This window comes from Mesoplasma sp. JKS002658 (assembly GCF_023566355.1).
GTDB classification, from domain to species: domain Bacteria; phylum Bacillota_I; class Bacilli_A; order Mycoplasmatales; family Mycoplasmataceae; genus Edwardiiplasma; species Edwardiiplasma whartonense.
Genome location: NZ_JAKNSW010000002.1, coordinates 115,343 through 173,013 on the forward strand (window position 1 = coordinate 115,343; position 57,671 = coordinate 173,013).

Annotated in this window: 40 protein-coding genes and 1 tRNA gene (1 of these 41 cut by a window edge); 35 read left to right on the forward strand and 6 right to left on the reverse strand. The window is 33.1% G+C overall.

The window, feature by feature from the left end; translation table 4 throughout:
• The first annotated feature begins 287 nt into the window (after window positions 1–287).
• The 15 genes from LD125_RS02635 (at window position 288) to LD125_RS02705 (ending at window position 28,330) form a co-directional block, all read left to right on the forward strand.
• Entirely contained in the window at window positions 288–4,535 is a 4,248-nt protein-coding gene (locus tag LD125_RS02635) for an ABC transporter permease (protein WP_250138378.1), read from the forward strand.
• Between the two features lie 126 nt (window positions 4,536–4,661).
• Window positions 4,662–5,117, forward strand: a complete 456-nt coding sequence (rplM, locus tag LD125_RS02640) for a 50S ribosomal protein L13 (RefSeq protein ID WP_250136376.1) — start codon at window positions 4,662–4,664, stop codon at window positions 5,115–5,117.
• Window positions 5,117–5,512, forward strand: a complete 396-nt coding sequence (rpsI, locus tag LD125_RS02645; RefSeq protein WP_250136377.1) for a 30S ribosomal protein S9 — start codon at window positions 5,117–5,119, stop codon at window positions 5,510–5,512. Before rplM ends, rpsI begins: the two co-directional genes overlap by 1 nt.
• A gap of 152 nt (window positions 5,513–5,664) precedes the next feature.
• Entirely contained in the window at window positions 5,665–6,621 is a 957-nt protein-coding gene (gene pfkB / locus LD125_RS02650; protein WP_250136378.1) for a 1-phosphofructokinase, read from the forward strand.
• Window positions 6,622–6,623: 2 nt separating this feature from the next.
• Complete coding sequence (locus LD125_RS02655) at window positions 6,624–8,714, forward strand: PTS fructose transporter subunit IIABC (RefSeq protein ID WP_250136379.1); 2,091 nt, start codon at window positions 6,624–6,626, stop codon at window positions 8,712–8,714.
• A 137-nt stretch (window positions 8,715–8,851) separates the two neighbouring features.
• Window positions 8,852–11,494 (forward strand): MOLPALP family lipoprotein, encoded by a 2,643-nt coding sequence (locus LD125_RS02660; protein ID WP_250137504.1) that lies wholly within the window; start codon window positions 8,852–8,854, stop codon window positions 11,492–11,494.
• 21 nt (window positions 11,495–11,515) lie between these two features.
• Complete coding sequence (locus tag LD125_RS02665; protein ID WP_250137503.1) at window positions 11,516–13,882, forward strand: hypothetical protein; 2,367 nt, start codon at window positions 11,516–11,518, stop codon at window positions 13,880–13,882.
• Between the two features lie 15 nt (window positions 13,883–13,897).
• Complete coding sequence (locus tag LD125_RS03995; RefSeq protein WP_250137502.1) at window positions 13,898–16,414, forward strand: MOLPALP family lipoprotein; 2,517 nt, start codon at window positions 13,898–13,900, stop codon at window positions 16,412–16,414.
• Between the two features lie 104 nt (window positions 16,415–16,518).
• On the forward strand, window positions 16,519–19,629 hold the full coding sequence (locus LD125_RS02675) for an MOLPALP family lipoprotein (RefSeq protein ID WP_250137501.1): 3,111 nt from the start codon (window positions 16,519–16,521) through the stop codon (window positions 19,627–19,629).
• Between the two features lie 152 nt (window positions 19,630–19,781).
• Window positions 19,782–20,510, forward strand: a complete 729-nt coding sequence (locus LD125_RS02680; protein ID WP_250136384.1) for an SDR family oxidoreductase — start codon at window positions 19,782–19,784, stop codon at window positions 20,508–20,510.
• A gap of 116 nt (window positions 20,511–20,626) precedes the next feature.
• Window positions 20,627–22,591 carry a TSUP family transporter gene (locus tag LD125_RS02685; RefSeq protein WP_250137500.1) on the forward strand — a complete coding sequence of 655 codons (1,965 nt, stop codon included), beginning with the start codon at window positions 20,627–20,629 and terminating at the stop codon, window positions 22,589–22,591.
• A gap of 32 nt (window positions 22,592–22,623) precedes the next feature.
• Entirely contained in the window at window positions 22,624–23,832 is a 1,209-nt protein-coding gene (locus LD125_RS02690) for a sulfite exporter TauE/SafE family protein (RefSeq protein WP_250137499.1), read from the forward strand.
• Window positions 23,833–23,926: 94 nt separating this feature from the next.
• Window positions 23,927–24,003, forward strand: a tRNA-Ile gene (locus LD125_RS02695).
• A gap of 116 nt (window positions 24,004–24,119) precedes the next feature.
• Window positions 24,120–26,537, forward strand: a complete 2,418-nt coding sequence (gene leuS, locus LD125_RS02700) for a leucine--tRNA ligase (RefSeq protein WP_250137498.1) — start codon at window positions 24,120–24,122, stop codon at window positions 26,535–26,537.
• A gap of 98 nt (window positions 26,538–26,635) precedes the next feature.
• Entirely contained in the window at window positions 26,636–28,330 is a 1,695-nt protein-coding gene (locus LD125_RS02705) for a hypothetical protein (RefSeq protein WP_250136388.1), read from the forward strand.
• A gap of 36 nt (window positions 28,331–28,366) precedes the next feature.
• Here the strand turns inward: LD125_RS02705 and LD125_RS04000 are convergent, their stop codons facing one another.
• Window positions 28,367–30,058, reverse strand: a complete 1,692-nt coding sequence (locus tag LD125_RS04000; RefSeq protein WP_250137099.1) for a phospho-sugar mutase — start codon at window positions 30,056–30,058, stop codon at window positions 28,367–28,369.
• Window positions 30,059–30,132: 74 nt separating this feature from the next.
• On the opposite strand from LD125_RS04000, the gene deoD reads away from it, so the two are divergent.
• The 5 genes from deoD to thrS all read left to right on the forward strand — a co-directional run bounded on the left by deoD (window position 30,133) and on the right by thrS (window position 36,560).
• A complete protein-coding gene (gene deoD, locus LD125_RS02715) occupies window positions 30,133–30,882 on the forward strand; it encodes a purine-nucleoside phosphorylase (protein ID WP_250137497.1) in 750 nt (249 codons plus the stop codon).
• Complete coding sequence (gene pnuC, locus LD125_RS02720; RefSeq protein WP_250136391.1) at window positions 30,872–31,804, forward strand: nicotinamide riboside transporter PnuC; 933 nt, start codon at window positions 30,872–30,874, stop codon at window positions 31,802–31,804. The genes deoD and pnuC overlap by 11 nt, the downstream gene beginning before the upstream one ends.
• A gap of 108 nt (window positions 31,805–31,912) precedes the next feature.
• A complete protein-coding gene (gene pfkA, locus LD125_RS02725; RefSeq protein WP_250137496.1) occupies window positions 31,913–32,887 on the forward strand; it encodes a 6-phosphofructokinase in 975 nt (324 codons plus the stop codon).
• 79 nt (window positions 32,888–32,966) lie between these two features.
• Window positions 32,967–34,397: a pyruvate kinase gene (pyk, locus tag LD125_RS02730; protein WP_250136393.1), complete on the forward strand. Its 1,431-nt coding sequence runs from the start codon at window positions 32,967–32,969 to the stop codon at window positions 34,395–34,397.
• A 231-nt stretch (window positions 34,398–34,628) separates the two neighbouring features.
• Window positions 34,629–36,560, forward strand: a complete 1,932-nt coding sequence (gene thrS / locus LD125_RS02735) for a threonine--tRNA ligase (RefSeq protein ID WP_250137495.1) — start codon at window positions 34,629–34,631, stop codon at window positions 36,558–36,560.
• A gap of 32 nt (window positions 36,561–36,592) precedes the next feature.
• On the opposite strand, the gene LD125_RS02740 is transcribed toward thrS, so the two are convergent.
• Both LD125_RS02740 and LD125_RS02745 read right to left on the reverse strand, forming a co-directional pair.
• Window positions 36,593–37,324 carry a tyrosine-type recombinase/integrase gene (locus LD125_RS02740; protein WP_250136395.1) on the reverse strand — a complete coding sequence of 244 codons (732 nt, stop codon included), beginning with the start codon at window positions 37,322–37,324 and terminating at the stop codon, window positions 36,593–36,595.
• A gap of 93 nt (window positions 37,325–37,417) precedes the next feature.
• Window positions 37,418–38,638, reverse strand: a complete 1,221-nt coding sequence (locus LD125_RS02745) for a DNA cytosine methyltransferase (protein WP_250137094.1) — start codon at window positions 38,636–38,638, stop codon at window positions 37,418–37,420.
• 152 nt (window positions 38,639–38,790) lie between these two features.
• On the opposite strand from LD125_RS02745, the gene LD125_RS04050 reads away from it, so the two are divergent.
• On the forward strand, window positions 38,791–38,988 hold the full coding sequence (locus tag LD125_RS04050; protein WP_374982220.1) for a DNA cytosine methyltransferase: 198 nt from the start codon (window positions 38,791–38,793) through the stop codon (window positions 38,986–38,988).
• Here the strand turns inward: LD125_RS04050 and LD125_RS02750 are convergent.
• Window positions 38,985–39,917, reverse strand: coding sequence for a hypothetical protein (locus tag LD125_RS02750; protein ID WP_250137093.1), 933 nt, complete (start codon window positions 39,915–39,917; stop codon window positions 38,985–38,987). The two genes, LD125_RS04050 and LD125_RS02750, sit on opposite strands and share 4 nt — an antisense overlap.
• A 128-nt stretch (window positions 39,918–40,045) precedes the next feature.
• Here LD125_RS02750 and ptsP point away from each other — a divergent pair, with 128 nt between their 5' ends.
• The 6 genes from ptsP to LD125_RS02780 all read left to right on the forward strand — a co-directional run bounded on the left by ptsP (window position 40,046) and on the right by LD125_RS02780 (window position 44,441).
• A complete protein-coding gene (gene ptsP / locus LD125_RS02755) occupies window positions 40,046–41,773 on the forward strand; it encodes a phosphoenolpyruvate--protein phosphotransferase (RefSeq protein WP_250137494.1) in 1,728 nt (575 codons plus the stop codon).
• A 167-nt stretch (window positions 41,774–41,940) separates the two neighbouring features.
• Window positions 41,941–42,486, forward strand: coding sequence for a translation initiation factor IF-3 (gene infC, locus LD125_RS02760; RefSeq protein ID WP_374982221.1), 546 nt, complete (start codon window positions 41,941–41,943; stop codon window positions 42,484–42,486).
• 26 nt (window positions 42,487–42,512) lie between these two features.
• A complete protein-coding gene (gene rpmI, locus LD125_RS02765; RefSeq protein WP_250136400.1) occupies window positions 42,513–42,707 on the forward strand; it encodes a 50S ribosomal protein L35 in 195 nt (64 codons plus the stop codon).
• A 30-nt stretch (window positions 42,708–42,737) separates the two neighbouring features.
• Window positions 42,738–43,097: a 50S ribosomal protein L20 gene (rplT, locus tag LD125_RS02770; protein WP_250136401.1), complete on the forward strand. Its 360-nt coding sequence runs from the start codon at window positions 42,738–42,740 to the stop codon at window positions 43,095–43,097.
• Window positions 43,098–43,170: 73 nt separating this feature from the next.
• Entirely contained in the window at window positions 43,171–43,518 is a 348-nt protein-coding gene (locus LD125_RS02775) for a hypothetical protein (protein WP_250136402.1), read from the forward strand.
• A gap of 92 nt (window positions 43,519–43,610) precedes the next feature.
• Window positions 43,611–44,441, forward strand: a complete 831-nt coding sequence (locus LD125_RS02780) for an MIP/aquaporin family protein (protein ID WP_250137493.1) — start codon at window positions 43,611–43,613, stop codon at window positions 44,439–44,441.
• Between the two features lie 53 nt (window positions 44,442–44,494).
• On the opposite strand, the gene trpS is transcribed toward LD125_RS02780, so the two are convergent.
• Window positions 44,495–45,508, reverse strand: a complete 1,014-nt coding sequence (trpS, locus tag LD125_RS02785; protein ID WP_250137492.1) for a tryptophan--tRNA ligase — start codon at window positions 45,506–45,508, stop codon at window positions 44,495–44,497.
• A 119-nt stretch (window positions 45,509–45,627) separates the two neighbouring features.
• On the opposite strand from trpS, the gene LD125_RS02790 reads away from it, so the two are divergent.
• The 3 genes from LD125_RS02790 (at window position 45,628) to LD125_RS02800 (ending at window position 49,378) form a co-directional block, all read left to right on the forward strand.
• Window positions 45,628–46,419, forward strand: coding sequence for a diacylglycerol kinase catalytic domain-containing protein (locus LD125_RS02790; RefSeq protein ID WP_250137491.1), 792 nt, complete (start codon window positions 45,628–45,630; stop codon window positions 46,417–46,419).
• Between the two features lie 226 nt (window positions 46,420–46,645).
• On the forward strand, window positions 46,646–48,490 hold the full coding sequence (locus LD125_RS02795) for a ribonuclease J (RefSeq protein ID WP_250136406.1): 1,845 nt from the start codon (window positions 46,646–46,648) through the stop codon (window positions 48,488–48,490).
• A gap of 108 nt (window positions 48,491–48,598) precedes the next feature.
• Complete coding sequence (locus LD125_RS02800) at window positions 48,599–49,378, forward strand: hypothetical protein (RefSeq protein WP_250137089.1); 780 nt, start codon at window positions 48,599–48,601, stop codon at window positions 49,376–49,378.
• A 230-nt stretch (window positions 49,379–49,608) separates the two neighbouring features.
• Here the strand turns inward: LD125_RS02800 and LD125_RS02805 are convergent, their stop codons facing one another.
• Window positions 49,609–50,121, reverse strand: coding sequence for a hypothetical protein (locus tag LD125_RS02805; RefSeq protein ID WP_250137490.1), 513 nt, complete (start codon window positions 50,119–50,121; stop codon window positions 49,609–49,611).
• 135 nt (window positions 50,122–50,256) lie between these two features.
• On the opposite strand from LD125_RS02805, the gene LD125_RS04005 reads away from it, so the two are divergent.
• From LD125_RS04005 to LD125_RS03760, 5 genes are all read left to right on the forward strand, one after another.
• A complete protein-coding gene (locus tag LD125_RS04005; protein ID WP_250137489.1) occupies window positions 50,257–52,485 on the forward strand; it encodes an ABC transporter substrate-binding protein in 2,229 nt (742 codons plus the stop codon).
• A gap of 255 nt (window positions 52,486–52,740) precedes the next feature.
• On the forward strand, window positions 52,741–54,003 hold the full coding sequence (gene oppB, locus LD125_RS02815) for an oligopeptide ABC transporter permease OppB (protein WP_250137086.1): 1,263 nt from the start codon (window positions 52,741–52,743) through the stop codon (window positions 54,001–54,003).
• Between the two features lie 26 nt (window positions 54,004–54,029).
• Window positions 54,030–55,025, forward strand: a complete 996-nt coding sequence (gene oppC, locus LD125_RS04010) for an oligopeptide ABC transporter permease OppC (protein WP_250136411.1) — start codon at window positions 54,030–54,032, stop codon at window positions 55,023–55,025.
• A 21-nt stretch (window positions 55,026–55,046) separates the two neighbouring features.
• Entirely contained in the window at window positions 55,047–56,765 is a 1,719-nt protein-coding gene (gene oppD, locus LD125_RS04015) for an oligopeptide ABC transporter ATP-binding protein OppD (protein ID WP_250136412.1), read from the forward strand.
• Window position 56,766: 1 nt separating this feature from the next.
• Window positions 56,767–57,671: the beginning of an ATP-binding cassette domain-containing protein gene (locus LD125_RS03760; protein WP_308700563.1), read on the forward strand. The gene runs 1,006 nt beyond the window's last position; 905 of the gene's 1,911 nt are visible here — the first part of the coding sequence; the start codon lies at window positions 56,767–56,769; its stop codon lies off the right edge, out of view.

A 57,671-nucleotide genomic window follows, 5' to 3' on the forward strand; every position in this document is an offset into this window, starting at 1 on the left:
CTTTAAAACAATGTCATTTCTGGTGGTTTAATGTTTGATATTTGCTTTAAGTTTTTGGATGATTGCTCTTGAGCATGAGAAGGAAATTAAAAATAATATGAATTATTAAATCCCTCTACCACAAAAGACCATTTGCTTGGTCTTTTTTTAACATTTTGGCAATAATCGGGTAGAATTAACCTATACGTGTTAAAAGTTACTGATATTAATCGTGGGGAAGGGTAATTCTGGTTTAACATTTTCTTTTTAAAGAACCAAACAAAATTAATAGGGGAGTGATGGGAAGGATGAAGTTAAAAGGTTTTAATTTAATCGCTAAAAATTCGTTTAAAAATGCTTTTAAACTTTGACCCTTACTTTTAGGATTAACTTTATTAATTCTGGTTTTCTCTTTAGTAGTTTCGCTAATGAGTGGAATTTCTAACCAAGTTATTGGCAATTATAATCATCTTGCACTGGCATCAAATTTGAGAGATGTAGTTGGTGATGTTCCTTCAACTCTATTTGTTAAAACCAGTACTGATGATGATTCTGGCTCAGTTCCTAAAAATAATGTTGAAGCTCAAGAGTACTACTTTTATCAACTTTCTCGTCAGTATGCTTATGCCAATCCCAAACTAAGTTTTTCGTGATCAAGAACTGAAGGAAGAAACTTTAGTGGGATTCAAAATGATAACCATAACCTAACAATTAAAGCGGTTGTTAAAACTACTCCTGATTCTTCAAAATACAGGGTTGATCAACTAGCGATTTCTCAAGGTCATGGTATTCAAAGTGTTCACCAAACTGTAATTGATGCAACTTTTGGTAAGAAAAACCACATCATGATTGGTGATATTATTCGTTTTCAAGAAGATAGTTTAGGATCACAACTCTTAGTTAAGTCAAAACTTAACAATATGGATTATCTTAATGCTGGTTTAGTTGACACTATTAGTAATTTAGATGATCCTAATGATAATTACCAGAAACTTTATTCAACTTATAAATGATTTCAAGTGGTTGGATATGGAGAATCAATCGATTATGTAATGCCAATTATCGACCAATCTACGTCTTTGCCAAATAAAAAAACTGAGTTAATTGCTTATATTGACCCAGTTAATTTTGGTTTATTCAAAGATCCTAAAAGCGCTCAGGGTTTAACTTACTTTGACCAAAACCAGTCCCTTTTAACTGCTGAAAATTCTCAAGATTCTGAGGCTTATTTTTCTTTGAAATTTAATAACACTAGTTTAAAAAAAATTAGCAAGCTTGATCTTCACCAAATGAATGTCGATTTATTAACCTTGATGGGTCGAGATAAAGATGCTAGTGATGAGGGTTATGACCCAATTTTATTTAAGAACGGTGATCAGGCTTACCAGTATGCTGGACGAACCGCTTCAATTATTAGTACGATTAAAATTTATCAGTTGCTGAGTGGAGTTATTCTGATTGTGGTTTTAGTTGTGACGATTTTTACAATTGTTTTAGTTACCCAGAAACAAATTGATGGAACCCGTTCTCAAATTGGAACTTTAAAAGCATTGGGATATTATAAACGTGAAATTGTGTGAAACTATGTTGCCTTACCCTTGATGAGTTCGTGATTTGGGGGAATTTTAGGATTTATTGTTGCCCAATTTGTGCAAATCCCCATTAACAAGTTATTCACTGACCACTTTAACTTGGATTTATCAGCATGAACTTTTGATATCGCTGCGTTTATGGTTGTAGTTTTGGTGATGTGAATTTTTGTCACTGCAGTGACGTTTCTAATTGCTTATTTAACTATGAATGATGATGTAGTTAATTTGGTGTATGCAACCAAAGCCTCAAAAATCAGTCAGTTTGGTTATTTTATTAAATCTTTAACTAATAATCGTCCTGTAGAAGTAAAACTACGATCAGCTCTGTTTGGTTCAAGTGAAGGAAAAATTTCTGGAGTAGGGTTTGTGGTTTTACTTTCAACAATCTTGATGACAATTACCTTTGCTGCTCCTACTTTGTTAAAGAACAATCAAATCGCTGCTTATCAAGGAATTAAGTACCAACAGTTAGTTGAATTTGACACTCCTATCTATAATAATCCGTATACTTTTATGAAGACTTATGATGCGAAAGTAACTTCAAAAGCTACTACTTTTAACTATTCGGAAGTCTTAAATAAAATTACTAGTCAACCATTAACTGCTCAGGGTAGTTATGATCTTGATAAAATCACTCAACAACTTTTAACTGCTAAAATTCCGAATGAATATTATGATTTGGAGTTTGCAACTCAACCTGATGGGGTTGTTAACCCCTTACAAGTGATGACTGCTAATTTAAGAATGTTAAACAGTTATTCAGTAGTTTTATCAACCCAATATTTTCACCTGTTAGCTGATTTTGCCCAACTTGATCCCTTTGGGTGAAACATTCTTTCAAACCAATGAATAGGCTATTTAGATTTAATTAACCAAATTCAAGCTGTGTCAAATGCTGGTGACGAACTATCTCAAGCTATTGCTTATTTCAATATCTTAAAAAGTTTCTATCAAGTTTATACCCAAACTATTGGGTTGGTAATTACCAAAGATTATTATGATAATCCTGACAATCTTGAGTTGACTTATGATGAACAAATTACTGCTTTTAACAACAAAATTAAGAGTGGTAATCTTGATTGGTTTGAGACGTTTAAAAACGAGTATCGTGGTTCAAGCAGAAGTTTTGGTGATTATTTAACTACCTTGCAACCTAACCCCAACTTTAGTTTAACTACGAGTACTTATCTAGATGATCAGGGAATAGAGATAACAACTCCAATTGGAGCGAACCATATTTTAAGTGATAAAAATAGTTTAAGTGGTAATGAACGGTTTGTTGATCAATACCTTAGTGCTGATGCAGCACAAATCATTCAAACCAATGGTGCGATTAAAGGTTTAGAAATTATTAAAAGTTATCTTGCTGACTATTTAGGATGATATGATGCTTACTTTTCTCAACGAGCAGGTACAGCAATTGTTCAAACTGGATTTACCAGAGCACCTTATTTTGTGCAACAATATTTCAAAAAAGCTTATTATGCTAATGAAAATGACCAGGTTTATAACCTTAGTTTTGCAACGATTCCCTACTCACCTGATAGTGAGCAATTGGGAGTAAAACTTTCAATGGAATCAATTAATCCTAACCCCTTAACCTTCAATATTTATGGAGTAGAGAACAATAGTAAGTTTATTGATTTACAAAATAATCACCATGACTTGATGCCATTATTGTTTAGTGGTGATTTGATTGATGATGAAGCGACTCCGATTATTGTTAACCAAAGTTTAGCTAAAAAACTTCATTTGAAAACAAATCAGGTGATTGATTTTAACCGCTTGTATGATGAAATGGAAAACTACACTAGTGGTTCAAAAACTGCTTATAAAATCAGTGATTGAAACCAAAATGACCCTCGAGAAGAGGGAGGGGACGGATTTGTTACTACTAGTAGTATGGATAGTCTTTCAACTACGTTAAAAAACCCGATCACTGGAAAACAAGAAAAAATTAGCGCGGGGTCACTAAATATTGATAATACTCCTGGTCAAGTTTATCAAAACTATCTTGAAGGTGATGTTGGTTTTGAAAGCAAGAAAGCTAAAACAACCTTTAGAATTGTGGGAATTGCTGATACGTATGGAACTCCTCAGGGATGAATTGCTAATACTCAAGCTAAAGCCTTAATGAATTATGATCAAGCCCAAGCTTATTTGTGAGACTATTTATTTGCCCCACAATTTGCCAAAACCTTTGCTTCAACTACTAAAATTAAGTTTCCCTATGATTTAAGAAATTTAACTTATAAAGAATTTAAGACCCTTTTTTTACTTGATGATAACAATAATTATTATCAGGTTGCAAAAAATATTGATCTTATCTTTAATAATGCTTATCCAATCTTTAACTTTAAGTATTCAATGAGTAATGATATTGGTGATATTCGCGCTGGGATAGCGACTTATAGTAAACTTGGTGACTATTCCCCGATTGCTTTAAATGGTGGAATTGTTAAAGATAAAACTTATGATGGAATTGGTCTAGGAGCAATTAGTAGTCTGACTCCAATTCAGATTAGTCAAGATATCTTAAAACAAATTACTAACATGATTTTAGGAATCTTGGTAATGATTATTTTATTAGTTATCTTTATTACCTTTGTAATTGTGATGTTAACAACTTCTTTAATTATTAAAGATAACGTTCGCTTTATTGCTACTTTAAAAGTATTGGGATACAAGAATACAACGATTGTGAATATGGTCTTGGGAATGTATGCAGTGATGATTGTAATTGCCTTTAGTATTGGGTATGTTGGAGGTTGGTTCTCATTGACTGGAATTATTAATAATTTAGCGTTGCATACCAACTTTGTTGTACCGATTATTTATCCAGCCTTTTTAATCTTTGCTGTGATTGGGGGAGTGGCTGGAATTTATGGAATTACCTTCTTGATTGGCTATCGTTATGTCACTAAAACTAACGCCACTCTACTCTTAAAAGACCAAGAAATTTAATGACAATAAATCTGGCAATTGTTTTTTATTTTAAGCGACTAAATTGATTGAAAAAGGAATTAAAACCGCATATAATAACAATTGCTTACACTTTTAACCCGGACAAGTTGAAGGAGAGAAATAGCAATGAAACAAACAACCTTAATTAAAACCGCTGACATCAAAAAAGATTGATACATTGTTGATGCTGCTGGTCAAACTGTTGGTAGATTAGCGACCCAAGTAGCCTTGGTTTTGCGTGGAAAACACAAAGTAACTTTTACCCCACACATTAACAATGGTGATCACGTGATTATCATTAACGCTGAAAAAGCAATTTTCACTGGTAAAAAAGAATCAGATAAAAATTACTACCACCACTCAATGTATCCTGGTGGATTGAAACGTCGTAATGTGGCAAGTGTTCGGAAGAACAAACCAGAATTTATCTTAGAGCGAGCAATTCGTTTGATGTTACCAAAAGGAGTGCAAGGTCACAACCAATTCCGTCAATTGCACGTCTTGGTTGGTGAAAATCACCCTTACCAAGCTCAACAACCAAAAGCACTTGTGATTGAAACACAAAAAGGAGGGAATAAATAATGGCAGATAAAGTAATTTATCGAGGAACAGGACGTCGTAAAACTTCTGTTGCTCAAGTTATTCTTACTCCTGGGAAAGGTGCGATTGTTGTTAATGGGAAACCAGCATTAGACTTTTTCCCTTATGAGACTTTAGTACAAGATTTAACTCAACCCTTGGTAGCTACTGGAACTGAAAAAGATTTTGACATTATGGTGTCAGTTGATGGGGGAGGATTTACTGGACAGGCTGGAGCAACTAGATTAGCGATTGCTCGGGCTTTGTTAGAGGCTAGTGAAGACTATCGTCGTCAGTTGCGTGCTGTGGGGTTATTAACTCGTGATGCCCGCATTAAAGAACGTAAAAAATACGGATTACGTGGAGCGAGAAGAGCGCCACAATACTCAAAACGTTAATTTCATTCAAAAACTCAAACTTTGGTTTGAGTTTTTCTTTTTTTTGAAAAATTTCGCCAAATAAATTAACAAAACAGAATTGTAAAACCCGCTTTCTATCTATATTATTAGTGCAGAGTGCTATTTTATAGAAAGTAAAGGAGGTTGGAAACTTGCTTTATACAGTTACACTAAATCCTTCTATTGATCAAATCCTACAAACTAATGGCTTTGTTTTGGGAGAAACTAATTACTATGATGATGATTATCAAGTTGTTGGTGGAAAAGGGATTAATGTTGGAGTTTTATTAAATAACTTAGGTGTGGATGTTGTTGTAACTGGACTAATGGGTCTTGATAATAATCAAGTCTTTTTAGAACAGTTCAAACAAATCAACTTAAAACACGATTTTGTTTTTTATCCTGGTAAGAGCAGAACTAATTTTAAAATTAAAGATTTTCAAAACCATCAAGAAACCGAGTTGAACGGTCAAGGGAGTAGAGTAGAGCAAAATTTAGTCCAAGATTTGCTTACTTATTTAGATACTCACCTTCAACCTCACGATGTGGTGATTGCCAGTGGTAGTGTTCCTACCAGTGTTTCAGAAAACATTTATGAACAAATTGGCATGATTGTTAACCATCATGAAGCGATTTTTATTCTTGACTCTTCAAAGCAATGGGTTAAGTACGGGTTAAAAGCCCATCCTTATTTGATTAAACCTAATGTTGAAGAAATTTGCCAAATGCTTAACCAAGAATATAACCCTAACCTTACTTTGACTCAACTTGAAGCGATGATTAAAGAATTACAAGTTTTAGGAGCAAGAAATATTCTAGTTAGTCGCGGGAGTAAAGGAAGTTATTATTTTAGTGAGCATGGCGAAGTTTATCAAGTTAATACTGCTAAAGGAAAACTTGTTAATTCTGTTGGTGCTGGGGATAGCATGGTTGGTGGTTTTGCCTATGGAATGAGTAAAAATCTCGCTTTAGAAGAGATATTAAAGTTTGGTGCAGCTAGTGGAGCTGCCACTGCTTTTAGTTCGTGAATTGGATCTAAAGATTTGGTGATGGAATTAAAAGAACAAATTAAAGTCGAACAATTGACAATAACAAAGAAAGGAAATTAATTATGGCGCTAAAAGAAATGTTTCGTCAAGAAACCTCCTTTTTTGATGTCGAGTTGAGCTCGAAGACAGATGTCTTGGCCTTTTTGGCACAAAAATTTAAACAAGCAGAAATTGTTGATGATTATGATCAATTTCTTAAAGCTTTACAAGATCGTGAAGCGCAAGATTCCACAGGAATGGGGGATGGAATTGCAATTCCTCACGCTTTAAATCCAACAGTTAAACAAGCTACTTTAGGATTTTTACGGTTAAAAACTCCAATTGATTGACAGAGTTTAGATAATCAACCAGTGGATCTTATTTTCTTAATTGCCACTAATGGAATCGATGGCAACGAACACTTAACTGCTTTGAGTAGTTTGAGTAGTTATCTGGTTAAACCTGAGTATCAAGAAAAGTTTCGTTTGGCAAAAAACTTTAAAGAGTTACAATCCATCTTGATTGAGTCACAACCAACCAAAACCGGAGTTGATAAAGTACAAACCTCAAGTGGTTATGATGTTGTGGGGATTACAGCGTGTCCTACTGGAATCGCTCATACTTACCTAGCTCAAGAAAAAATCTTAGAAACTGCGAAGCAATTAAACTTAACTGCTAAAATTGAAACCCAAGGTCGCAGAGGTATTGAAGACCGCTTAACTGCTGATGACATTAAAAATGCTAAGATGATTATTCTTGCTCATGATAAAGAGTTAGAAGGATTAGACCGGTTTAATGATTTAGAAGTTATCGACACTTCTACTCAAGATGTGATTTATCACACCAAAGAGATTCTTGAAAACTATGCTACTAAACCTAAAAAAGTGATTAAAGCTCGCAAAACTGGTGATAGTAGCAATAGTGGAGAAATGGATCTAAAGAAATTTAAAGACTTTAAAGGAGTTTTATTAGCAGGAGTTTCACGCATGCTTCCTTTCGTAGTTGGGGGAGGAATTATCTTAGGGTTAGCCTTTCTGATTGATTTCATTGCTGCAGGGGGAAGTCCTGATCCTGCTAACATGGGTAATTTTGGAACGATAAACAAAGGAGCGGGGTGATTTGCAGCTGTTGGAAAGATTGCCATGGATATGATGGTGCCAGTCTTTGCAGCTTACGTGGCTTATGCTTTAGTGGGATCTCAAGGATTAATGCCTGGAATGGTTGGAGGACTATTGGCCAACAATAGTGCTTTTGCTTATGGAAATGGCAACGTTGGTTGGGTTAACCTTTGAGGAAGACTACTACCAAGTGATGTTGCTACTCACAGTAACTCTGGGTTTATTGGCGGAATTGCTGCTGCATTTGTCGCTGGGTTACTAGTTTTTGGTCTAACAAAAGGTTTTGCCAACTTTAAAAAAGGCTTTATGGGAGTACGTGATATTGTTTTAATTCCCTTACTTTCTTTATTAGGAGTAGGAGTAGCGATGTTTGCTTTGAATATTCCTTTGGGTTATTTCATGTATGGAGTTCAATGAGTTCTTCAAAAAATGGCAGAAAAAAACCTTCTAGTCTTGGTTGGTTTATTTTTAGGAATCATGGTCTGTGTTGATATGGGTGGACCAATTAACAAAATTGCTTATGTGGTCGGAACGTTATCAATTGTTTCTGCAGAGAATGGTGGTTTTGCCAACATTAACCCTGATACAGGAAACATGACAACAGCCCCAATTATGAGTGCAGTTATGCTTTCAGGAATGATGCCTCCATTAGCAATTGCCTTTTCAACTCTAGTCTTTAGAAAGGCATGAACAGAAAAGCAACGTGATTCAGCAAAAGCTAACTGGGTGATGGGACTTTCTTTTGTCACTGAAGGAGCGATTCCGTTTATGATTGATGATTATAAACGAGTAAATGTCTCTTCAATGATTGGGGGGGGACTTGTTGGAATCCTAGCAACTGCTTTAAAAATTGGAATTCCAGCTCCACATGGAGGAATCTTTGTCTCTCCTCTGGCAACTTCTGATTTGTTTAGTAATAACGCTGCAGCTAAAGGATTTGGAATTGCAATGTATATTCTTTTACCATTAATTGGTATGGCGATTGCTGGATCAATTATGGGTGCTTGAAGATCTCGTGATATCAAAAGAGGAAAATTAACCCTTCCTCAAGCTTAATTTAATTATTTAACCACGATAAATCGTGGTTATTTTTTGTCCCATTTTCTTTTTCACTAAACTTATAAATGTATTTTGATATGTTATAATTCCAAAAGATACAAGTCAGAAAAATGTGTTAATAGGAGGGTAATGAGGTGAAGAAATTACTAGCAATTTTAGGTTCAATAACTTTGGTTACTACCTCAACTTCAACAGTACTTGCTTATGGGGGAGTGTTACAAGTTAAAAAAGCGCTCTCTACTGCTCTGGTTTATTTCAACAATAGTCAGAATAACTTAGTTGGTGCTAGTTTTCAAAAGGCAAAGTCAGTTATTCTTGATGACCAGTTTGGCATTGATCAAACCAAGACCTTAGAAATTTTAAACGGTTTTAGTGCTGAAGATAATATTGATAATTATGATGCCAACGATGGAGCTTTGACCACTACTAGTATTTTAAAAGATGTGATGGAGAAATATTTGGGCGCGAACGTGGTTGATAATAGTGCTGTTACAGGAAAAAACGTCCACCTTGGAGGTCATCTTGGTACCGAGTCTAGTCTTGAGTCTTTACTTCCTGACCAGTTCAAACCTTACCTTCGTCAACTTTTGAGTTGAATTAAAAGCGGTAATTTAGTTAACTCTCCGTTTTGAAACATGAAGGATTTAAACGCCACTTTAACTAATATTGATGATATTTTTAAATCTGGGGGTGAAGGAATTAATTTAATTCTTGAACAATTAATTAAGTTAATTAACGACCAGTTTAATATTGATTTAAGTAGTATTTTAACCACCTGGTTGCCAAAAATTATTAACGTGATTGATAGTGTGATGAATGGTGATAAAATCAGTCAACTTCGCACCTTTTTGCCAAACGCAAACGTTTTGTACCAACAAGCACTTAGTTCTGCAATTCAAGAAATAAGTGATGATAACCTAACTTTTAAAGATTTAAACCAAAAGTTATTCAGTTTGATTACCCAAATTTTAGAACAAGCAGTTGCTCTAACTCCTGATGCAAATTTAGCTGACCTTGGGGAAGGTATTGATGATCAAGAAAAATTCTTGATTACTTTTTTAAATCAAGTAATTAGTCAACAAGCTTTGACGATGGTCGATTTAAGTGATCCAACTGCTTTAGGGGGATTGTTAAAACCAGTGTTTGAGTTCATTATTATTAGTAATATTTATTTTCAACAGTTTGATACTTTGAAATCTTATCAAGTAGTTGATCATAACCATTTGTTTTCAGCAACTAAAGATAACTACACCTTTTTAAGTGAACTAAAGGATGTTAAGGTTAGTGATAGTGTGGTCTTCAAAGACCAAGGGTTGAATTTAAACTATTTTGTAGCCAACCTAGACTACTTCCTTGGTTCATTGCAAAATTTTAATCAAGCTAGTGAAGACCGCTTAGAACAACTCTTATTCCTTTTGTTTAACGATGCTTCTAACCCTAGTCAGAACGGGGATCCCTATTATTTTGATAAAGATTCAAGTTGGTTAGAACACCTTTTTAACGTGGGTTTAGGATTAGGATATTTAAATAATTTAGCTCCCCAAGCAATTCTAACTATTACTAAAACCCCAGCAATCAAAAGCACAATCTTTAATACTTTAAAACCGATTTTTTTAGGTTTTATTAATGGTGATGATGCTTCTGGTTTAATCAATTTGATAAACAATCTTCTTCCTTTGCTGCCAACCCTGATTCCTTCCTTAAACCAATTTCCTTGAAAACAAGTTTTAGCAGCGCTTCAAGAGGTGGTTAAAAATTTAGCTTATCATCCTGATGATAGTAAAAACATGTTTCACTTTCTTTTTAGTGGGAATGGCAATAGTTTGTTTCAAGGTGTCGAACTACCAGATAACTTTCAAAAAGTACTTGGTGGGTTATTTGGTAGTGGTGAGAAAAATTTCTTAACATTACTCAACAAACCCTTATTCCAAATCTTTAACTGGTTAACCCAACAAGGACTTGACATTAAAGGATTTAGCCAGGGAATGATTAATCCTCTTGGTGATAATTACACTTTAAAGTCACTTCCTCAACTTATTAGCTTATTACATAATTATTTGAATCACCTTGACCCAAACAATTCTAAGAATGCAAATTTGTATATTGACAGTACCAATCCCAATAATTCTTTACAAATTTTTAATAAAAAAGACATTAAGTTGGAAGTTGATTTGCTTGAACGTTTAATTGGAAAAGATACAGGTGAAAACAACCTTATCTCCCAATTTTTAACCAAATTATTTGGACTTGCACCTGATGGTAGTGGGACATTAACTTTAGATGTTCCTGATGCTTTAGAGTATTTAGGTTTTATGGGAAATAGTACTTATCAGCAAGATAGTTTTTTAGGAGATTTTGTCCAGTTAAGTCTCCCAAATTTAGTTAAAGCAATTACTAATATTGTTGCAAACGGACAAATTCAATTAAGTGATGCTAATGTTAGTAATTATGATCTTTATGGAGTTGATTTATACCAATTGTTTGCCAAAGATTTACTTGATGTCTTCAATAAATTGAGTAATCCTGCTGATTATTCAGTACTGATTTACCAATTATTGACAACTAAGAATGCTTATGAATTGGTGTATGATCCCAAGAAAATTACTTATTTTAGTAAAACTGGGAAAATTTTAATTAAAGGGTTTAGCTATCAAGTTATTTTTACCAATCCGTTAAATAACTCTCAAACCACATACTGGTTTGAAATTTCACGAAATAGTAATACTGAAGTATTTCACTTTGATTCTATTATCAATGATAGGATTTTAAATAATTAATAAAAGAAAGAAGGTGAGAAGATGCGCAAATTTCTTGTGATCTTTAGTGCTTTAGGTCTAACTAGCACAATGATTAGTAGTGTAATTGCTTGTGGAAGTAATTCTCACCAACCAGTTGTTGAGGGTAAGGAAAGTCAAACAGTTAAAGATATTCGCGCCGAATCTCTTCAACAAGTGCAGGGTTATGTTTTAGCTGATGCTTATGGTTTGGATTTAACTAAAACCACCACCACTTTGGATAATTATTATGCTGATAAAAACTACTTTAATGCTAATACTTTGAGTCAAGCTAATTTAATTGATGTGCAGGTGAATGGGGTTAAAGGAAGCGATGGAGAATTATTTACTCAATTAGTTGAAATGATTTTAAATCAGGGTGATAGCCAAATCAGTCCTATTTTAGCTTTTTTAGACAAATACAAAGCTTTAATTGCTTCGCTTCCTGGAGGTTTGAACACCTTCCCTTTAGAACAATATTTAGCTTCTTTACCAACAATTATTAATTTAATTGGTCAACAAAACTTGTTAATCGATCCTGCAACGAGTGCTGATAGTATTGCTACGACTTTAACCACTTGATATGAAAGTCAACAACTTGATAATGGTTTAACTAATTTTAACCAAGCAACCGATTTAAGCGAACTTGCTGATTTGACTGTGGCAGAACTACAAAGTAGTTTTTTAGTTTCTTTGACTTCTTTAATCGGTTATGCAATGTATCCTGATAGTTTTACTTCACTAATCACTCCCACTACACTTCCTGATAACACGACAGTTAATACTTATAATCCCCAAGCATTAATGAGTGATAATTATGATCAAGCAATGCAAAACTTTTTTAGTTTTGTTTTCAAAAAAGGCGTGGGGATAACACCACCAAGTGGTTATGCTGTTCAAAGTGGTGGAATGCTTTTTTATTTAGGAAAAACCTTAAAAATTTTAGAAGTATTGCTAAGTCTTTATGATGAATGTTTAAATGATGATTTTGTCATTGTTGATGGTACCCACCTTTTTAGCACTACAATTACAAATGTTGATTATTTAGCAATAATTAAAACTAAAAAAGTTAGTGATCAAGCTATTAGTGAAAAAGGTTTACATTTAGAGTATTTATTAAGTAAGCTTGGTTATTTTTTTAATGATAAAAATGAAGAAGAAAACGGGTATCGAATTTTAAAACTCCTAAATATTTTCTTAGCATCTGGAGGCTATGAATTTAGTTATTTAAAACAAACTATTCTTGACCTTGTTAATGCCTATAACCCTACTATTGGGGCAATCCTTGCCTTAAATCCAGATTTATTTAATCCACTTTTTCAAAATTTTGTAACCTACTTATTAGTTCCATTATTTAACAATACTCCAGCAACCCCAAGTAAGATTCTTAGCGACGATCTTAAAGAACTGTTAAAGCCTTTTTTGTCATTGTTGCCTGACAATTGAAGAAACCTCATTAAATGATTAGATACCACTGCTGCTCAAAACTTCCTTAATGAACCTTGAACTCAACTTTATCAAGGAAATTGAAATGATTTGGTTGGGCTCTTTGGTGCTAATCTTGATCCTTTAAACTTTTTATTTGGTGTTGATCACTTAAACTTTCACTTAATTTTTAACCAGTTGTTAGTCCGGAATTTAATGCTTGTTTTTTTTAGTAGTAATCTTGATTTAGGAAGATTAAGTGATTTAACCTTTGATGGAATGATTAGTCGAATTGTTAGTGATTTAGCAATTCAAAATGAAAACATCAGTGATCAGATAGGAAACATTATTCCTGTTGATAATATTCAAACAATGATGAAACTCTTGTTTGAAAAGAACTTTATTACTGACACCACCACTAGTAGTGACCAATCCGTGGTTCACCAAGTGGTTAGTCATTTAAATGATTTACCCGAAATTTTACCCTTCTTAGGTTATGATTTAAGTCAAAGTGAACCTTATGTTTATTCCCAATCATTGTTAGGTCAACTTGTTTATTGCTTTTCACCAACTCTCAAAGCTAATTCCACTCCCAGTGCAAATGATGGTAAGGGAGAGTTGCTTAATCTTAATACTTTAAGAAGTGCTGATCCCACTAACCATTGAGCCCTTAGTTCGGGAATTGGTCGAATACTAGGTGATTTATTAAATGGAACTGATTATCGTGATTTTGTTCTTAACCAGGTTCTTAACGCTAGTTGAGTTGTAGAAAAAGTGATCTCTAATTATGATCCCACCAATCCTGAGGTTTTATTAAACCAAACTTATAATTTAATTTACACTGGTAATGATTATAATTTGGGAGCAATTGCGATTAAAGCAATTAATGCGCAATACCAAATAACTTTTGCTCGAGTGAACGCTAATGAAAAGTTTTCCTTTAAAAAGTTAGTCCGTTTAGTTTAGAAAGGAGAAGAGTTGATGAAAAAGTTATTATTGTTATTACAAGTGGTTGGTTTAACTCTGATTACAACAACTACGGTTGTTGCTTGTGGGGTTGGTGGTCAAATCAACCCCAACTACCAAGATGAAATCCAAGTTCCTTTAAGTGAACAAAAAATTGAAATTCAACAATCTATCCTAGCACGTATGCGGACTTTAATCTTGGATAACGAGTATAAAATTAGTGATTCTGCTTATAAAAGCTATTCTTTGTCACAAAATGCTCAAGATTTAACCAAGTTGAATCGTGATGCTAAGAAGACAATTGGCAATGTTTTTGAAACTTATTTTGGTTCAACTAATCTAAATGACGCCAGTTATAGTAGCAACATTACTTTAGATGGTAGTTTGGGTGATCAGGGTGGAATTTTTAACTTGCTTTTAAGTGGGTTTAATAGTTTCTTACCAAGTGGATTATCAGGAATTCTTGATAAATTGTCTGGGTTAAGTGATATTCCTCTGCTTGGAGACCTCATAAGTACAATTAATGGTTTCTTGGGTAATTTTCCCCCAAACATGGTGAATAATAGTGGAAAATTAATCCAAATTCTTCAAAGTTTAAACTTAACTACTATTGCTGATGGACTTCCTTTGGGAATCGATAAACTTGCTACTCTTGAAGTAAGTGATACCCAGTTAAGGTTAATCAATTTGTTGCGTCCACTTTTAAAGCAAACAACAATTGATGGTTTTTTTACCATTCTTGCTCAGGGAATTAACTTTGATTTTAGCACTTATCAAATTAGTGATTTGAGCAGCATTTTTTGAATTGAATTAGTTAATAGTATGGCTTTGTTCAAACAAAGCGATTACCAAATGCTCACTTATACAAATGAGAGCAGTACAATTCAAGCCCAATTGATTACTGCTGGACAAAGTTTTGGGACGATGTTGGGACAAACAAGTACAACTTCACCCTCTTTTGGTAGTATGATCCAAGGTGTTGCTTGTTTACTCAAAGCCTTTAGTGCTTTGGGATTAAAAATGACTTTGTTAAACAGCGAAACCAAGCTCTTTGCTCCAATTGATTCTGAACATCTATTTAGTAGCGATGATAACACGACTTATTTAACTGCTAAATTAAATGCCACAATTGGAGAAAGTGATTTAGTTAATACTTATCCTACTCTAGCGAAGTATTTCAACTTTGGGGAATTTTTTTCAAACTTAGTCTATTTCTTTGACAATGATGCAAGCATAACTCAAGAACGAAGAAGTGCTCGGGTGTTGAAGTTTATTAACGTTTTGTTTGCTGACAAAATTACTAATAATAAAGTCAGTTCAAATTCACTTGCTTTTTTCACAGGAATTTTTAGTCAAACTAATCCTGATAGCGGTTTAAGTGATAATAACCAAATTAGTAGTGCTGCTAGTGAAATTGACCAGTTTTTAACCTCAAGTTTATTAAATAATCAAGCGATTAATTTGCCAAGTAGTAGTAGCACTACTTTTACAAGTAATGTTATTACTTGATTGCAAACTGATTCTGAATTCTTAGCAACTCCGTTTGCAACCCTTTATAGTGGTGATTTGACTTCACTATTTACTTCGACTAATTTTTCTTTGGTGGTTGGCAAAACTTTTGCTGACAAAATTCAAGGAGCATTCCAACAAATCTTTGCTTACCAACGTGATGGCAAAATCAATCTTGAAAACTTTTTAAATTCAAAATTGCTCAACCTTTTGATTGGTTTTAAAGCTAAGGGATATAGTGCTGAGGATTTGGTTAAAAATAACGGGTTATTTCCCAATTATGGTGCTTATTATACAAATAAAACTCTAGTTGAATTAATGAATGAGTTTAAAAATGGTTTAAATTTAACTGGTAAAGAAACGATTAGTCAGCTGACTTACCGTTATTTTGATATTGGTTTATTTAATCAAGTTATTGATGAAGTTTTATATGATAGCGATGGAAAAACAAGTTTATTAACCAGAATTCTTGAATATTTAAAAACTTCAGTCTCATCTCGAGCTAAACCAGAGGCAATTCTTAGTGCGCTTGGTTATGAGAATGATTCTGATAAAGGTTATGGTATTTTGGTGGATAGTTTAGCAGGAAGACTATTACAAGCTTTTGCTCCTGATTTAGTTAAAAACTATGCTAGCGCTGATGGAAGTTTTCTTAGTGTTAATGATTTGCGAAGACTAAATCCAAATTATACTGACAACTTCCAGTTTTTTGCAAAACAAAGTGCTGAAGTTCTAACCCAGTTAATCAAACCGACCCAATATCAACCGTGGTTAAACGCGGTTCTTAGTGCCAAACCCGCTGCTTTTGTGATTGATTCTAGTGCTACTAGGTGAACAACAAAGACCGACGGTCTTTATGGGGGTGTAGTCAAGATTAAGTTTAACCCAAAAGGAATTGTGGTTTTAACTAATCCCAATCCTAAAGTAGTTCTAACTCAGGATGCTTCGATTTATCAAGTGACCTTTATGCGAACCAATTTAGGAAAAGTGTTTACAATTACTAATATTCAAAAATTAACTTAGATAAAACCAGAAACACTTTTTAGTGGAATTATGGTAATTATTTCATTATAATCAAAGCAAATACAAGATGTTAGTCTGAAAGGATGAAGGAGAGTTGTGTTTTGATGAAAAAATTTTTAGCCATTTTAGCAGCGCTCGGAATTAGTGGTACTGCTATTATGAGCGTGGTTGCTTGTGGAATAAATCCATATACTAATCCAATTGGAACCAAACCTAACGATCCAACCACTGGCGACCCTACTGATTCTGATAATGGAAAAAATGATGATGAAGGCGGATGGAAAAATGGCGGTAATGATTCTGATTCTAACCGTGAAGAGCTACCCGTTCCTCCTATCACTCCTGATGATCCTGATCCTGCCCCTATAGAAATCAAAAACCTTTATGCTAATAATGATAATATTAAGGAAATTTTTGCCCAAGCAACCAAAAGAACTATTTATCAAGACCAATATGGTTTTGATCAACAGTATTTAGACCAGCAATTATTTGGGGGACAAACCGGCTTGACCCCAGAACAAGGCAGTTTAAGTTCAAATAGTAGTCAAGGTGATTTTATTAATTACTATTTGAACCAAATTACAGGAGATGTTAATTTAAATGGTGATAAAGGTTTGGCAAATGCGCTTCCTTTCTTTGATTTTTTACCTTCACCTGTACAAACAATTTTAACAACAGTCATTAATTTATTAGGAAAAGTAGACTTTGCGACCCCAACTACTTTATTAACTACGCTTTCTTTAGCAATTAATTCCTTGGGAATGGATAATAATCCGTTGGTTAATACGATTTTGGGTTATGAAAACGCTGCTCCCATTAAAACTTTGACTAGTCTGCTGGACAATCCTAAATTAAAAGATTTAGTTTTAAATATTAATAAAAATAGTTGGTTAGATGAAACGCGTGCGAACTATACTTTGTTTGATGCTCAAAAGATTGTAATCACAGGAGTAGCTTGAATTCTAGGAATTGGTAATGGAGATGGTGATAAGGCGAACGTACAAGCGTTTGGTGATCATTTAACTGACATTGATCAGTTTGATGCTTCAGCAGATTATTTTGCTACCTTAATTGGAAAGTTAACCCACAAAGAAGATATCATTGAAAATGAGAATTATGCTAATTACTTGTTCAGTGATCCTGAAACAAAAGAATTAAACCAAGACCACCTATTTAAGTTGATTAGTAATGGTTATATTATGTTGTCGTTATTTTCAACTTATCTTGGTGCTTTTAACGATTATAAAGTGGCTAATCCCACTGATCCAGACCACGTTTTTTCTACCAGTCAATCTAACTGGGAAGTGATTAGTCAGGTCCGAAGTCAGAAATTAGGAGAATTAAACCACCAAGGGTTACTAACTATTAATGTTCGTTCCTTAATTTCTAGTTTTGCTTATTATTTAGGTGATTTAGACAAAGAACAAGGACTTTATCGTTTACAAGCTTTATTGGCAATTTTTTTCTTGGATCGTAATTATGGTAATGGGTGAAAGAGTAATCTTAATAGTGGAACTACTAACTTGGTAATTGACTGGGATGATAGTTCGACTAGAATGATTGATCCTAAAGTTAATACCCCCTTGATGACTGTGGTTTCAAAATTAATCATGAATGTCATTGATGTTGATGCTTTGATTCCAGGATGAATCAGTGGGTTATTGAACCTAATTGGAGTTCCGATTACGAATGCTTTTATTCAAAGTGCAATGTATCAATTATTGTTAAGTTTTTCTACCCAAAAGAAAATTGAATTATCTAGTTATTGATCTTTTAATCCTGTTAAAAAGTTTGAAGGAGGAACTAAATTTTTAGCTACGGCATTAACAGGAAATGGTGACTGAATTAATACTTTTTTGGGTTGAGGAAGAGGTAGTGAAAACAACCCGCTTTATTTCTTATTTAACGAAGATATTCCGGGATGATTAGAACAACTTCCTGACTTAATGAGTAGTAAGGGTATGATTGGAGTTAGTGGTCAAGCAGATACGGTTCGTAAAGCAATTGCCCCAATCATTGCTAAAATGCGTGAATTGCAAGGAAATAATGGTCAATTTAACTTAAGGGTTTTCTTTGGTTTACCGTTGTATCAAGTTTTACAAGTAATTAAACTTGATTCATTTGATCAAGACGCTAACCGTTTTGCTCCTGGGTTTGCTTCAGAATATACTGACCAATCTTTGTCAAATTTAATGGATTCACTTGCAGAAGTTGCTAATGTTACCAAGATGGATAATAATGCAACTTTAAAGAATGGTGGAATTGATATTAACCAAATTCTTGGTCTTTTAGAAACAATGTGAGTTAAAGATGAACAAGGAAATGACACTAACATCATCACCCAATTCTTTACTATTTTAAAAACAACCACTGGAAAAGAACGTGTTAATAAAGTCAATGATTTGTTAGGAATTGTTGGTAATAACAAGTATGACACTTCTAAAATTTTAGGAAAATTATTAATCTTTTTAATTCCTGGAATTGATCAAAAACCTGCTAACACAGGAACGATTAAAACTAATGATGGAGAAATTCATTGGGTTAGTGGTGATTATCGTTTGGGTTCACCATTCTTGAATTCAACTAAAAATGTTTTCTTCAAGATTTGAAATGCTTTAAATGTTCCAACCAATTATGATGATGCCTTGCAAGCAGCTTGAGTAACTGATCAAAACAATCAAGCGTTCAAAGAAGAAGCTACTAGTTACCAATATTTGATTGACGGTGATGAAAGTTCTAGTTTAATCGGAATTAACCAAACAATAACTTACCAATGAACTGGAAGTGCAGGAACAGTTCATACAACCAGATACACTTTTAGTTTAACTAGAAAAGATGATCAAACTCCCTTTACACTGAACGTTCATCGTGAGGGTAAAGATATTGTAGTTAATCCAGGGTTGGTGAATGCAACTTATGATGATAGCACCAAAACTTTTACTGCTACTGCCCCAAGTGATGCTTATGCAGGTAAAGAAATTATGTTCTCTTTACCTGATTTAAGTCAGGCTGGTTTAACTGATGCCAACATTGTTGTTAGAGATAGTGCAGGTAATATTGTTGAAAAATCAAGTAATCGTTGAAATGAATGGGTTGCTGGGGATGGAACTAGTGTTGTTTTTCAAGTTAATGATTCTAGTTTAAATGGAGCAACTATTCAGATTACAAATCTTAAGGGTTATAACTCAGTTACTTTCAAGATTGTAATTAATTAATGACGATTAAGAAACTAAAAAGCATAGAATATTATTAAGGAGAGTGTCAATAATTATTGGCGCTTTTTTGGTGCAACAATTTTTAGATTTTTCCTTATTCTTTAATGGGAGCGAAATAATAATTGTGATTAATTAGAAAGTAGGTTCAAATAATGAAAAATAAACCTTTAGTAGCAATTACAGGAGCGAGTGCAGGGATTGGTAAAGAGCTGGCTTTTATCTTTGCTAGCAATGGTTATCCAGTGTTATTGATGGCCAGAAGAAAGGAGATTTTAGATGGTTATGATGAAATCAGAGAAAAAGTTACTGCAAAAGTGGATGTGACTAATTTTGATGAACTTCAAGAGGCAATAACTCTTGGTGAAGCAAAATATGGACCAATTGATTTGATGATTAATAATGCTGGAGTGATGCCATTAGGCGATTATGTGGCTCAACCACGAACAGAAAAGTACCAAACTCTTGATGTTAATATCAAAGGAGTAATTAACGGGATGGATGCGGTTTTGCCAACAATGATTAAAAACCATCACGGTACGATTATTAACATTTCTTCTGTAGCAGGAAGATACTCTTCTTTAAATCATTCGGTCTATAATGGTTCAAAAGCAGCGATTAATCTGTTGACAGAAGAGGTACGCAAAGAGAATGCAAAAAATAACATCCGCTTTACTTTGGTTGAACCAGGATTGGTCAAAACCGAACTATCCAAAACCACAACCATTAGCGAGGCTATGGAAATTTATCAAGACCAAATTGATAGTTTAAACGGAGGTTTGGATCCAAAAATGGTAGCAGCAATGATTTTAAAAATTTATGAATTACCTCAAGAAGTTAACATTAAAGAAGTGATGTTAACTTTAACTGCGCAAATGGTTTAGTCAACAATATAAATTAAAGTTTGGTTGGTGGGTTACTAACAAAAATAGACCATAAAGGTCTTTTTTGGTAGAATAGGAATAGTTTCATCAAGAAGATTTCAAAAAATAAGGAAAGGATGAGGATTATCAAACAAAACCAACCATCACTTCCTGCTTCTAGTACGGATAACTATGAATTAAAAATTAATTCTGAACATTGAGAACGTTTATTAAAAATTGAAGACGATATTAATCTTGATCGAAAAAATATTTTAAATAATTTCACCGCTTTAAAGGCGGTTGATAAACTGAAAAATCATCAAATTGCAGAGTTGAGATTTTTGCACCGACACAAGGTGATTGATAAAAAAGAGTATCTTTTTGAAAAAAAGTTTATTAACGATCAAGCACTTAGTGCAAAAAACGAGATTCTTGAAGAATTAAGTTACAATACTTCGTTTATTTTAGCGCGTTATAGGGAGTTAACTGAATTGCAAAAACACACAAGAATTCGGGAAATTAATAAAAGGTTGTCGAAAGCTCAACGGGAAACTAATCGAAAAATTAAGCTTGATAAAAAACGGGCTAAACGCGGATTGAAAGAAGTTATCACCACCTATAAACAAAATAATGTTAGTGATGAAAAAATTATTGCCTTAGAAAATGAGTATATTAATCAGGTAGTTAAAAAAAATATTCACCAGAAGAATAAACAAAAGAAAATTAATGAAGGTTTAGTTAAATCAACAAAATCAACTTCTTATCAAACTTTAGCAATTATTATTGCAATTGCTGTACCCACCTTATTATTGGTTAGTTTGTTAACAAATTTCTTAGTTTATATGCCGAAAATTAAAGGGGCTGTTATTGAAAGTGGTAAGAGTGCTTATCAATTTAATCATTTAACGACTCCAGGATTTATACTAGCGATGGTTTTAGTTTGTTTGACGTTGTTGGTTACTGCTTTTTTAATTTTTAATTCTACAAAGCGGATTGTAATTGATGCGAATCAAAAAACCACCAAATTAGCTTCAATTGGTTTTGTATCTTCATTTTTTGATATTTTAGGAATTGGTTCGTTTGCCACTAGTTTAGGAATGATTAAAGCGACTAAAACAATTACCAACGATAAATTGGTTCCAGGAACTTTGAACATCTCTTTTTGTGTACCAATTACCATGGAAGCTACTTTTTTGGTGGGGGCAATTAATGTTGATATTGTGACATTGGTGGTCTTGGTGATTTGTGCTGTGATTGGGAGTTATCTTGGTGCTAGTTTAATTAATAAATTTGATGGAAGAATTGTTAAAATTGTAATTAGCGCAGCACTATTTATCGCTGCAATTATCATGATTTTGACCACTCCTCAAGTTCATCTTTTAGGTGCTGCTCAAGGAGCAAGAGCGTTAACTTCTTGATGAAAATGATTGATTGGAATTTTAGGTTTCTTGTTGGTAGGAATTTTAATGAGTTTTGGTGTCGGTAGTTATGCCCCAAGTATTGTTATTTTAAGTTTACTTGGTATGGGAATGATTTATATTGCTCCAATCATGACCTGCTCTAGTGCGTTTTTAATGCCTGTAACTTCTTATAGATTTTACAAAGATAATAATTATTTACCAAAAACTAGTTTAATTATGATGCTTGGTGGAATTTTTGGCGCAACTACTGCTTTCTTGTTCTTTTATGTGGGAATTCAAGCAGGAGTAGGTTTGGATCGCAACGGAATTGTTTATCAATCATTGATTAAATGAATTACTGTTGTGGTAATGCTTTACACTTCCTTAACAATGTTTCTTGAATTATTATCTACTCCTCGCACCAAACAAATTAGTGGTCGAAAAAAACACCCTCGTCGAATTCCCTTATCAAAGATTGTAAACAAACAAGATTTAGATCAAGAAATTAAAAAGCAATATCAGGCAATGCTTTCTTATTATCACAATGATTTAGATACTAAGAAAATTGTTGAAGCAGAAAACATTCCGATTAATGAATGAATTAAAACTTCAAATGATAAAAAGACTCAAGATAAAGATAGTTCACCTTTCTCTGACTCACAAGAAAATAAGACTACTTCAACTGTGAATAAAAAAACTTAAGAAATGAATTAAAATAAAATAAGGGAAAGAATATGAAGAAAAAGAGCAATCAACAAATTCACCAACCTGATGAATTTGCCAAATCTAATTTGATATCTAATCATGAAGGGTACGAATCGTTAAAGTTTAAAAAACTCAAAGCAATTTTGTTGATTGCTGCTCTTTTATCTTCCTTAGCTACAGTATTAATCGGTTTATTGGTAGCCTACTTGGTCTACTATCCAAAAAGAAAAAATGAGGCCGGTGTTCTCAATGGTGCTTATCTAGTAAGTGATCATATTGGTTTATTTGTGGTAGCAATGGTTTTTTCAGCTACGATTGTTGCTTTCACTATTCTTATTGTTTTAACTTCAAAAAAACAGTTAATCATTGATGATACTACAAACCTTGCTAAACTTACCAGCATTGGTTTTATCGCATCGTTTACTGATGCTATTTTTGTAGGTTCATATGTTACTACGATGGGATTAAATAAAGCATTCAAAACCAAAATGGTTCCATCAAAAATGCCAGGAAACATGACCATTGGTTATGCTCCTGCCCAAATTTTAGAATCGACGATTTTTTCTGTTGTTTTTGATGTTGACATCGTTACTTTGGTAGTAATGATGGTTGCTTGCATTATTGGTGGTTTGGTTGGTTCTTGAGTTAGTAAGTATGTTAATAACCAAATTTTTCGCTTGTTTAGTGGAATCTCTCTTTTTATTTTCGGAATTATTATGATTTTGGTCCACCCAAATATTGCTGTCATTGCTCAAGTGGCTTATCCTACTGTCAAACTGGTTGGTTGACGTTTGGCAATTGGAATTATCGCTTATTTTATTTTAGGAATTTTTTCTGCTCTGGGACTAGGAATTTTTGCTCCAAGTTTAGCAATTCTTGCTTTATTGGGTTTAGAATTTGATGCTATCGCAGTGATTATGTCTGTAGGAGCAGCTGCAATGATGCCCCCAGCGGCAATTAAATTTATTAAGGATAAAAATTATGATCCCAAAACTGTCATTCTCTTTTTAACTGGAGGATTGTGAGGGTGTTTAATTTGTTTTCTGGTAATTTACTTAGGAATTCAAATTGGAGCTGGAATTGATTGAGATACTTTTAAAGATGTCTTAAAATGAATTGCAATCGTAGTAACTTTCTACTGTTCATTGATGATGCTTTTTGATTTTGTTAAGATTTATGGTCATCATGGTTGAAATGAAGAAGGTCCACCAAAATCAGAACAAAGAAACCAAAAATAATTATTCACCAAATTAACTTAATTAATTAGCAAAAACTTTGCTAAAACTCTTGCATTCAAAGTGGGTTTTACTTAAAATAGTAATTGTTGTTTATCGGAATATAGCTCAGCTGGTTAGAGCACTCCGCTGATAACGGAGAGGTCGTTGGTTCAAGTCCAATTATTCCGACCATTTAAGAAAATAATAAGCACCAAGAGAAATCCTGGTGTTTTTTCTTTGCTAGAAAAAAATCTTTGTAAAAGGTTGATAAAATAGTAAAATAGACAAAGATAATAAGGAGCAAGAGAATGGACTTTTCCCACCGCGCGATTGAAAAAAAGTGGCGTTTGTATTGAGAGCAAAATAAAACTTACCAAACAACCAACACCCATGATAAAAAATCCTACATTTTAGATATGTTTCCTTATCCAAGTGGTTCTGGTTTACACGTGGGTCACGTTAAGGGTTATACAGCAACTGATATTATCGCTCGTTATAAACGAATGAATGGTTATGATGTTTTACACCCTATTGGTTATGATGCGTTTGGTTTACCAGCTGAACAGTACGCGCTAAAAACAGGAAATGATCCCCGAGAATTTACTTTAAAAAACATTGCTGTGTTTCGTGAACAATTGCAAAAGTTAGGCTTTTCTTATGATTATGAAAAAGAGGTTAATACTTCTCATCCTAATTTTTATAAAACTACCCAATGGATTTTTGAGCAGTTATATCAACAAGGTTTGGCTGAATTGCGTTATGCTGATGTCAATTGGTGTCCAGAATTAGGAACAGTGTTAGCAAACGAAGAAGTGATTGTAGTTGATAATAAAATGGTTAGTGAAGTTGGTGGTTTTCCTGTTGTTAAAAAACCGATGCGTCAATGAGTTTTGTTGATTACTAAGTATGCTGATAAATTATTAACTGGACTAGATGCTCTGGATTGACCATCATCAGTGAAGGAATTGCAACGAAACTGAATTGGTAAATCAGAAGGGATGGAAATTAACTTTTTAACTACGTTTGGTGATGAATTAAAAGTTTTTACTACTCGTCCTGATACGATTTATGGAGTAACTTATCTTGTTTTAGCTCCAGAAAATCCGATAATTTCTAAGTTAACTGCAGTTGAACAAAAAGCGTCGGTTGAAGCGTATCAAGAGTTGACTCAACAAAAAACTGAGTTAGAACGAAAAGATGATTCTCGTCCCAAAACTGGTGTTTTTTTAGGAAGTTATGCCTTGCATCCTTTGACTGGTGAAAAACTTCCCATTTGAATTGCTGATTATGTTTTAAACGATTATGCTACAGGAGCTGTTATGGCAGTGCCAGCTCATGATACGCGTGATTGAGAATTTGCCCAAAAGTTTAATTTACCAATTAAGTTTGTTTTAGAAAGTAAAAGTCAAATTAAACCTTTTATAGGTGATGCCAAACATATCAATTCTGAAACCCTGAATGGTTTAACAACCACCAAAGCTTTGAGTGTAAGTAAAAAAATATTGAGCGAGCAGAAAATTGGGGTTGTTAAAACTAACTATAAACTACGTGATTGGTTGTTTTCTCGACAACGTTTTTATGGTGAACCCTTTCCGGTTCTATATAATGATCAAGATGAAATCATCTTGGTTGATCCTGCTCAATTACCAGTAACTTTGCCATCAGGAGAATATATTAAACCAAGTGGAACTGGCGAATCACCATTAGCAAACTTTCCTGACTGAGTTAATATTGAGCAAAACAATCAACATTACCGTCGTGAAACTAACACAATGCCCCAATGAGCTGGTTCAAGTTGGTATTTTTTAGCCTATATTTTAACTAATACTCCCAATGAATTAATTGATATTAATAGTCCTGAAGCCAGAGAACGTTTTAAAAAATGGTTACCTGTTGACCTTTATGTTGGAGGACAAGAGCATGCGGTGTTGCATTTGTTGTATGCACGTTTTTGAAATCAAGTTTTGTTTGACCAAAAAATTGTTCCTTATGCTGAACCTTTTCAAAAATTAGTAAATCAAGGCATGATTTTAGGACCAAACGGAGAAAAAATGTCCAAGTCAAAGGGAAATGTAATTAATCCTGATGAGATTATTGAAACTCATGGGGCCGATGCTTTGAGGTTATATGAAATGTTTATGGGACCAATTGATGCTTCCCTACCTTGGAGTTATGAAGGATTAGATGGGGCGATGAAATGATTAAACCGGGTATACCGGTTAGTATCAGGAAACCAGTTTAGTCATGAAAACAATCATCATTTAGATTTTGTTTACCATCAAGTGGTGAAAAATTACACGGAAATGATTACTGATTTAAAGTTTAATACTGCTATTTCACAATTGATGGTTTTGGTTAATGCTATGTATAAAGAAGAGTCTGTCACTATCTATCAACCCTATGTGGAAGGATTAATTTTGATGTTAAGTGTTATTACTCCTTATTTAGGAGAAGAGATGTGATTTTTACTTGGTCATGAACCAAGCGTAATTCTTCAACCTTGACCAGTTTATGATGCTGAAAAACTGGTATTAACTACCACAACAGTTGTTTTTCAAGTTAATGGAAAAGTTCGGGGAAAAGCAGTGGTTAAAAAAGGTTTGAGTCAACAAGAGTTGATTGCACTGGCGAAAAAAGATCCTCACGTTGAAGCTTATTTGAGTGGCAAAGAAATTGTCAAAGAAATTGTAGTTTTGGATAAAATCGTGAACTTTGTCATCGAATAGAACTCTGCATCTGGCTAAAATTCTTTTTATTGTTGCAAAATGAAAAAATAATGATTACAATAATTTCAAACGTTTAGAGAAATTAGAAAGGTCAAAAGATGCGAAAATTAACTCGACAATTAATCCTTCTAGTGGCTGTCTTTGTAGTTTATTTTGGTTATTCTGCTTGGATTGATAGTTTAGCTTTGTATAAATTGGCTGGAATTTATGTAACAACCAATGGAGGTCAACCTGTATTGGCTTCTGGAGATGTTCTCATTCAAGCAATCCTGACTTTACAAACAAAAATGGGTACTTTGGGAGTTGGTGCTACTTCAGTTAATGTTGGCGTGATGATTACTAATATCAACCGCTGGTTAATTGAGAATAAGAGTAGTGCTGATCTCTCTGCGCTTACTTTTACATCTGATGGAACCACTTATAACATTTCTGAGCTCCAGGTTACTGGAGTTATGGCTCAAGATTCCCTACTTTATGCAGTCCTAGCACCATTTAAATTAGTTTTGGTCGGAGGAGTCTTTGGTTTATTAGTACCATTAACCAAACAGGTATTTTTTGGTACGGTTGTTGGGGTCAAACAATACATCAACGCTCGTCGCAACAATGTTTTATTCAATTACCAAAAAACCATTGCTTATGTCTCAAGTTTGAATTCAAACCTTCAATTGGGAGATTATGAACAAATTAAAGCTTCTTATGCTGGATATACTGGTTTAGTTTTTAAGCCAAAATTCTTGGATGTGATGATGGATGATATTGCCAACTCTTTAATTCGTGAACAAGACATGAGTGTCTATGTTAAACCCTCAGAAGTGGTTTTAAAATCAGTGAAGCAAATGTATGAAAGAGAACGGAAGTTGGCAATTTCGATGCGTCCTGATGAAATGTTTTTTGACCTAAAACGTGGATATGAAGCAACTTCAATTGGTTCGAAGTACGTAATCGCTTACTACAAAACTTTAGATACTAATACTAATGGTAAAAATAAGCTAGGTTGAAAACTCTTTTCTTTAGAAATGTTTAAAGCAATTATTGCGATGATTGCAGCAATTATTCCAACAGTGATTGTTGCTGTGATTGTGTTACCAATTCTTGCCAAGAATGGGATTGGGGCTGGTAAAGCAACTCCTGGGATAATTTTTGGGAGCTTGATGCTCTTTACAATTATCTTTCACGCCATTTCTGTTTTTAGCAAAACTCAATATCATTTGAATTGAAAAACTTTAGTTTTACCATCACTTACTTATTACTTGCTTTTAGCTTTAGCTGCATTTAGTTTTGTTGTTGGTTTAAATGCGGTGATTAACCTAGGATCAATTGTTGCTCCTAATACTTCAACTACCAAGATGTGACCGTGATTTTCAGCTGTAGCTAACTTGGTATTGACGACTTCGCTAATGTTCTATGTTGTTGCAACGTTGATGGATGGTAATGTTTCTCCACTTGGTTTAACTAATAAACTCTTTGTTGATGGAGTGGTTCTGCCAATTATTGCTTGGGTTTTAGGAGTTTGCTTCAACCTTTATGGAAACTTTGCTAATAATGGTGCTCACGCAGGAACTTATAATGGAATTGCTTTTGGAATTACTCTTGGTTTTTGAATCTATCTTTCAATTTCTAGTGTATTGTTAAATAACATTGTAATCCCTTCTCATAAAAGACGGGTAGCATTGAAAGCAGAATTAGCTCACGAAGGTCAAGAAGCTCTGGATAAACGCGCTCAAGCTGATGGTGGTAAAACAAAAAAAGCTGATGAAAAAACCAAAGAAAAAAAAGACCAAGACGGAAAATAATCATTATGGTTAAGTTTAAAAAAAGTAGGATTAATCCTACTTTTTTTGTGGAAGATTTAATAACTCCCGTAAAGCTTTTTCCAATTTCACTTGCGTACTTTTTGCCTTTCTTGCACTTGTGGCAATAATATTGAAATAAATCTTTAGTTTCGGTTCGGTTCCTGATGGTCGTAGTGCAATTCAACTTCCATCTTGAAAATAAAACTTTAATAAGTTTTGGCCAGGCATATTATATAAACCTGGTAAGTAATCTTCGGTTTTTTCAATTTTACTATCTGCTAGTTGAACTAAACCTTTTGTCCGCAATTCTTGCATAATTGGATCAATCTTGGCAGTTTTTTCTTCTGGTTTGAAATTTAAGTTAATAGTGGTCGTGTCATAATAGCCATACTTTTTGTAAATATCATCTAAGACATCACTAAGAGTGCGAAAGTCAACCTTGGTCTTTCAAGCCAACTCTGCAATCATAACCGCCGCTTGAATGCCATCCTTATCTCTAGTGGAATCATCAAGGACATAACCAATTGACTCTTCATAAGCAAAGACAAAGTTTAATCCTCGTTCTGGTTCTTGGTTCATTTCATGCCCCATTCATTTAAACCCAGTTAGAGTTTTAATTACTTTAACTTGGTATTCATCTTCAGCAATTCGGTCACCTAAATCAGCGGTGACAAAGGATGAATACATGACTGGGTTTGAAGGTAGAGTGTGCTTTAATTTCATTTGACTAAGTTTTCAATTAATCAAAAGTGCCCCCACTTGGTTCCCAGTTAGAATTTCATAACCTTTTTTAGTTTTAATTCCTACTCCCAAGCGATCGGCATCGGGATCATTAATTAAAATAAGATCAGCATCATGTTGTTTTGCATAAGCTAAAGGATACTTTCAGACAGGCGAGAATTCAGGATTGGGATTACCAACATAAGTGAAGTTCTCATCTGGTTGGCTGTGTTCTTTAACTTCAATCACTTCATAACCTTGATGTTTTAATAATTTAGGTGTGTACAACCCCCCTGTTCCATTCACGCTGCTATAGATAATTTTCAGATTAACTTTGCTAAGACTGCGGGGGTAAAATTGTAAATTGTTAATCATCTTCTTATAGGCACGAATTACCTTATGAGGTACTTTACTGATTAATTTTTTTTGAGGTTGGAAATTTCAAATTAAAATATCATCAATTTTACTAATTTCTTGACTGATAATATCAGTATCTTGAGGCATCAATTGACATCCTGTTGAATCATAAATTTTATAACCATTATATTCAGCAGGGTTGTGTGAAGCAGTAATAACAATTCCTCCCAATGCCTTTAATTTTCTAGTGGCAAAAGAAACTACGGGAGTGGGTTGCATCTGGTTTTTTTTAAATAAATAAACTTTAATTCCTTCACTTGTTAAAACTTCAGCAGTCAACTGGGCAAACTTTGTAGAATTGTGACGCGAATCATGACCAACGACCACTCCTTGACTAAGTTGATTGGGATATTTTTCTTTTAACAATTGCGCATAACCACGGGTAACTTTTTTAATGGTATAAACATTGAATCTTCCTGGTCCTGCTCCCATGATTCCTCGGATTCCTGCTGTTCCAAATTCTAACTCTAAATTAAAGGCATTACTCAATTCTGTTGGGGTAGCTGATGAAAGAATTTCTCTCATCTCTTCATCAAGTTCGGGATTGTTTTTCCATTCTTGATAAAGCAATTTTTTTTTATCAAAGCCCATCTTTTCCTCCTTATTTAACCTATATAATCTAATTGTAATTGATATTTATATCAAAAAGACACAGGGAGGAAAAAATGACAGTACATATTGGTGCTAAAAAAGAAGAGGTAGCGAAAGTTGTCCTTTTAGCAGGTGATCCTTTACGAGCAAAAAAGATTGCCTTGACTTATCTTACTAATCCAAAATTGGTAAGTGAAGTCAGAAATATGCTCATGTACACAGGAACGTATCAAGGGATGCAGTTAACTATTGGTTCGCACGGGATGGGTGTGCCTAGCATGGGGATATATGCTTATGAGTTATTTAAATTTTATGATGTGGAAACAATTATTAGAATTGGAAGTGCTGGAAGTTATCAAGAAGATTTAAAAATCTTTGACGTTTTTAATATCAAAGAAACTCATGGTGATAATGATTTTCTTAAATCAATTGGAGGGTCTAACAAAAGAGTTGTGCACCCTTCTCCATATATTTATGATGTGTTAAATCAAACTGCAGCAACAATGGGAGTGAAGTTAAAAACTGGACTTGCTCATTGTTCTGATGTATTTTACAATCCTGAAGGGTTTGATGTTCTGGGAGTTGCAAAACAAAACAACTACAGTGTGGTTGAAATGGAATCTTATGCTTTGTTTGCCACGGCTTTAATTACTAAAAAACAGGCCGGGGCTTTATTAACAATTAGTGATAGTTTTGTTAGTCATGAAGAACTTAGTGCTAGTGAGAGGGAAAACAGTTTTAATCAAATGGTTGAGATTGCCTTGCAAAGCGCTTTACATCTAAAAAATTATCCTGTTGAAGGAGGGAAAAATAATGTCAAATAGAACGATTGAACAAGAATTTATGAAAACTAAATTCAAGAATTTTTTAGGAGCAAGAGATGTTTTTAAAGATTTAAAAGAATTACCCAAGAAGTTCCAGTGATTTTTGGTACTGGGAATTGTAATCGTCTTGGTTTTTAACTTTGTTTCGGTCACTGCTAAAAGTGGTGAATCACGATTTTTACCCTTACAACAATATGATAGAGTGTTGGTGGCTGGATCAGTATTTGGTCAAAATGAGAGTTCAGCAATTGCTGTTGCTGTCCTTTATTCGCTAAATGGATTGGCCGCTTTTACGGGGGTGTTGGCTGTAGCAATGATTGCTTATAATCGCGCTTCACAATACTTTTGAGGATTAATCAATGCTGTTTTCTTTGGTTTGTTTGCTTTGTCAGTTGGTTATGTTGGAGACTTTTTCATGAACATTATCTTAATTGTCGGCGCTTCAGTCGGTTGATATCTGTTTGAAATTGTTGGTTTGGGAAACAAAAAACAAAAAACTCATTCTTTAAATTGAAACTTAGCCTTTTATTTATTAATTGTGCTGATTACCTTCTTTGTAATCATGATGTGATATTGAGCGCTTTCTCCAGCTGCTACTGATTTATTTGGTAAAAGTAATAATCAATATGTTCATGGTGGTACTGGGGTTAATGGACAGACTTTACAAGTTTTAGATGGAATTTCAAGTGGGATGAATACAGTTGGGTACGTAATGCAGTTAACTAACATGAGTCAACAGTTCTACATCTGGTTTTTCTTAAACATTGTTAAAATTCTTAAATTTACTGGTTTAGCTGGTCGTGATACTTTGAATGTTAATATGTTAATTCAATTTGGAGTTTGATTTACAATTTCTTTAATCGGTTTATATAAACGTAATTTTGAGAGTTTGTTTGCTAAGTATTTTACTAAAAAGAAGTAAAAGCATAGTTCTTAATTTTAAACTTCGGGAAAAACGCTATAATTAGGGCGTAATCTTACGTATAAAAGCATTAATTTTAATAATTGATTAACAAGAAAGGAATTTTATATGATTAAAAAAATTGGAGTTTTAACATCAGGAGGTGACGCACCTGGGATGAATGCTGCTATTTCGGGAGTGATTCGTCAAGCTTCGGTTCATGGAGTTGAAACCTATGTTGTTTTTGATGGTTATAAAGGATTGGTTGAAAATAATTTTAAAAAAGTCACGCCTGAATTTGCTACTAGTATTTTAAATAAGGGAGGAACTGCGATTGGATCAGCACGTTTACCTGAATTTAAAGAAGAAAAAGTTCGCCAAGTTGCAGTTGAAAACTTGCATAAAGAAGGCATTGAAGCTCTGGTAGTTATCGGAGGTGATGGTAGTTACATGGGTGCTCAAAAATTGACTGAAATGGGAATTAATTGTGTTGGTTTACCAGGAACAATTGATAATGATATTGTTTCATCTGATTATACAATTGGGTTTGATACTGCTTTAAACACAGTAATCGAATCAATTGATAAGATTCGTGATACGATGGAATCTCATAACCGTGCTGCAGTGATAGAAATTATGGGTAATGGATGTGGTGATTTGCCCTTGTCTGCAGCAGTTGCTACTGGTGCTGATGTCTTTTCGATTCCAGAATCAAAATTATCTAAAGAAGAAATTTGTGCTCAAGTAAAGACTTTACACGATCAGGAAAAGCGTAGTGTTATTGTTTTGGTTAGTGAAAAAATGTATGACTTCAGTTCTGAACAATTAGCTAAGGATATTGAAGCTGCATCAGGATATGTAACTCGAGCAACTGTTCTTGGTCATGTCCAAAGAGGTGGGAAACCAAGTGCTGCTGACCGAATTTTGGGGGTTAATTGTGGCGTGTTTGCTGTTGAACAATTAGTAAGTGGACATGGAGGTTTGTTTGTTGGGTTAGAAGATAATAAGTTGGTTGCCCGGGATATTAATTCTACTTTAAACATGCCAAGAAAAGACAAAACTAAGGAAATTGCAAGGGTTCGTGAATTGAACCGCTTTTTCTAAGTTAATTATTTATGGGTATATTTATCTTTCTTTGATTTAAATATACAATTAGAGTTGGAAATGAAAAAAGGAGACAAAGATGACTAAATCTGAATTATCAAAAAGAGTAAAAAGAACAAAAATTGTTACTACTATTGGTCCTGCTACTCATAATACTGAAGACATTCAAAAACTTTATGAAAATGGAATGAATACTGTTCGTTTAAATTTTTCTCATGGTTCATATGATGAACATGGTGCAAGAATTGCTTCAACCAAAGAGATTCGCGAAAAATTGAATCAGCCGATTTCAATTATGCTTGATACAAAAGGACCAGAAATCCGGGTTGGTAAGTTTAAAGATGGAAAGCAAGAAGTGAGTGCTGGTCAAAAAATTACCATTTATACTGACCAAGATAGTTATTTAAATAAGGAATGTGGTCAAGGAGAAATGACTGTTGCTTATGACATGTCACAAGATCTTAAAGAAGGTGATGTTGTTTTAATTGATGATGGTAAGTTAGAAATGACTGTTGAAACAGTTAAACCAGGGGTTGTGGAATGTAAAGCTTTCAACCCTTATGTTGTTAAAACTAATAAGCGAGTAAACTTGCCTGGAGTTGATTTTTCGATGCCGTTCTTAGCTGAAAAAGATAGAGCGGATTTAAAGTATGGTTGTGAACAAAAAGTAGATTATGTGGCTGCTTCTTTTGTTAATAGTGCGGATAACATTAAAGAAATCCGTGATATTTTCAAAGAAAACAATCAGGAAGATATTCAAATTTTTGCCAAAATTGAATCACAAGTGGGAATCAATAATATCGATTCAATCATTGCTGCTGCTGATGGAATCATGGTTGCTCGTGGTGATTTAGGGTTAGAAATTCCTTATTATGACGTACCTTATTGAGAAAAAGTGATTATTAGAAAATGCCGTGAAGTGGGAAAACCAGTAATTGTGGCTACCCAAATGTTAGATAGCATGACAAATAACCCTGCCCCAACGCGTGCAGAAGTAACTGATGTTTATTGTGCTGTTGATTGAGGAGCTGATGCTACAATGCTTTCTGGAGAAACCGCTGCAGGAGACTATCCTTTCATTACTGTTAACACAATGGCAACCATTGATCGTCGTGCTGAAGTCGAATTTTATGATAAGACCTATTATAAAAAGTTAATTGAACATGCCCGTAATACCACTAAAGGTCCGCGTGCAGATATTGCTGCTAAGTTATCAGAAATGGCTCATGATGGAAAATATGAATATGCGATTACTCTTTCAAAAACAGGAGAATTGTTAAAAACTGTTTCTAAATTTCGTCCTAATGTAGCTATTCTAGGAGTTTCAACTTCAGAAAGGTTATGGACCGCTTTTGGTGCTTGATCATCAATTTTTATGAACAAGGTTGATGATTTAGACCAATTGAATGAAAAGGCATTATCATCAATTGCTAAAACTTGAGGAGCAAAACCAGGCAGCACGATTCTAGTTGTTCGAAACACTGATATTACCGAATTAGTTGTTGCTTAATTTAATAAATTAGAAATCATCACTTGTGGTGATTTTTTATTGTCTATTTCTTAATTTAATAAGTCAGTTTTCCTTAGTTAACAAGTACTGTTTTTTTGATTATAATAATACTGATTAAGTTAAATAATCTCGGGTTTATAAGCAAGTGTTGATTTGAATAATCACTTTTCTAGGGAGTAGAATTTAGTGAATTAATTTTTGAGATTTAGGTGAGTTTATTGGAGGAAAGATATGAAAATTACTTTATTAGATGAAAGTATTAGGGAGTTTGATAAACCTTTATCAGTAAAAGAAATTGCTGGTCAAATAGCTACTTCTTTGAAAAAAATTACTATTGGTGCCTTAATTAATAATCAACAAAAAGTTGCTAGTGATTTCATTGTTGAACAAGACTGCAAAATCGAGTTAATAACTACTAAAGATAGCAAAGAATCACTTCTTGATTTTTTTGTTTCCACTACTGCTGCAGCAATTACTGCTTATAGTTTGGTTCAAAATTTTCCAGATATTAAAATTGCTGAGGAATTTTATAATCAAGATGAATATGAATTCAGTACAACTTTTTTAGACAAAGAAACCATTAAACGTGATCGATTACCATTCATTCAAAATAAGCTTGATGAATTAACCAATCAAAGGTTAGTCATTCAAAATAAAAAAATTACTGTTTCAAGTGATTTGAATTTAAATACTTATCAACTTCATTTAGCAAATAAGGCAATTAGCGAAAGAGGTTATGCAATTTTAACTACAATTAATAAAGAAAACTTTATTTTTTCTGAACCAGTTTGTGTAGAGGAGAAATTAGTGAAAAAAATTAAGTTATTAGATCTTTCTGGTTCGTATTGACTAAACGATGCTAGTAATGTTATGCTACAAAGATTGCATGGATTGGCTGGAGTTTCTCTTGACCAATTGGAAAAGAAACAATTAATCCTTGAAGAACGTCGTTTATCAGACCACCGTTCGATTAATAAACAGTTAGAAATTTTTCATTTTGACCAATTGATTGGTCAAGGTTTACCAATCTGATTACCAAATGGAGTTGCTCTAAAAGAACAAATTAAAACTTACCTTAAAGAAAAAGAATGAGAATATGACTATGTGCCAATTGAAACTCCCGTCATCGGAACATTAGATCTTTATAGAATTAGTGGACATTTGAGTCATTATAATGAAGATATGTTTCAACCTTTTAAAGCGAGAAATGAAGAGTTTATTTTAAAACCGATGTCTTGTCCTCACCACATTGCTGTTTACCGCCAAAAACAACGTTCTTATCGTGAATTGCCTTTGCGTTATTCTGAACATGCCTTACAACATCGTTATGAATCTAGTGGTTCTTTAACGGGTTTAGAACGGGTTAGAGCAATGGAATTAACCGATTCTCACATTTTTGTTCGTCCCGATCAAATTGAGTCCGAATTTAAATCAATTTATAGGTTGATTGAGGAAGTTTTAAAAACTTTTAAGATTAAAATTGATTATTTAAGTTTTTCAGTTCGTGATCCAGAAGACAAGGAAAAATATTTCCAAGATGACCAAATGTGAAATAAAGCTGAAGCAGAGTTGGAAAAAGTTTTGAAAGACTTAAACTTGAATTATAAAAAAATGGTTGGTGAGGCAGCTTTTTATGGACCCAAATTGGATATCCAAGCTAAAACTGCACAAAGTCACGAAATTACGATTGCCACCATTCAATTAGACTTTTTGTTGCCACAAAAATTTGATTTAACTTATGTTGATGATAATGGTGGTTTGAGTCGCCCTATCATGATTCACCGTGGTTTGATTGGAACTTATGAGCGTTTCATTGCTACTTTATTAGAACAAACAAAAGGCAACCTACCACTTTGATTAGCGCCAATTCAAATCGAAATTATTCCTGTTGGTGACGAGGAAAGTGAAAAGTATGCTAAAAGAATTCAAAAGAATTTAAAAACTGATTATATTCGTACGCATTTAGATAATCGTGATGAAAGATTAAGTTATAAAATTCGCGATGCTCAAATTCATAAAATTCCTTATCAATTAGTTTTAGGAAAAAAAGAGATTTCAGATAATACTATCACTTATCGAAAATATAATAGTGAAGAGCAGATTACTGTTTCTTGTGACGAGTTTTATTTACTAATTAATCAAGAAATTAAAGAGAAAATGTAAGAAAAAAATCAGCAGTTGATGTTGATTTTTTTCTAGTCGAAGTGATTTTCTAATTCTTTAATGATATCACTGCTCGTAAAGTGTAAATATCGAGCTGTGGTTTCTATTTTTGAATGACCCATAATCATGCTTACAATCTTGATGTTTGCCCCCTTACGAATTAAATTAGTACAAAAAGATCTTCTGAAAGTATGAGGAGTTACTCAATTTGGTCAATAATCTTTAATTAGTTGATAAATCTGTTTCTTACTATATTTATTATATTTTTCAAAATTAATATTATTAATTGGTTTTAAAATTGGTATTTCTCGATATTTCATTCCTTTACCAAAGATAATTAAAGAATTTTTATTCTTATTGTACTTTAATTGTTTTAATTCAGAAATTCTTATACCGGTATAATAAAGAATTTTGAATAGATCTTTAACTTCTTGTTTTTTTACTGTTTCCACTATTGTCTCAAACATTTGATTATTGATTGTATTAAAGAAGACATTGCTTATTGAAGGTATTTTTATAGATTCAATTTCGTCTAAGAATTTACATTTACTATAACGTAAATAACTTAAAATAACATGCTTTTTAAATTGAACTGTTGCTGGTTTATATTTACTTACTTGTGATTTTAAATATTTTGATGTGTTGAATAAAGTGATCGTTTTTCCTCCTAAAAACTTAAAAAAATCGGTTAAAGCATATCTGTAACTATAGATTGTGTTCTTTGAATAATTTTGTTTTTCTAAATATCTGATAAATTTTTCCATGGCGCCTCATCGATAGAATAGGAAAATTTATGCATTTTTTCCCATCATCTTTTCTTAAAATAATTTTTTTAGCTTTTTAGGTAGAATATATTTCTAAAGAAATCTATAATGCATCTTATAGATTCAATTGATATTTTTTAGTGAGATATTTGGCCTACCATTTTTATCTAAAACGCTGATAATTCCAGCGTTTGGATGCCGATCCTGCTTAGTGGTTAATGTAGCACTCAAAATTGCGCAATTTTCTTTAAATTGACTTTTTTTGTTTTTATGTTTATAAATATCACGTTCTGTTTTACATTCGGAAAATAGTAGAGGATTGTTTTCATACATCTTTATTCTAGAACTTGTTCGACGAGGAATTGAATCGATAGCTTCGTGGTTATATTTCGAATTTTTATAGTTTGTTTTCAAAATTTTATTTAAATCTTTTTTAGGAAAATAAGTTAATCGGTCGTATTCTTCTTTTAGTGCTTTGGCTTCGGAAATAATTTTTTCTCTTAATTCGAGATTGCTTTTTTCTCGTTCTTTAAAGGTGTCAATAAAGTTAATTTTTGAACCTTCATAAACACTTAAAGCGATTACACGCTTTCTTTTTTGAGGAATTCCAAAATCTTCACTAGATAAAATATAAGTTTGTGTGCAATAGTTTAATTTTTTTAGTTCTTCTAATCATTTTTTATAGTTTTCAATATGTTCTGGGGAAAGAATATTTGTCACGTTTTCTAAGATTAAAAATTTGGGTTTAATATCTAAGGCATTTAATTCAATTAAGATTCTTTCAACTTCTCAAAGTAAACTTGATCTTGAACCCGATCCTTTGGTCATTCCTTGACTCGGATGGTGCAAAGAACTAGCGGATGACAAATCTTGACATGGAAAAGAATAAGTTATTACATCAATATTTTCAGCGATGCCAATTAAATTTCTTCCTGTTATTTTGGTGATGTTACCTAGATTATTATTAGACACGTAACTTTCATATAAAAGCGAGACAAATCTATCACCTTTTTTAACTATTTTTTGAATATCAATTGATTCTTTGGAATCTAATGAATGAATAAAATTCGATAAATAATCAATTTTCTCTTCTAATGATTTCTTGGACTTGTCTTTTTTATTTTTCATTGCATTGTATGAAATATTAGCAAAGCAATCTCATTCACTTGTTGCCACTATTTCAAAATCAAAATTTTCAATTAATTCAGAGAGCGTTTCAAGTGCTTTTCTTTGTGAACCAATTCCAGCAAATGCCTCAAAAACTTTAAATTTCATAATAAAATTATTGACTGATTTCTTTTGGAGAACAATCATTCCCTTTCTACGAAAAACTTTTATTTTGTTTACTGGATAAATTAATTAGGTTAAAAAAGAATTATTTTTCGAATTGTAATGATATGAAATGAAGGTAGAAATTTTTGAAATTTATCTGTAAAATGATAATTAGTTTTTTAGTAATCTATAAGATGCATTATAGATTTCTTACTCCTAGGGAATGTTATTTATTGATGGGTTTTTCAGAAAAAGATTATGAATGCATTAAAAGTACTGATTTAGTCTCTAAGCCCGTTATGTATCGTCAGGCGGGCAATTCAATTGTGGTTAATGTTTTGGTCGCTGTTTTTAATTACATTTATGTGTTAACACAAAAAAACCAGCTTTAAAAAGCTGGTGTTGTTTTTAAGATTGGAAAATCAACAAATTCTTTAACACTATCAAGTTGAAATTTTTGAAGACTTTTCCTTAAGTGAGGATTAGGTGTAAGTTTGAATGATATATTTTCTTTCTCTTGATTAAGTTTGAAATTTGAAATGATGAATTCATTCACATCAATTCTACTTATTTTACTTATTTCTCGAGTGAGTTGTGCTTCGTTAAGAGCAGATATCGGATTTTTATAATTTTCAAAAGGTTGTGCAATTGAACCTTGGTAAAAATCTAGTTGAAAAACTTTTTCTCAATTCAATGACGGATCTGAAATATTTTCATTTTTTAATCGCAATAATTGATTGTTTAAAATAACTCTAGTTGTGGGTCAATCACGTTCAAAATAATAACTAAGACCATTTGTTTCGGCAAAATCTTTTATTAACATGGAACAATAGTTAATTTTTTCTTCTGTAGACCAAGTGCTAATTTGTCAGCGTGAGAAAATTTTAGGTTGATTAATGAAGGGGTAATCCATTTCCTGTTTGAGAGAAAGTTCACGTTTAAAGACTGCGTTAACAACTCCTTTAAATTTCGAATTTTTTCCATTATTAGCGTTTAATTCTACAGTTAGTCAGTCTTTATCATATGAGAGTAAATTTACTGCAATCCCTTTTAAATCCGGATAATGATAAAACATTAATTTTTCAAAAGCATTGCCAATTACTTCTTTGAAGTTGGATTCGTTGGCTTTCTTATATATTTGTCAATCAATTGGAAATAAGATAACCGCTCCATTAGTTTGTAATGTATTCTTGAAATAAGTTTTTAATTCTATTCGATTATCCTTTTTTACTATTTGATTAGAAGTAAAACTAACTATATTTGTGAGTGAAGTGGTCATAATTGTTACAATTAGCAAGTTTTGTAAAAGTTTTCTAAACATGTTTGAATTCCTTTCTTTTATAAGAATCGGTGAGTTTTAAAAATTTGTTTCAATAAAAAATAAAAAAGTTTAAGGAAATATTTATATTATTGTAAAATCAAGATAATAAAAAGAGGAGGTTTATAATCTTGGCTAAAGTATTAAAAGGGATTGGAGCAAGTCGCGGCATTGCTTTAGGAAAAGTTTTACTTTTAAAAGAAGAACAATTGGTTATTCCTAACGATAAAATCAAAGATGTTGAAGGAGAGGTTCAAAAATTTAAACAAGGCGTTCAAGCCAGTTTGAAAGATTTAGAAAACTTAGTAGAAATCACTACTACCAAATTAGGTGCTGAAAAAGCAGCAATTTTTGGTGCACATGAAGAAATTGTTCAAGATCCTGCAATTGCTCAGGATGTTGAAGAATTAATTAAAAATGAACAAAAAAATGCTATACAAGCTGTAAAACAGGTTTTTGATAAGTATCATCAATTGTTCTTGAAGATGGATGATCCCTACTTTAAAGAACGAGCAAGTGATGTGAACGATGTTGCTAATCGTTTAATTAAACACCTCTTAGGAGTTAATATTGTTGATCTTTCTACAATTAATGAGGAAGTCATCATTGTCAGTGATGACTTGACCCCTTCTCAAACTGCTCAATTGGATAAAAAGTTTGTTAAAGGTTTTGTTACTAACATTGGAGGAAGAACTTCGCATGCAGCAATTATGGCGCGTAGTTTGGAACTTCCGGCTGTTTTGGGTTTAAAAAATATCACCGAAATTGTTACTGATGGAGCGATGATTAGTGCTAATGGAACCACTGGAGAGGTGATGATTGAATTAGATACTGATGATATTGCTGTTATCAAAAAAAACCAAGTTGAGTTTGAAAAAAACGAAGCTTTATTAAAAACTTATGTTAACCAACCAACCATCACTCGTGATCAACATAAAGTATTGGTGGAAGCGAATATTGGTAAGCCAGCTGATTGTGAGGCAGTTTTAAAAAACGGTGGAGAAGGTATTGGTTTATTCCGTTCTGAATTCTTGTATATGGAAAATGATCACTTTCCTACTGAAGAAGAACAATTTCAAGCTTACAAGGAAGTTATCGACCAAATGCATGGAAATTTAGTGATAATTCGTACCCTGGATATTGGTGGTGATAAAAGACTATCTTATTATCAATTTCCTTCAGAGATGAATCCCTTTTTAGGTTATCGGGCAATTCGTTTTTGTTTAGATCATCCAGATATTTTTAAAACTCAATTGCGTGCATTATTACGGGCTTCAGCTTTTGGGTCGTTAGGAATTATGTTTCCAATGATTGCTACAATTGAAGAGTTTAACCAAGCCAAGGCTTTGGTTGAAGAATGTAAGGCAGAATTAATTGCAGCAAATATCAAGTTTGATCAACAAGTGCAAGTAGGAATGATGGTTGAAATTCCAGCCGCAGCAGTGAATGCAAAAAACTTTGCTAAAGTGGCGGATTTCTTTTCGATTGGTACTAATGACTTGATTCAATATTCAATGGCTGCTGATCGAATGAATCAATCGGTTGCCTATTTATATCAACCACTAAATCCTTCGCTTTTAAATTTGATTAAAATGACTATTGATGGTGCTCATACAGAAAATAAATGAGTAGGGATGTGTGGAGAAATGGCTGGTGATCAATTGGCGATTCCTTTATTACTAGGAATGGGATTGGATGCATTTTCAATGAGTGCTACTTCAATTTTAAAAACACGTTCAATTATTAATAATCTAGATTATCAAACTGCTCAAACTTTGTCCAATCAAGCATTAATGCTTTCTACAAGTAAAGAAATTGAAAGTTTGGTTCAAGCCTTTCTAAAGAAAAATAATCTTTAAGAAAGTTTTGCAATTTAAATTGAGATTAGTTATAATCTTAGAGTTAGAAAAGAAGCACAAAGCTCACCGCCAGTGAATAAACAAAACGGTTAAATACTTAAGATTGAAAATGTATTTAAAGATGTGCTGATTGTTTTTTAACGGCACATTTTTTATTTCAGGAGGAATTGATGAATCAAAATAGATCGCAACAAAAAAGACAACCAGAGGATGCTATTAACCATGATATTCGGGCAAAAGAAATTTTAATTATTACTGAAGATGGTCGAAGAATTGGACCAATTTCAAAAAAAGCAGCTATTGAAATGGCAGAAAGTGCTAACCTTGATTTATTGCAAGTTGGCCAACAAGAAAGTGTTGCTATTGCCAAAATTGTCGACTATGGAAAATATAAGTATGAGCAACAAAAAAGGGCAAAAGAGGTTAAAAAGCATCAAGTTGAAACTCAAAATAAAGAAATACGTTTGACAGTGAAAATTGGTGAACACGATTTGGATACAAAAGCTCGTAAAGCTCGTGAGTTTATTCAAAATGGTGATCGAGTGAAGGTTTCTTTGAAGTTCAAGGGAAGAGAAATTGTTTATTTGAATCAAGGTCAAGACACTTTAATGCGATTTTATGAGAAATTAGCTGATATTGCTCAAATTGAGAAAGAACCAAAATTAAATACTAGGTTTTTAGATATGTACATTGTGCCTAAAAAGAAAAATTAGTCAAAAATAGGGAAGGGAAATAAATTATGCCAAAAATGAAAACCAAAAAAGCATTAGCAAAAAGAGTTAACAAAAATGCTAGTGGAAAACTAAAAAGAGCCCATGCTTATCGTTCTCACCGTGCTACTGGGAAGACTACTAAGCAAAAAAGACATTTAAAGAAAGCAACTTACATTAAAAAAGTAGATGCTAAACGTTTAGAAAGTTTGTTGCAAGATTAAAACTTGTAGGATAGAAAGAGGTATAAAAAAATGGCTAGAGTAAAATATGGTAAAACTACCAGAGCAAGAAGAAAACGTTGAATTAAGCGTGCAAAGGGATATTACGGAACTAAAAGCACAAACTTTAAAAAGGCTCGTGAACAAGTGATTCGTTCAATGGCATATGCTTTTGTTGGTCGTAAGCAAAAGAAGCGTGACTTTAGAAAATTATGAATTATGCGAATTAATGCTGCTGTTCGTCCTTATGGGTTAAATTATTCACAATTTATGAACGGAATAAAATTAACTGGTTTAGATTTAAACCGCAAAATGCTTTCTGAATTAGCAATTAATCAACCCCAAGAATTTGCCAAGGTAGTTGAAGCAGTAAAAAAAACTTTAAGTAAATAATCATTAACAAAGCTAGGTTTTACCTAGTTTCTTTTATATTAATTATTTTAAGAACGAAAGAGGGGAGAAGAAAATGGCTTATTTAAATGAACAAACTAATGAAATTATTTTTAATAAAACCGATCTGATTAATGCTTGAGCAAATGCACCTAAGATTAGTGATGCTAATCCTGATGAGTTTCGAGTATGTATGTACTGCCAATTTCCGATGAAGAAAAAGCATTATGTTGCTAACCATCGCTTGAAACATCCTACCGATGCTTGAGCAATTGATTTAATTAATTTAAAGAAACCAAAATTGGTTGGGAAAAATCTTTTCGCTATTCATGCTGGGTGTTTTGGTTTACGTCGACAAGAAAATCAAACTCGGAGATTGAAACGCTATAATCGCACAAAATGATTGATGCCCAAGAATGAGTAATTACTTCTTTTAGAGCAGAGAAATTTCTTTGATTTTAGTACAATATAAAAAGTTAGACAAAAAGCTCTAACAAGTAGAAAGGAGGAGAAGATATGTCGTGAGGATTTCAAGACGTGGGCAGTACCACATCTTATATTGGGTGAATCTTTCTTTCAGAAATGTTAGGAAGTATGCTTTTAGTCATGCTGGGAAACGGAGTCGTTGCTGCTGTTAATTTAAAAACAAGTAAAGCAAGGGGTGCTGGTTGGTCAGCAATTGCAATTGGTTGAGGATTAGCGGTTTTTGTAGGAGCGATTACTTCTCAATATTCAGGAGCCCATTTAAACTTTGCGGTTACCTTAAGTGTATTAATTCAATCAGCTAGTAATAATGCTGGTAATAATCCTTTTGCAAATGGTCACCAATGGTTGATTGTGATTTATTTGGTAGCTCAATTTACAGGGATGATTATTGGTCAATTATTGTTAGATTTAGTTTATTGGTTACAGATTGAAAAATCTGATGCTGGTGAAGTTTTAGGTTTTCATTGTACGGCTCCAGCTCAAAAAGAACGTAGCAAAAAAACCTATGCTTTTAATACATTTGCCGAATTTATGGCAACTTTTGTATTAGTGCTTGGTCTTGGTGCCGCTAGTTTGTATACTGGTACTGGTCATAACTTTGGAAGTTTTAATCTTCCTGCATCAAGTTTAATTGGTGTAGGAATTGCGATGGCAGTAGTTGCGGGAGTTGGTTATGGCTTAGGTGGTCCTACTGGGTTTGCCATTAACCCTACTCGTGATTTGGCTCCAAGAATCGTTCACCATTTTCTTCCTTTGCCTAATAAGGGTTCATCTGATTGGGCATATAGCTGAGTTCCAGTAGTTGGTCCAGTTTTAGGTGGAATTGTTGGTGGCGCACTTATTTTAGCAATGATGCATTAATACTCCACAATAGTCTAAGAAAAAAGTTAGGAATATTCCTAACTTTTTTGTTTTTATTTACGCTTATAATTTAATCCCATTGTATTTTGAACTTTCTGCAGTTTTTTATAGGCAATTTTTTGAGCTTTTAATGCACCTTCTTTTAATCATTGATCCAAATCATCACCACTTTTTAAAAGTTGGTAACGTTCCTGAATTGGGGATAATTCCTTAATTAGAACATCACTAACTGCAGTTTTAAATTCTTGGTAGTTTTTATTTAAGAATTGCTGTTCGATTTCGGGATGAGTCAAACCAGTAATAGCAGAATAAATTGTCATTAAATTAGAAATTCCTGGTTTAGTTTTCAGATTGTAATAGACCTTATCCTCACTATCAGTTAAAGCGCTGTTGATTTTCTTCCGAATAAGATCAGGTTGATCAAGAATTCGAATGAAGGCTTTTTCATTAGTGCTTGATTTCGACATTTTCTTTGTTGGATCTTGTAAATCCATAATTTTAGGAGTTTTAGTTGGTATCAAGGCTTCTGGTAAAACAAAGAGATCTTGTTGATAAGTTTTATTCATTCGTTCGGCTAAAGTTCTAGTTAATTCCACGTGTTGTACTTGATCGATTCCTACTGGAACATAATTAGCATCATATAAAAGAATGTCAGCGGCCATTAGGGTTGGATAGGTCAATAAACCACTAGGGATATAACTGGTTTTGTTCCCTGCTTTTAAAGATTTATCTTTATATTGAGTCATTCTTTCTAATTCACCCATGTTAGTTTGAGTGTTTAAAATTCATCCCAACTGCGCGTGCTCTAAAACATCAGATTGAATAAAGACTGTGGTTAGTTGTGGGTCGATTCCACAAGCAATATAAAGAGTTGCCATCGTTTTAATATTTTCTTTTAACTTGGTTTTGTCTTGAGGAGTGGTGATTGCGTGGAGGTTGGCAATAAAAAGAAATAAATCATAGTCTTGTTGGTAACTAACAATTTGTTTAATCACGCCAAAATAGTTACCAATTGTCATGTTTCCACTAGAAGCTATTGCAGTTACCATGCGCTTTTTTTCGCTCATTTTCGAACCTCATCTCTGGATTGATAATATTTTTATTGTACCTTTATTTAAAACTAAACAACATAAAAGCTAAAAAACATTATAATGAGAGTAATATTTTCTTTTAAGGAGCAATGTGTGTGAAGTATAGTATTGTCAAAAATGATTATCCTGAAAGTTTAGATTTAGCTAATCAATTAACTGAGCAACTAACATCAGATCAAGCGTGAGTGGTTGATGATGAAAATCCTGATTATGTTTTTGTAATTGGTGGTGATGGTACTTTTTTAAAAGCAGTTAAGCAGTTTAATCATTTATTAGCACAAATTAAATTCTATCCGATTAAAAAAGGCGGTATTGGTTTTTATACTAATCGTAACCTTTTTGATCCTAAGGAATTGAAAACTAACCTTAATTTAAATGAATGTCAAATTAATAAATATCCCCTTTTGGAGGTAAAAATTGATGAGAAAACGTTTTTTGTCATTAACGAACTGAAAGTTTTAAATGATGTGGTGCCTCAGCAATTTAGTATTTTTGTCAATGATGAAAAATTAGAAAATTTCAAGGGGACAGGAGTGGTTTTTGCTACTCCGAGTGGATCGACAGGATATTTAAAGTCAATCAATGGAGCCATTATCTATCCAACCAGTCAAGAATTATTTGAGATGCAAGAAGTGGCTCCAGTTTCTACGGTGTTGTTTCATACAATCAATGCTCCAATTATCTTCTGTCATGAAGAAACTATTAGATTAACTCAGATTAACTCACTTAAAGTAAATGATGCTTTAACCGTAGTTGGCGATGCTAGAATTATTGCTACAACTTTTGCTACCATTGAGGTTAAAATTAGTGCGATTAAGTTAAAAATTATTACCACCAATAAAATTAATCACGCCGCTTTACTAAAAGATATCTTTGTTGGTAACTAAACCCTTTTCTTGTTAAATTTAACTTATTATTTTATAGTAAAGATCCATCTACTTTTAAACCGTCTATTTTGGTTGCTAAACGTTAACAAAACCAGTAAAATATAGTTAATTAATTCCTTTTAAAAATCATTATATACTCTTTGCTAAGAATGAATAATTTGTTTTTTTATGAGGAAAATAGTGTTTTTAACAGTAAAAATAAGAGGAAAAAGATTGGAGTTAAAAAATGGCTGAAATAAAGTTTATGGCCTTAGGGGGTCAAGATGAACGGGGGAAAAACCTTTTTGTCGTTCAAGTTGACGAGGATTTGTTTGTCTTTGATTGTGGGATTAAGTACCCTGAAAAAGGAATTCTAGGTGTTGATGTTGTAATTCCAAACTTTGATTTTTTAATTAACAATGCCCAACATGTTAAAGGAATTTTCTTATCCAATTCTGCTTCTTATAATGCTGGAGCAGTACAATTTTTATTAAAAGATTTAGATGTTCCTATTTATTGTAATGAAATCACCCAAACAATTCTAAGAATTAAATTAGAACGTTCTGTGTTAAAAAACAAAACCGCTAATTTTAAAATTATTGATGATAAGCAAATTATTGATTTTGGTAAAAACAAACTTGAAACCTTTCGTTTAACTGCTTCTTCACCAAAATCTCTTGGGTTTGCACTGCACACTAGTGAAGGGGTAATTGTTTATGCTGGAGATTACATCATTGATGGGCAAGAGACTTCTTACTTTTCAACTGATTTTAATCACTTAAACAAAATTGCTGATCAAAAAGTTTTAGCTTTAATTGCTGATACTGAGTTTGCTTCAAGAATGTCTTACACAGTGCCAAATCATAAGATTGAGCGTTATATTGCCAGTTCGTTTAAAGAAAAGAAAATCCGGATTGCTATTGGTATTTTTGAAGAAGATATTTTTAAACTTGGTGAAATTGTCAGTCAAGCCAAGCTAAATAACCGAAAAATTGCTATTTATGGTCGAACAATGGCAACAATTTTACAAAATGATATGATTCATGATGATTTTAAAATCACTAATGATGACTTAATGAGTGTTGAAGATTATATGAATTCTGATGATGGTGTTTTAATCATTTCAGGAACTGGTGATGTTCTTTATTCAAAGTTAGCTAAAATTGCGATGGGCAATGATAGTGTAATTGAACTTAGTGAGAAAGATTTAGTCATTCTAGCCACTCCTCCAGCAGCAGGAGTCGAAAAGCGTCACGCTGAAATTTTAGATGAATTAGCAAGAACTGATGCAAAATTAATTGCGTTGAGTGATAAGAATATTTGATCAATGCATGCTAGTTATGAAGATGTGAAGATGTTAAATAACTTGTTTCATCCAAAATACTTTATTCCTGTTAAAGGATTATACAAAGAGTTTTTAAAAGGCGAAGCAGCAGCAGTTGAGGCTGGGATTAAGCCTGAAAATGTGGGAATTATTGACAATGGTCAAGTTTTAAAAATTAGTAGTAAACATTTAGCAATTATGGATAAAACAATTCCTTGTGGCGATAGTTATGTTGATGGATCAGGAATTGGTGATATTGGTAATGTCGTTTTAAATGAACGAAAATTACTTGCTGGGGATGGTGTAGTGATTATTGGGGCCACAATTGATAGCAAGAGCAAAGCTTCGGTTTCTTTAGTTGATATTCAGATGCGCGGAGTGCTTTATATTAGTGAAGATAATCCAGTTACAAAAATCATGCAAAAAGAAGTTAATCAAATTCTTGATCAATCAACAGAGTTGTTTAGAAAGAATCCTAATAAATATAGTTTAGATGATGTTAAACGTGAGATTGTTAATAAAGTAAAGGCGTTGGTTAAACAAGAATCTGGGAAAAATCCGATGATTTTGTGTATTGTTAATGAAATTAATGGTAATTTCAACTTGAAAGCAGTCTTGGCACGTTCACAGAAGTCTCGAAATTATGTCCATAAAGCAACAATTCCACCAGGAAAAGATGCTAAAAAGCACCAAATTAAATCAGGAAAGAATCGTCATCAATCTTCTAAAAATAATCCTAAAACAAAAATTGAGTCAAAAAATAAGTAAAATATTGGTTTTCAACCAATATTTTTTTTCTTAAAATTTATCGTTAAATAATAAAATTGTCTTATAATAAAACTAAAAAAGTAAGGATGGTTAAATATTAAAAAAATATTGAGTATTTTAGCTACTTTAGGAATGGATTCAACTGCTATTGGTATCATAATCGCTTGTGGAAAATTAAGTCAAGATGAAGTTGGTCATCAACCTCCTAAAGTGCCTTTAACTTCTTCAAGAATCAAAATTATCAAAAAGGAAGCTTTCGACCTAAGTAATTATATCGATCTTGATCCTGGTTATAAACGAGTTAGTATTCTACCTCTCGATCCCCACCAATTTGTTTATTCGCTTGTTCATGATCAAAAAAATAATGCCACCGCCCAGTACTGAACCGATCCAAAAACTGGTGCAGAGTATTCTTTAATTAATGGACAATGAGGTTTTTCTACTATTAGTGCTACAACTAGTTTTTCTATCACCTTAATGGTTTCTGTAACGGGATATGAAAGTAGTTATTTAACGATTAATTATCTCGCTCATCCTGATGAAGAGGTGTTGGTCAACGTTGAGTTACGAGATTATGTGATTCCTCAAACAATGATTGACCAATGATATGCTGACCTTGGTTCTGATACTGATACTTTACTTGTTCATGCCTGAGCAAAAATTGGTGACCAGACTGTTGTTTTTGGTCCTAATTATGGAGCTGAACCAGGAACTGATTTAATTGCCACTTGGTTTCAAGAAGACGAACAATTACGTTTTAGTCTTGATCAAATTGAAAATGTTACTATTCATTTTGAAGTTTTAGATCAAAAACCTGGTCAAAAAAGACAGAAAATTATAACTTTTACCCAGGTGGTTTCAAATTTAGATATTGCCACAATTGAATAATTTTTCTTCTGTTTTTTATCTTTGAAGGTCCTCTGATTACTTGGGGAAGCAATGGAGCAGAAACCGATCTTTGAACCAATAGTAAAATTGGTGTTAGTCTTAGCAAAACTGCCATCTCATTCATAATTAAATTAATAGTTAAAGCTCCTGATTATATCCCTGGAATCCTCACTATTTCTTATCAACCTACAAAATTAAATATCAAAAAACTAGGATTTATCCTAGTTTTTTTAGGGTTGAAAAACCACATTGGTCACAATTACAGTAATACTTAAAAGCACAATTGCCAGGAAAATAATTTTTAAAACCAATAATTGCTTGGCTTCGACAAACGAAAGTATGCGTTGATATCTTCTTCGTTTATCATGAAAATACTTTTCTGCATTACGATTTTTGTTATAGTTAATTACCATAAATAAAAGGATTAATAAAAAAACAAAACCTAAACTAGCCCACCCTGCAGCTTGATAGTCAGGAGCTTTGTTACTATTTTTAGTTAAATACCCAATTAAAAAACTAATCCCAGTAAAAAAAAACGCTACACCAAAACTAATTAAATAGTGTCATCATTGCATTTTTTTTGCTTGATTATAGGTTACAAGTCGGTGATAAGCTTCGTTTTCTTCATAAGTTTGTTGAATAATTTCATCAACTTCTTGATTGAAATAATCATTTTTTGCTTGATCGAGATTTTTTAACTGTTGTTGTCACTTCTCAGGATGTTGACCTTTTTTTTTACTCATCAATTTTTAGTTACCCTTTTTCTAATTATAATTTGGTTTTAATGTGATTACAAACAAAGTTGAAGGGAGAAAAAAGGAGTTGATTTTTATTTATTTTGTATAATAATTTTTTAAAAGAAATGGGAGATTAAACTTGTGTTAAAAAAACTACTTATCATGATTTTAAGTTTAATCGTGCTTATCACCATTCCGATTAACGTGCTTGCTTGTGGGCCTGTTACTACCCAAAAATTATTAAATCGCAAGGTTGACACCAATATCTTTAAAACCTATTATTCTGCTTCTCCTACTACGTGAAATCCAGTAGCTACAATGCAAACTAATGATATTCTTTTACTTGCCAACCTTCACGACACTTTATTAGAAAACAATCGGGATGGTGATTTAATTCCTGATTTGTTAACTGATATAGGAAGTTTAAGTGATGATAGTACCACTTATTCTTTTACCTTTCGTGATGATGCGGCATTCTTTGACGAGTTAGGAACAAAAGTTAAGGCTATTGATGGTAAAGATTTTTTAAATACGGCAATGTATGTATTGAACCCAATGAATGTTTCTCAAGTGATAAGTACGTGAACCTCTGTGGTTCTTAATGCTCAAACAGTGAGTGATATTTATCAACTTGACCACGAACAAAACCAAAATAAAAGTGCTTATGATGTAAGTAATAATCCGCAAGCTTTAATGTTGTTGGAGGAAGCGATTATTATTGATGAAGATAATCCTAAAACTGTTAGTTTAAAATTAGCGCAACCAACCCCCTACTTTCGCTCTTATTTAACTTCGTTTGCTTTTTCGCCCACGCCAACCAAAGCATTATTTGCAAGTTATAATTATGGAATTAAAGCTAAAGAAGTTTGAACGACTGGACCTTATTTAATTAAAAGTTATCAAACATCTTATTTATTGAAACTGGTGAAAAATCCTGCTTATTTTGCTGTTAATCAAGTTTTTATTAATCAAATATGATTTCAGTTCTTAGCAAACCTTGATATTGCTCGTCCGCGTTTATTGTTTGAAACTGGTGATTATAGTGAAGTGTGGTTACAACCAAGTGATCATTATGGGTGAAAGAAGTATGTGGGAACAGATTTTAATCATCCTAAATTTAGTGGTTTGACCAACATCTTAAACCCAACTTTAGGAACTAGATACTTGTCGTTTAACTTTTTTAACACCGAAACCGCGCTTGATAACGAGAAATATCAAGGAAGAAATAACATTAAATACCAACAAGGAGTGGAATCGAATTTTGCTTTGAGTTTGGATTCGGTACGGACTTTAATTGCTTTTGCGATGAACCGTAGTCTTTTTGTTCGTTATTTTTCAGAACCTTTTGATAATGGATTACCTTATTCAAAATTTTTAAGAAACACTTTTAATCCCGGGGGTCATTTAAAAGGAAATGATGGACTAGATTATCAAGATTATTTACAAGATGCATACAACCAGTTGTTTAACAGCACCGCGGTTTCTTTAGTTGATGGTCAAGAAATTTTTTATCAAAACTCACAATTATTATCGCCAAGTGGTAATGAAATCATCACTGATGTTACTGCTAGAAGTCTTTTAGCACAAGCAAAACCCTTTGAAGCGTTGATTCAACAAGTACGAAGTGATTTGACTGGGTCTGGTTATGAGAAAGGAGTTAGTTTAACGATGTTGATGAGTGGAGTTTACAACTCGACTTGAAATATTTATCTTCAAGATATGATTGATACTTTTAACGTTATCACAAACAATCTAGTTAAAATTAATGCCAAAAGAACAATGAATGATTCTGATTATCAAGCAAGTCAATTGCAGGGAAACTTTAGTATGTTTCTAACAGGATGAGGACCAGGTTTTCTTGATCCGTTAGCTTTTTTAAGAACTTATATAATTCAAGGTGATATGGCGAACTATTTTGGTTTGAGTCGAATTATTAATCAAGTTAATTTTAATAAGCAAAACCAAACCAGTCTTGACCAATTGGTGATTAATTCTAATTATTTAAATAGTTTTTTCGATCAAAGTTATGCTTATAAACTATTAGCACATTTTGTAGATTACACCAATCAGGTTAATGCTGCTGATCAAATTGCTGATTCTGCGCAAAAAACCATAAGATATCAACAGTTTGCCACAGCAGAAGCCAATCTTTTATACAGTTATAAATTATTGATGCCTTTTTATGTTCCTGATGGAACTACAAAAACTCTGCTAACTTATATTGACGAATCTACCCGTAGTCATGTTGGTTTTGGCAATAGTGATAAACGTTATGTCGGGGTAAAAATGTTGCATAGTCTAAAAGAAGTGAAGATAAATTTGTTGTCAGTTATTGAAGTCAATATTGTTTTAAATAATAAAGAAAATTAAATTCAATTTGGGTTGATGAAAGTTAATTTTGCACTTATAACCTTGTTTTTATTGGTGTTTTTTGGTATGATAAGTGTCAACGCAGAAAAGAGTTAGCGTGTGATTGAAGACACCAGAAACTAACTTTTCCTCTGTTGTAATGCTAATGCAGGAGCGATTCTTAGTTTTGGCATTATAATTTAATTTATACATTAAGTTAAGGTAATAGTTAACAACAATTCAATTGATGCTTAAAGGGAAAGGAATACCAGAGTTATGGCTAAAAAAACACCAATCGATGCCGAGCAGCAGTACCATGATGTTTCTAACCCGATTAGTTTAGAAGATTTAAATTCTCCCCAATTTAGTTTAAATGATGAGTTAATCTTTGCTCATGACAGTTGATATACTATTTTGCGTCATAAGTGAGCAGATTTCAGTGCTAATGTTTATAAATTTTATATTAATCACCCCTTGTTAAATTATTCATTGCGTCGAATTATTTATGGTTTAGCAACTTTATTAATAGCCATTATTGTTGTTTTTCTCTTGGTGCGTTATGTCACTGATGATAACCAGTATTTACCAAGTAATATTAGTAACTTGCACTTAACTGAGGAACAAACCCAAGCCTTATTGATTAACCGGATGAAAGTGTTTGGAGTTTATGGACCTTTAGGACAACAATTAGCAAACTATTTAAAGAACATCTTTCCTTTAATTCCCAAAACAGTTGTCATTGACCAGTTGTGAGAAAGTGGTGCTAATGGAGCTATATTGATAAGTGAAACCACGAAGGAAGTTTATGTTTTTCTTGGTTTAGTTTCTTCAGAAGCAATTGCTAGTCCTGGAACTCCGGTAATGGATATTTTCAACAGAGCCATTCCTTACTCATTTGGATTTGGATCAGTGGCAGTGGTGATTTCTTATTTGGTGGCTCTACCATTAGGAATTCATGCAGCAAAGAAAAAAGAGAAGGTTTCTGATCAGACGATTAACGGAATAAGTGTCTTTTTAACTGCTGTACCAGCAGTGGTAATTGTTTTAGGTTTATATCTTTTAGCGATTGCTGGTTTAGGAACTTCGGGATTGTTTACTTCGGGATCATTTTGAACTAAGTTTTGACCAGTTGTTACCTTGATTGTGATGATTATGCCTACCAACATTATTATGACCAGAAGATATGTCATTGACGAGATGACTAACGATTATACTCGTTTTGCTTATTCGCAAGGGCTAAGTACTAATCGTGTCTTCTATATTCAAATCTTTAGGAATGCAGGGATTCGAATTATTCGTCAGTTCCCTGTTGATATTGCAGCGACGCTATTTGGTTCATCAATGTTAGTCGAGCAACAATGATCCATTCCAGGAATGAGTCGTTATATCGTCTCAGCAATTGGAGGCCAAAAAGATAGTTTTGTTATTCTTGGGTTTGTCTCATTTGCTGCTTTTATCCAAATTTTTGCTTCTTTGCTTTCAGACTTAATGATTGTGTGAACTGATCCTCGAACTAGTTTAGGGCAAAGAACTAACTAATATTTTTTTAGAAAGGAAATTACAAAATGTCAAAATTAGATCAACAACAGATTAAAAACTTTGATGATAATCATGATGTCAAATACCACGATCTTGACAAAGATTTGTTTGTTGTTGCGGGTGAAGAAACTGCTGAAAACGAACGTTTGTCTTCAAAACCATATAGTTATTGAAAATCTGTGGCTAAACTTTTGTTTAAGTCAAAAGTTTTTCTTGTCTGCTTAGTATTGTTGATTACTTTTATTGTTTTGATGTTTGTTGTTCCTGCAGGAAAAATTGTTAATCCAATTGTTTCTGATGCTCCTGGTCATGGAAGTCCAGCAGCCCCCAGCACCCGTTATGTTTTTGGTTTAGGGTTACAAGGTGAAGATTATTGAATCCAAATTTGAGCAGGAATGAAAACAACTCTGTTATTTGCTTTCTTGATTACTGTAATTCAGTTGGTTTTAGGAATTGTGCTTGGTTCAATTTGGGGTTACTACCGTAAATCCGACCTATTCTTTATTCAAATTACCAATTTATTATCAATTGTTCCTTCTTTGATTATGCTTTTGTTTGTAATCTTCTTATTAAAGCCTGGTTATTGACCAGTGATTTTAGGAGTCAGCATTCAAGCTTGAATTACAATGGCTTCAACGATTCGAGTACAGATTATCTTGGTTAAAAATACTGATTATAATACTGCTTCAATGGCGTTAGGAAGTAGTTCACAAAAGATTATTCGCCGCAACATTTTACCAAAAATCTTACCAGTAATCGTTCAAACTGGAACTTTTGCTATTCCTAACGCAATTAGTTTAGATGCGACACTGTCTTTCTTAGGATTTGGTTATATTAATTTAGCTGACCGGAAAAAAACTAGTTTAGGAACAATTATTAATAATGTGATGGCAGGATCACAATGACAAGAATATCCGCATTTAATCATTTTACCAGTAGTTTTAATTACTGCAGTTTCAGTAATCTTCTTCTTGGTGGGTAAAGTTTTTGCCGACTCTTTGGATCCAAAGAATCATCGCTAGAAAGTAATTGAGGGAAAAAATATGCCAAAAAAACAAAGAGTTGTTCTTTCAATTCAAGATTTAGTTGTTAAGTTTCGGGTACGAGGAAGAAGTTTGACTGCGATTCGAAACATTAGTTTTGATATTTATGAGGGTGAGACTGTAGCGATTGTAGGAGAATCAGGATCAGGAAAGTCTGTGTTAACTAAAACTTTAACTGATATGTTAGAAGCAAATGGTTATATTGCTCAAGGCAGTATTGGGTATTATCCATCGATGGCAACTAAACAAGATTTGAACGCAGAAATTCGCCAAGATGTCGATTTAGTTCAATATCATCGCAACGCTTTAGATAGTGTTAGTCGAACAATTATCCGTCGAGCAAATAAAAGAAATATCCGCGACTTAAAAAAACAATTAGCAACTTTAATGAAACGAAATCCTCGTAGTGAACTTTTAAAACTTCAAGTGGTTGATAATCGAAAAAAACTTGTCTTTCAATCTCAAGAAGAAAATAAAGGGTTGGTTGAACCTGAAGAAGGTACTTTTGAAGCTTTAGAAGAACTTGAATTACAAGTTAATCAGGTTGATCCTCAAAAAATGTTTCAAATTCAAACCCTAGAAAAACAAATTCAAACTTTAGAGCAAGAAAGTTATAATTTTGAACCTTTGAAACCAAAAAAACATCACTTCATTCAACAAGGAGTTGATTTGTTGGTCGAAGCTTTTAGTGAACAAAGCGAGAATAAACTTTCTTCATCAACCCGAGATTTAATTCAAGATTATTATGAAAAACTTATAAATTTGAAGCTGTTAAAAACTACTGAAGTCTACTTAAAACGTGCTTTTGAGAAAATTTTAGCAACCAAAAAAGCTAAATTAAGCGTTGAAGAAGTTGACTTTATTTCTGAAACTTGAAGTTTAGAAAAACGACGTTTATGAACCAAGAAAATTAAATCAGAAGGTGATTTAAAACGATTAAGAGGAGGAACAATCGCTACAGTCTTTCAAGACCCGATGACAAGTCTAAACCCTTTATTAACAATTGGATATCAATTGATCGAAGCGATTCTTGCTCATCAAGATGTGTCTCATCAACAAGCAAAACTCCAAGCGATTTCTTTATTAGAAAAAGTCGGAATTCCTAATGCTGAAAAACGGATGAAAGATATTCCTGGGCAATATTCTGGAGGAATGCGTCAACGGGTGGTAATTGCCATTGCTTTGGCATGTAAACCAAAAATTCTAATTTGTGATGAACCAACCACTGCTCTGGATGTAACTATTCAAGCGCAAATTTTAAATCTGATTAAAGATTTAAAAAAAGAATACGGTTTCACAGTTCTTTTCATTACTCACGATTTAGGAGTTGTTGCCAACATTGCTGATCGCGTAGCAGTTGTGTATGCAGGACAAATTATTGAGTATGGTTTAACTAAAGAGATTTTTGAAGATCCAAAACACCCTTATACTTGAGCCTTACTTTCTTCTTTGCCACAGTTGGGAAAAGCTGGTGAAGATTTATTTGCAATTGATGGAACCCCACCCTCTTTATTTAATAAAATTCATGGCGATGCGTTTGCACCAAGAAATAAATATGCTTTAAGTATTGATTATTTATATGAACCACCATTTTTCAAAGTGAGTTCGACCCACTTTGCTAAAACTTGATTATTAGATTCTCGGGCTCCTGAAATTAACAAGCCTGTGGAGCTAAACCGGTTAAAAGAAGCAATTCAAGCACAGAAGGTAGGTGATTAGGATGGAATCAAAAAAACAAAAATCATCTACTCAGAGTAAAAAAACCACTTCTAAGCTGAAGAGTAAAAAAAACCAAGAACCATTGATTCGAGTTCGTAATGTAGCAATTCAATTTGGGACTGGTCGAAAAGTAAATAAGGCTGTTCGTGATGTTACTTTTGATGTTTACAAGGGTGAAACTTTTGGTTTGGTTGGCGAATCAGGATCAGGAAAAACCACTATTGGTCGAGCAATCATGGGAATTCAACCAATTCACGAAGGAACAATTTATTTCAAAAATCGCGTTGCTCGCGGGAGTGTTTTAAAACTTGACCAAGCAACTTTGAAGATTGAACATAATATTGAAGTTATGCTTAATAATCAAAATGCAGCAACAATCAAGATTAATAATTACTTAGAAGAGTATAAACGGGTTTATCACAAGTACTTGTATTCAAAGTATTATGATTTTAAAACCCAAACTTTATCTGATTATCCTGATGGTGTTGACCGCTCAATCGCTGAAGGGGTTAACATTAAAGACACGAAGTTAGTAAAAGTTAAAAAAGAAGCAAACATTAAGTTTATCACTACAACAATTAAGGATAACTTAAAGCGTTTAATTACTACGATTCGTTTATTACAAAAGACCTTAAAATTTGTTGATAATTTAGATGCTTATGTGCCTATTAAGCATGAATTAGTAGCAACATTAACCAGCGAGTTAAAAACGATTGAAACTAAGATTTTAGCAATTAAGGATTTGGAGAATGAAATTTACTACCGTTTAGAAGCGATGAATAAAATTCGTAGTGATGCTGTCAATGGTAAGTATACTAGTATTTCTCGGTTCATGAATGAGTTGGGTGCTCAACTAAAAGAAATTATTTCAACTCATAAGTCAATCTCCGCTTTAATCGTTACGAT